The organism is Nocardia xishanensis NBRC 101358 (assembly GCF_001613365.1).
In the GTDB taxonomy this organism is placed as follows: domain Bacteria; phylum Actinomycetota; class Actinomycetes; order Mycobacteriales; family Mycobacteriaceae; genus Nocardia; species Nocardia xishanensis.
Genome location: NZ_BDCF01000034.1, coordinates 1 through 57266, shown reverse-complemented (window position 1 = coordinate 57266; position 57266 = coordinate 1). Strand labels below are relative to the sequence as shown.

At 69.6% G+C, this 57266-nt stretch carries 55 protein-coding genes (1 of these 55 running past the window's edge); 35 read left to right on the top strand and 20 right to left on the bottom strand.

Annotated features, from left to right (window positions below):
- From crtI to NX1_RS24010, 3 genes are all read left to right on the top strand, one after another.
- On the top strand, positions 1 to 1431 hold the 3' portion of the coding sequence (crtI, locus tag NX1_RS24020; RefSeq protein WP_068063582.1) for a phytoene desaturase family protein. Its footprint begins 135 nt before the window's first position; the window shows 1431 of its 1566 coding nt (coding positions 136–1566); its start codon lies off the left edge, out of view; the stop codon is at positions 1429 to 1431.
- A gap of 84 nt (positions 1432 to 1515) precedes the next feature.
- Positions 1516 to 3261 (top strand): alpha-(1->6)-mannopyranosyltransferase A, encoded by a 1746-nt coding sequence (locus NX1_RS24015; protein WP_068063581.1) that lies wholly within the window; start codon positions 1516 to 1518, stop codon positions 3259 to 3261.
- Between the two features lie 74 nt (positions 3262 to 3335).
- Positions 3336 to 4310: a phytoene/squalene synthase family protein gene (locus tag NX1_RS24010; RefSeq protein WP_068063580.1), complete on the top strand. Its 975-nt coding sequence runs from the start codon at positions 3336 to 3338 to the stop codon at positions 4308 to 4310.
- A 72-nt stretch (positions 4311 to 4382) separates the two neighbouring features.
- Here the strand turns inward: NX1_RS24010 and NX1_RS24005 are convergent, their stop codons facing one another.
- Positions 4383 to 4751 (bottom strand): Rv2175c family DNA-binding protein, encoded by a 369-nt coding sequence (locus tag NX1_RS24005; protein ID WP_068063623.1) that lies wholly within the window; start codon positions 4749 to 4751, stop codon positions 4383 to 4385.
- A gap of 167 nt (positions 4752 to 4918) precedes the next feature.
- Between NX1_RS24005 and pknB the strand changes: the two genes are divergently transcribed.
- Complete coding sequence (gene pknB, locus NX1_RS24000) at positions 4919 to 6913, top strand: Stk1 family PASTA domain-containing Ser/Thr kinase (RefSeq protein WP_218024175.1); 1995 nt, start codon at positions 4919 to 4921, stop codon at positions 6911 to 6913.
- Between the two features lie 21 nt (positions 6914 to 6934).
- Here the strand turns inward: pknB and NX1_RS23995 are convergent, their stop codons facing one another.
- The gene (locus NX1_RS23995) at positions 6935 to 7633 is read right to left on the bottom strand and encodes an enoyl-CoA hydratase/isomerase family protein (protein WP_068063577.1); all 699 of its coding nucleotides are present in this window, start codon (positions 7631 to 7633) and stop codon (positions 6935 to 6937) included.
- Between the two features lie 30 nt (positions 7634 to 7663).
- Complete coding sequence (locus tag NX1_RS23990) at positions 7664 to 8497, bottom strand: SDR family oxidoreductase (RefSeq protein ID WP_281217020.1); 834 nt, start codon at positions 8495 to 8497, stop codon at positions 7664 to 7666.
- Between the two features lie 159 nt (positions 8498 to 8656).
- On the opposite strand from NX1_RS23990, the gene NX1_RS23985 reads away from it, so the two are divergent.
- Positions 8657 to 9133, top strand: coding sequence for a MarR family winged helix-turn-helix transcriptional regulator (locus tag NX1_RS23985; RefSeq protein WP_068063573.1), 477 nt, complete (start codon positions 8657 to 8659; stop codon positions 9131 to 9133).
- Between the two features lie 132 nt (positions 9134 to 9265).
- Here NX1_RS23985 and NX1_RS23980 read toward each other — a convergent pair whose 3' ends face one another.
- Positions 9266 to 10654, bottom strand: a complete 1389-nt coding sequence (locus NX1_RS23980) for a class II 3-deoxy-7-phosphoheptulonate synthase (RefSeq protein WP_068063571.1) — start codon at positions 10652 to 10654, stop codon at positions 9266 to 9268.
- A gap of 183 nt (positions 10655 to 10837) precedes the next feature.
- On the opposite strand from NX1_RS23980, the gene NX1_RS23975 reads away from it, so the two are divergent.
- Positions 10838 to 11326, top strand: coding sequence for a polyadenylate-specific 3'-exoribonuclease AS (locus NX1_RS23975; protein WP_068063622.1), 489 nt, complete (start codon positions 10838 to 10840; stop codon positions 11324 to 11326).
- 163 nt (positions 11327 to 11489) lie between these two features.
- On the opposite strand, the gene qcrB is transcribed toward NX1_RS23975, so the two are convergent.
- From qcrB to ctaE, 4 genes are all read right to left on the bottom strand, one after another.
- Positions 11490 to 13109: a cytochrome bc1 complex cytochrome b subunit gene (gene qcrB / locus NX1_RS23970; RefSeq protein ID WP_068063570.1), complete on the bottom strand. Its 1620-nt coding sequence runs from the start codon at positions 13107 to 13109 to the stop codon at positions 11490 to 11492.
- Entirely contained in the window at positions 13106 to 14293 is a 1188-nt protein-coding gene (gene qcrA / locus NX1_RS23965; RefSeq protein WP_068063567.1) for a cytochrome bc1 complex Rieske iron-sulfur subunit, read from the bottom strand. The genes qcrB and qcrA overlap by 4 nt, the downstream gene beginning before the upstream one ends.
- A 72-nt stretch (positions 14294 to 14365) precedes the next feature.
- Entirely contained in the window at positions 14366 to 15229 is an 864-nt protein-coding gene (gene qcrC, locus NX1_RS23960) for a cytochrome bc1 complex diheme cytochrome c subunit (protein ID WP_084501705.1), read from the bottom strand.
- A 61-nt stretch (positions 15230 to 15290) separates the two neighbouring features.
- Complete coding sequence (gene ctaE / locus NX1_RS23955; RefSeq protein ID WP_084501704.1) at positions 15291 to 15902, bottom strand: aa3-type cytochrome oxidase subunit III; 612 nt, start codon at positions 15900 to 15902, stop codon at positions 15291 to 15293.
- A gap of 216 nt (positions 15903 to 16118) precedes the next feature.
- Between ctaE and NX1_RS23950 the strand changes: the two genes are divergently transcribed.
- From NX1_RS23950 to NX1_RS23940, 3 genes are all read left to right on the top strand, one after another.
- Positions 16119 to 16529 carry a hypothetical protein gene (locus NX1_RS23950; protein WP_068063561.1) on the top strand — a complete coding sequence of 137 codons (411 nt, stop codon included), beginning with the start codon at positions 16119 to 16121 and terminating at the stop codon, positions 16527 to 16529.
- Between the two features lie 182 nt (positions 16530 to 16711).
- The gene (gene trpD / locus NX1_RS23945; protein WP_068063559.1) at positions 16712 to 17773 is read left to right on the top strand and encodes an anthranilate phosphoribosyltransferase; all 1062 of its coding nucleotides are present in this window, start codon (positions 16712 to 16714) and stop codon (positions 17771 to 17773) included.
- 222 nt (positions 17774 to 17995) lie between these two features.
- Positions 17996 to 18277: a hypothetical protein gene (locus NX1_RS23940; RefSeq protein WP_068063557.1), complete on the top strand. Its 282-nt coding sequence runs from the start codon at positions 17996 to 17998 to the stop codon at positions 18275 to 18277.
- Between the two features lie 4 nt (positions 18278 to 18281).
- Here the strand turns inward: NX1_RS23940 and NX1_RS23935 are convergent, their stop codons facing one another.
- Together NX1_RS23935 and NX1_RS23930 are read right to left on the bottom strand one after the other, a co-directional pair.
- Positions 18282 to 18557, bottom strand: coding sequence for an Lrp/AsnC family transcriptional regulator (locus NX1_RS23935; RefSeq protein ID WP_067785820.1), 276 nt, complete (start codon positions 18555 to 18557; stop codon positions 18282 to 18284).
- A 4-nt stretch (positions 18558 to 18561) separates the two neighbouring features.
- On the bottom strand, positions 18562 to 20361 hold the full coding sequence (locus NX1_RS23930; RefSeq protein WP_068063618.1) for a DEDD exonuclease domain-containing protein: 1800 nt from the start codon (positions 20359 to 20361) through the stop codon (positions 18562 to 18564).
- Positions 20362 to 20955: 594 nt separating this feature from the next.
- Between NX1_RS23930 and NX1_RS23925 the strand changes: the two genes are divergently transcribed.
- From NX1_RS23925 to NX1_RS23850, 16 genes are all read left to right on the top strand, one after another.
- Positions 20956 to 21534: a C40 family peptidase gene (locus NX1_RS23925; protein ID WP_068063556.1), complete on the top strand. Its 579-nt coding sequence runs from the start codon at positions 20956 to 20958 to the stop codon at positions 21532 to 21534.
- A 261-nt stretch (positions 21535 to 21795) separates the two neighbouring features.
- Positions 21796 to 22821 carry an NlpC/P60 family protein gene (locus tag NX1_RS23920; protein WP_068063554.1) on the top strand — a complete coding sequence of 342 codons (1026 nt, stop codon included), beginning with the start codon at positions 21796 to 21798 and terminating at the stop codon, positions 22819 to 22821.
- Positions 22822 to 22899: 78 nt separating this feature from the next.
- The gene (locus tag NX1_RS36510) at positions 22900 to 23829 is read left to right on the top strand and encodes a hypothetical protein (protein WP_245668651.1); all 930 of its coding nucleotides are present in this window, start codon (positions 22900 to 22902) and stop codon (positions 23827 to 23829) included.
- A 63-nt stretch (positions 23830 to 23892) separates the two neighbouring features.
- Positions 23893 to 25020, top strand: coding sequence for a glycosyltransferase family 4 protein (locus NX1_RS23910; RefSeq protein ID WP_068063550.1), 1128 nt, complete (start codon positions 23893 to 23895; stop codon positions 25018 to 25020).
- 29 nt (positions 25021 to 25049) lie between these two features.
- Positions 25050 to 25445, top strand: coding sequence for a polyketide cyclase / dehydrase and lipid transport (locus tag NX1_RS23905; RefSeq protein WP_068063548.1), 396 nt, complete (start codon positions 25050 to 25052; stop codon positions 25443 to 25445).
- A gap of 63 nt (positions 25446 to 25508) precedes the next feature.
- Complete coding sequence (locus NX1_RS23900; RefSeq protein ID WP_068063546.1) at positions 25509 to 25946, top strand: SRPBCC family protein; 438 nt, start codon at positions 25509 to 25511, stop codon at positions 25944 to 25946.
- Positions 25943 to 27268, top strand: a complete 1326-nt coding sequence (locus NX1_RS23895) for an ArsA family ATPase (RefSeq protein ID WP_307651441.1) — start codon at positions 25943 to 25945, stop codon at positions 27266 to 27268. The genes NX1_RS23900 and NX1_RS23895 overlap by 4 nt, the downstream gene beginning before the upstream one ends.
- Positions 27269 to 27281: 13 nt before the next feature.
- Complete coding sequence (locus tag NX1_RS38105) at positions 27282 to 28226, top strand: hypothetical protein (protein WP_245668649.1); 945 nt, start codon at positions 27282 to 27284, stop codon at positions 28224 to 28226.
- Positions 28223 to 29236: an ROK family protein gene (locus NX1_RS23885; protein ID WP_068063543.1), complete on the top strand. Its 1014-nt coding sequence runs from the start codon at positions 28223 to 28225 to the stop codon at positions 29234 to 29236. Before NX1_RS38105 ends, NX1_RS23885 begins: the two co-directional genes overlap by 4 nt.
- Positions 29237 to 29416: 180 nt before the next feature.
- On the top strand, positions 29417 to 30139 hold the full coding sequence (locus NX1_RS23880) for a lysophospholipid acyltransferase family protein (RefSeq protein WP_068063542.1): 723 nt from the start codon (positions 29417 to 29419) through the stop codon (positions 30137 to 30139).
- 73 nt (positions 30140 to 30212) lie between these two features.
- Positions 30213 to 30872, top strand: a complete 660-nt coding sequence (locus NX1_RS23875; RefSeq protein WP_084501700.1) for a phosphoribosylanthranilate isomerase — start codon at positions 30213 to 30215, stop codon at positions 30870 to 30872.
- Between the two features lie 131 nt (positions 30873 to 31003).
- The gene (locus NX1_RS23870; RefSeq protein WP_068063537.1) at positions 31004 to 31768 is read left to right on the top strand and encodes a sporulation protein; all 765 of its coding nucleotides are present in this window, start codon (positions 31004 to 31006) and stop codon (positions 31766 to 31768) included.
- An 82-nt stretch (positions 31769 to 31850) separates the two neighbouring features.
- A complete protein-coding gene (locus tag NX1_RS23865; RefSeq protein ID WP_068063534.1) occupies positions 31851 to 33443 on the top strand; it encodes an ABC1 kinase family protein in 1593 nt (530 codons plus the stop codon).
- Between the two features lie 132 nt (positions 33444 to 33575).
- Complete coding sequence (locus NX1_RS23860) at positions 33576 to 35138, top strand: alkaline phosphatase D family protein (RefSeq protein WP_068063612.1); 1563 nt, start codon at positions 33576 to 33578, stop codon at positions 35136 to 35138.
- A 184-nt stretch (positions 35139 to 35322) separates the two neighbouring features.
- Positions 35323 to 36600 (top strand): FAD-binding oxidoreductase, encoded by a 1278-nt coding sequence (locus NX1_RS23855; protein WP_068063532.1) that lies wholly within the window; start codon positions 35323 to 35325, stop codon positions 36598 to 36600.
- Positions 36601 to 36721: 121 nt separating this feature from the next.
- Entirely contained in the window at positions 36722 to 37552 is an 831-nt protein-coding gene (locus NX1_RS23850; RefSeq protein ID WP_068063611.1) for an SDR family NAD(P)-dependent oxidoreductase, read from the top strand.
- Positions 37553 to 37612: 60 nt separating this feature from the next.
- Here the strand turns inward: NX1_RS23850 and NX1_RS23845 are convergent, their stop codons facing one another.
- Together NX1_RS23845 and ctaC are read right to left on the bottom strand one after the other, a co-directional pair.
- Complete coding sequence (locus tag NX1_RS23845) at positions 37613 to 38029, bottom strand: cytochrome c oxidase subunit 4 (protein ID WP_068063528.1); 417 nt, start codon at positions 38027 to 38029, stop codon at positions 37613 to 37615.
- 13 nt (positions 38030 to 38042) lie between these two features.
- Positions 38043 to 39173, bottom strand: coding sequence for an aa3-type cytochrome oxidase subunit II (gene ctaC / locus NX1_RS23840; protein WP_373864906.1), 1131 nt, complete (start codon positions 39171 to 39173; stop codon positions 38043 to 38045).
- A gap of 398 nt (positions 39174 to 39571) precedes the next feature.
- Between ctaC and asnB the strand changes: the two genes are divergently transcribed.
- A complete protein-coding gene (gene asnB / locus NX1_RS23835) occupies positions 39572 to 41548 on the top strand; it encodes an asparagine synthase (glutamine-hydrolyzing) (protein WP_068063526.1) in 1977 nt (658 codons plus the stop codon).
- 57 nt (positions 41549 to 41605) lie between these two features.
- Here asnB and NX1_RS23830 read toward each other — a convergent pair whose 3' ends face one another.
- Both NX1_RS23830 and NX1_RS23825 read right to left on the bottom strand, forming a co-directional pair.
- A complete protein-coding gene (locus NX1_RS23830; protein WP_068063609.1) occupies positions 41606 to 42574 on the bottom strand; it encodes a carbohydrate kinase family protein in 969 nt (322 codons plus the stop codon).
- Positions 42575 to 42893: 319 nt separating this feature from the next.
- Positions 42894 to 43244: a HesB/IscA family protein gene (locus NX1_RS23825; RefSeq protein ID WP_067785873.1), complete on the bottom strand. Its 351-nt coding sequence runs from the start codon at positions 43242 to 43244 to the stop codon at positions 42894 to 42896.
- Positions 43245 to 43434: 190 nt separating this feature from the next.
- On the opposite strand from NX1_RS23825, the gene NX1_RS23820 reads away from it, so the two are divergent.
- Positions 43435 to 44106: a DUF3043 domain-containing protein gene (locus NX1_RS23820; RefSeq protein ID WP_068063524.1), complete on the top strand. Its 672-nt coding sequence runs from the start codon at positions 43435 to 43437 to the stop codon at positions 44104 to 44106.
- Between the two features lie 77 nt (positions 44107 to 44183).
- On the opposite strand, the gene NX1_RS36505 is transcribed toward NX1_RS23820, so the two are convergent.
- Entirely contained in the window at positions 44184 to 44339 is a 156-nt protein-coding gene (locus NX1_RS36505; RefSeq protein ID WP_157120000.1) for a hypothetical protein, read from the bottom strand.
- A gap of 86 nt (positions 44340 to 44425) precedes the next feature.
- On the opposite strand from NX1_RS36505, the gene NX1_RS23815 reads away from it, so the two are divergent.
- The 5 genes from NX1_RS23815 (at position 44426) to NX1_RS23795 (ending at position 49142) form a co-directional block, all read left to right on the top strand.
- On the top strand, positions 44426 to 45400 hold the full coding sequence (locus tag NX1_RS23815; protein WP_068063522.1) for a helix-turn-helix domain-containing protein: 975 nt from the start codon (positions 44426 to 44428) through the stop codon (positions 45398 to 45400).
- Positions 45401 to 45424: 24 nt separating this feature from the next.
- Positions 45425 to 45976, top strand: a complete 552-nt coding sequence (cobU, locus tag NX1_RS23810) for a bifunctional adenosylcobinamide kinase/adenosylcobinamide-phosphate guanylyltransferase (protein ID WP_068063520.1) — start codon at positions 45425 to 45427, stop codon at positions 45974 to 45976.
- Between the two features lie 212 nt (positions 45977 to 46188).
- Positions 46189 to 47265, top strand: a complete 1077-nt coding sequence (gene cobT / locus NX1_RS23805; RefSeq protein ID WP_084501698.1) for a nicotinate-nucleotide--dimethylbenzimidazole phosphoribosyltransferase — start codon at positions 46189 to 46191, stop codon at positions 47263 to 47265.
- Positions 47262 to 48020 (top strand): adenosylcobinamide-GDP ribazoletransferase, encoded by a 759-nt coding sequence (locus NX1_RS23800; RefSeq protein ID WP_068063516.1) that lies wholly within the window; start codon positions 47262 to 47264, stop codon positions 48018 to 48020. The genes cobT and NX1_RS23800 overlap by 4 nt, the downstream gene beginning before the upstream one ends.
- 408 nt (positions 48021 to 48428) lie before the next feature.
- Complete coding sequence (locus tag NX1_RS23795) at positions 48429 to 49142, top strand: MBL fold metallo-hydrolase (RefSeq protein WP_068063514.1); 714 nt, start codon at positions 48429 to 48431, stop codon at positions 49140 to 49142.
- A 127-nt stretch (positions 49143 to 49269) separates the two neighbouring features.
- Here the strand turns inward: NX1_RS23795 and NX1_RS23790 are convergent, their stop codons facing one another.
- The 4 genes from NX1_RS23790 to NX1_RS23775 all read right to left on the bottom strand — a co-directional run bounded on the left by NX1_RS23790 (position 49270) and on the right by NX1_RS23775 (position 53803).
- Positions 49270 to 50568, bottom strand: a complete 1299-nt coding sequence (locus tag NX1_RS23790) for an outer membrane protein assembly factor BamB family protein (protein ID WP_157119998.1) — start codon at positions 50566 to 50568, stop codon at positions 49270 to 49272.
- A 137-nt stretch (positions 50569 to 50705) separates the two neighbouring features.
- Positions 50706 to 51806, bottom strand: a complete 1101-nt coding sequence (locus NX1_RS23785) for a branched-chain amino acid aminotransferase (RefSeq protein ID WP_068063509.1) — start codon at positions 51804 to 51806, stop codon at positions 50706 to 50708.
- A gap of 71 nt (positions 51807 to 51877) precedes the next feature.
- Positions 51878 to 52978: a glycine cleavage system aminomethyltransferase GcvT gene (gene gcvT, locus NX1_RS23780; RefSeq protein ID WP_068063507.1), complete on the bottom strand. Its 1101-nt coding sequence runs from the start codon at positions 52976 to 52978 to the stop codon at positions 51878 to 51880.
- 213 nt (positions 52979 to 53191) lie between these two features.
- Entirely contained in the window at positions 53192 to 53803 is a 612-nt protein-coding gene (locus tag NX1_RS23775; RefSeq protein WP_068063503.1) for a GNAT family N-acetyltransferase, read from the bottom strand.
- An 89-nt stretch (positions 53804 to 53892) separates the two neighbouring features.
- Between NX1_RS23775 and NX1_RS23770 the strand changes: the two genes are divergently transcribed.
- Both NX1_RS23770 and NX1_RS23765 read left to right on the top strand, forming a co-directional pair.
- A complete protein-coding gene (locus NX1_RS23770) occupies positions 53893 to 54702 on the top strand; it encodes a TetR/AcrR family transcriptional regulator (protein WP_068063501.1) in 810 nt (269 codons plus the stop codon).
- Between the two features lie 9 nt (positions 54703 to 54711).
- Positions 54712 to 56223 (top strand): leucyl aminopeptidase, encoded by a 1512-nt coding sequence (locus NX1_RS23765; RefSeq protein ID WP_068063500.1) that lies wholly within the window; start codon positions 54712 to 54714, stop codon positions 56221 to 56223.
- 91 nt (positions 56224 to 56314) lie between these two features.
- Here the strand turns inward: NX1_RS23765 and NX1_RS23760 are convergent, their stop codons facing one another.
- Positions 56315 to 56677: an oxidoreductase gene (locus NX1_RS23760; RefSeq protein ID WP_068063498.1), complete on the bottom strand. Its 363-nt coding sequence runs from the start codon at positions 56675 to 56677 to the stop codon at positions 56315 to 56317.
- Between the two features lie 259 nt (positions 56678 to 56936).
- On the opposite strand from NX1_RS23760, the gene NX1_RS23755 reads away from it, so the two are divergent.
- On the top strand, positions 56937 to 57266 hold a 330-nt coding region (locus NX1_RS23755), incomplete at its 3' end, for a biotin/lipoyl-containing protein (protein WP_305778612.1).

Below are 57266 nucleotides of genomic sequence, written 5' to 3'. Positions count from 1 at the left end.
CGGGTCGGCCGGTATCGCGGGCCTGACTACGAGATCGACAACGGCGCCACGGTGCTCACGCTGCCGGAACTGATCACCGACGCGCTGGCCGCCGTCGGCCGCACGCCCGAATCCGGCCCCGTGCCGCTGCGCATCCACCGGCTCGCGCCGAGTTACCACGCGCGCTTCGCCGACGACTCGACCATCCGGGTGTTCGCCGACCCGGACGCCATGGCCGACGAGGTCGCCCGCACCTGCGGCCCCGCCGAGGCGAACCGCTACCGAAGGCTCCGCGACTGGCTGGCGCGCGTCTACCGCGCCGAGTTCACCGAGTTCATGGACACCAACTTCGACTCGCCGCTGGACATGGTGCGCTACCCGCGCAAACGCGCCGCGCTGGTCGACCTGGTGCGCCTCGGCGGGTTCGGCAGGCTCGGACCGCGCGTCGGCCGGATATTGACCGACACGCGGCTGGCCAGGCTGTTCACCTTCCAAGCGCTCTACGCCGGCATGGCGCCCGCCGACGCGCTGGCCGTCTACGGCGCGATCCCGCACATGGACACCTCGCTCGGCGTCTATTTCCCGGAAGGCGGTATGCGCGCCATCGCCGCCACCATGGGCGAGGCGTTCACCGCCGCCGGCGGGGTGCTGCGACTGAACACCGAAGTCACCGGAATCGACTACGAGGGACGGCGGGCCCGCCGGGTGCGCACCGCCGACGGGCACGCGCTGGATTGCGACGCGGTGGTGCTCACCGCCGACATCGGCTCGGTCGAACGCTTCGGCGTCCGGCCGAGGCGCGGACTGCGGGCCGCGCCGTCGGCGGTGGTCGCGCACGGCACCATCCCGGCCGAGATCGCCGCGACCTGGCCGATCCAGGCGCACCACACCATCGACTTCGGCGCGGCATGGGACACCACCTTCGACGAGATCGCCGCGGCACCGCGTCGCGGCGGACAGCTGATGCGCGACCCCTCGCTGCTGCTGACCCGCCCCGCCCTGACCGATCCCGGCCTCTACATCGACCGGCCCGACGGACGACACGAGCCGTTCTCGCTTCTCGCGCCCTGCCCCAATCTGGAGAGCGCCCCGCTCGATTGGGACCGGCTGGCCCGGCCCTATCTGCGCGAGCTGCTCGAGGTCCTGGAGACGCGCGGCTACCGCGGGATCGCCGAGCACTTCACCGTCGACCACCTGGACACCCCGCGCACCTGGCGGGCACAGGGCATGATCGCGGGCACGCCGTTCTCCGTCGCGCACATTTTCCGGCAGACCGGGCCTTTCCGGCCGCGTAATTTCCCGAAGTTCAGCGACAACGTGGTTATCGCCGGTTGCGGCACCACCCCGGGCGTCGGCGTGCCTACGGCGCTGCTCTCGGGAAAACTGGCGGCAAACCGAATTACCGGTGCGACGGCCGTTACTCGGGATGAACCGCCCGCACCAGCGGGATAGTGTTCCGGGCGAACCATTAAACTGATCGCCGACCTATTCGCTCGCGGTTGCGACCGCCGACCTTGCCGGGGGGACCGACACCACATGCATCCCCCCGATACGAGCGCCGCAGCCGCACCGCCGACCGACACCGCGCCCCGCGGGTCGAGTCGTCCCGGCACCCAGGGGTCCGGCGCCCCGCGATCCGCCGACCGGCTCGGCCTTCTGGATCGGATGCAGACCTACGCCGATTTCGCGCGCAGCCCCGAGGGTCACGCCGCGCTGCTCGGCTTCTTCGGTGCGGTGATGATCACCTTCGGCGGGTTCGGCGCGGGCAGTGTGCGTCAGCGCGATCCGCTGCTCGAGGCGATGAACCTGTCGTGGCTGCGGTTCGGGCACGGCTACGCGCTGTCGACCATGCTGATCTGGATCGGCGTGCTGCTGATGATCACCGCGTGGGTTCGCCTGGGACGCACCACACTCGGGCTCGGCAACCGCGCGGGCGCCGGGGTGACGCTCAACGAATTGCGCGCCATCGTCGGAATATGGATCTTCCCTTTGCTCTTCGCGGTGCCGATGTTCAGCCGCGACGCCTACTCCTACCTGGCCCAGGGCGCGCTGCTGCGCGACGGCTTCGACCCCTACCAGGTCGGTCCCGTCGCGAATCCTGGTGTGCTGCTGGACAATGTGAGCCCGGTCTGGACCACCACCACCGCGCCGTACGGCCCGGTGTTCCTGCTGCTGGGCCGCGCCATCACCGCGATCACCGGTGACAACGTGGTCGCGGGCACGATCGCGCTGCGCCTCGTGATGCTGCCCGGCCTCGCGCTGATGATGTGGGCGGTGCCGTATCTGACCAAACACCTGGGCGGCAAGCCGACGGTCGCGCTGTGGCTCGCGGTGCTCAACCCGCTGGTGCTCATCCACCTCATCGGCGGCGTGCACAACGAGATGCTGATGGTCGGTCTGATGTGCGCGGGCATCGCCCTGGTGCTGGAGCGTCATCACGTGGCGGGCATCGTGGTCGTCGCCATCGGCGTGGCGATCAAGGCCACCGCGGGCATCGCGCTGCCGTTCCTGGTGTGGATCTGGATGTTGCACGAGCGGGAACGCCGCGCCGCCGAACGCGCGGCCGCGGACCCGAACGCGCCTGCGGATCCGAGTTCGACGCCCGAGAACGGCGCCCCGGACGCCGCGAAAGCCGGACCGGACATGCCGCACCCGGCCATGACCTTCGCCAAGATCGCCGGGCTCGGATTGAGCGTGTTCGCGGTGGTCTTCGTCGCGGCCTCGGCCATCGCGGGCGTCGGCATCGGCTGGCTGACCGCGCTGTCGGGCTCGAAGAAGATCATCAACTGGCTCTCGCTGCCGACCATCATGGCGCACGCCACCACCTGGATCACCCCGCTGCGCATGGAATCGGTGCTCACCGTCACCCGCGCGCTGTGCGCGCTCGCGCTCGTCGCGGTGCTCGTGTGGACCTGGTGGCGATTCCGGCACAGCGAGCGCGAGGCGGTGTTCGGCATCCTCATCGCGTTCGTCGGCATCGTGATCCTCTCCCCCGCCGCGCTGCCCTGGTATTACTCGTGGCCGCTGGCGCTGGCCGCCGCGTTCGCGCTGTCCACCACGACGCTCATGGTGCTGGTCGGCCTGTGCACCTGGCTGATGCTGGTGTTCCAGCCGGACGGCTCGATCGGCCTGTACAACTTCTGGCACGTGGCGGCGGCCACCTTCGCCGCGGTCGTCGCCGCGCTCTCGTTGCGCACCGTCGACCCGCTGCGCCTGCGTTCGACTCCCCCGCAGCAGGCCGCCCCGCGCGCCGTCGTCGCGGCCACCGCTGCACGTCCATGAGCGCCGCGAGATCCGACGACGACCCGGGCCTAGCGCAGGTACTCGGAACGGGCGCGGCCGGACGAAGTCCGGGAGTGAACGCGGAGGTGAGCCTGGAGTCCGCGTACCGCGCGTGCCGGGCGATCGCCGCGGAGCACGGGCGCACGTATTTCCTGGCGACCAGGCTGTTGTCGGCGGACCGAAGACCTGCGGTGCACGCGCTCTACGCGTTCGCGCGAATCGTGGACGACATCGTCGACCACGCGGACCAGAGCCTCGTGCGCGCCGCCGACTCGCCGGAGTCGCTGGACATCTTCGGGCAAGGCCCCGCCAACGAACTGGACCTGATCGAGAAACAGCTGCGGACGGCCCTCGAGCATGGCGCGTTCGCGGCGCAGGACACGGCGGTTCCGCTGCTCCGAACCCAGATACTGTCCGCGCTAGCGGATACCGTCGACCGCTTCGCGATCGATCCGGAGCACTTCTGGACCTTCCTGGACTCGATGCGCATGGACGTCCCCGGCGCCCATCATTTCCGCGATCGCTACGCCACGATGGCCGAGCTGCGCGAGTACATGCGCGGATCGGCCGCCGCCATCGGTCTGCAACTGCTTCCTGTGCTCGGCACCGTCGTGCCGACGGCCGAAGCCGAACCCGCGGCCGCCGCGCTCGGCGAGGCCTTCCAGCTCACCAACTTCCTGCGCGATGTCGCCGAGGATCTCGACCGCGGGCGCGTGTACCTGCCCGCCGACCACCTCGCGGCCTTCGGCGTCGACGCCGACCTGCTCGCGCACTGCCGCCGCACCGGCCACACCGATCCGCGAGTCCGTCGCGCTCTCGCTCACTTGATCGCGATCAACCGCGACATCTACCGAACCGCCGACCCCGGCATCGACCTGCTCAACCCCAAGGTCCGCCCTGCCATCCGCGCTGCCGCCGCCCTCTACGCCGAAATCCTCGACCGCATAGAGCGATCCGGCTATGCGATCTTCCGGACCCGGGCAATCGTCCCCCGTCGCCGACGCCTACTCGTCGCCACAACCCAACTGCTCGCCGCCGCCCTCCCCTGACGGGCTCGCACACGTGCCGCACGCCTCGCCCACGCAACAAGGGCTGCGAGGCGTGCGGACGGTCCGCGAGGTTCAGAAGGGGTCGGCGGCGGCGCGGCGGAGCACCTCGCGGGCGAGGGGGCCGTGCAGCGCGTCGATGGGTTTGCCGGGGAGGCTGGCGTCGTCGGTGAAGATCCACTCGAGGATCTCCTCGTCGGTGTACTTGGCGTCCTTCATGACGGTGATCAGCCCGGGCAGGTGCTTGGTCACCGCGCCGGTGTCGTCGAAGAAGACCTCGGGAACGCTCGCCACTCCATTGCGGCGCACGGCAAGGAGTTGGTGGTCGCGCAGCATCTGATGGACCCGCGTCACCACGATCCCGAGCCGGTCGGCGACCTCGGGCAGCGGCAGCATTGCCACGGACTCCGGAAGGACATCCTCGCTGCAGGGAAATGCACTCACCCGCACAACGGTAGACGGTGTGGCGCCGCGCGTCGTGTGACACCCGGGCGACAGACGGGTTCGGCCGCTCGGCACGGTTACCATCGTGGGGGCCGCACGGGGCGGTCTGTCGCAGTTCGCGTCACGAGCGCGGGGTGAGCAGTTTTGTGAAAGCCGGAGGACATCACTTGATCGGGCAGATGCTGGAGGGGCGCTACCGGATTGACGCGCCGATCGCTCGGGGCGGGATGTCGATGGTCTTCCGCGGCGAGGACACCCGCCTTGATCGCCCGGTCGCGATCAAGGTGATGGACCCGAAGTTCGCCGCCGATCCGCAGTTTCTCGCCCGGTTCGAGTTCGAGGCCCGCGCGGTCGCCAAGCTCAAGCATCCCGCGCTGGTCGCGGTGTACGACCAGGGCGTCGACGGCGACCATCCGTTCCTGATCATGGAACTGGTCGAGGGCGGCACGCTGCGCGAGTTGCTGCGCGAACGCGGGCCGATGCCGCCGCACGCCGTGCGGGCGGTGGCCGAACCGGTGCTGGCCGCTATCGGGGTGGCGCACTCCGCGGGCCTGGTGCACCGCGACGTCAAGCCGGAGAACGTGCTCATCTCCGATTCCGGCGAGGTGAAGATCGCCGACTTCGGCCTGGTGCGCGCGGTCGCGGCCGCGACGACCACCTCGGCGAGCGTCATCCTCGGCACGGCGGCCTACCTCTCCCCCGAGCAGGTGACCAGCGGCACCGCCGACTCCCGAAGCGACGTGTACGCGTTCGGCGTGCTGATCTTCGAAATGCTCACCGGCCGTGTCCCTTTCATCGGCGACACGTCACTGTCGGTGGCGTATCAGCGCATCGAGAACGACGTACCGAGCCCGAGCCAGTTCATCGCGGGCGTGCCGCCGGAGTTCGACGAGCTGGTCGCCCGCGCCACCAACAGGGAGCCCGCGCACCGTTTCGCTGACGCCAACGAGATGGCCGCTGAGCTGCGTTCGATCGCCGCCGGGCTGAGCCTGCCGCCCTACCGGGTGCCCGCGCCGCGGGAATCGGCCGAGCATCTGAGCGCCAGTTTCCGCGCCGACCCCGGCGGCAGGGCCGCGACACCGCGCCCCGGCCCCGCGCCGGACGCGCACACGCCGCAGCCGACCCAGCACACCAAGGTGGTCACCGCGCAGCGACCTCGGGTGCCCGACTACGGACCGTCCGGAGAGTACGACCCGCACGGGTCGTACGGACCGCCGACAGGCCACGATCCGCGCACGGCCGACCTGCGTCAGCCGCCGTACGACCCCTACGACGCCGACCGCCGCAAGTCGCGCAGGACGACCCTGTTGTGGGTCGCGATCGTCGCCGTCCTCACGCTGATCGTGGGTGTCGGCGGCTGGTGGCTCGGCGTCGGCCGCTACGAGGCGGTGCCGCCGATCGCCGGGCTGAGCAGCGAGCAGGCCACCGCGACGCTGCGCGAGGCAGGCTTCGAGACAGAGATCAGACAGAAGGCCTCGGACACCATCCCGGCCGGCGGCGTCGTCGGTAGCGACCCGTCCGCGGGCTCCAAGGTGACCAAGGGCACGACGGTGTCCGTACTGGTCTCCAGCGGCAAGCCCCGGGTGCCCGACATCAAGCCGGGCGACGACGTGCGCAAGGTGAATCAGCTCATCAAGGACGCCGGACTCCAGCCGGTCGACGCGGGCGAGGTGGGCAGCCAGGCGCCGAAGGGTTCGCTCGCGAAGGTCGAGCCGGCGCCGGGCACCGTGCTGCCGACGGGCGGACAGGTCAAGGTCTTCCGCAGCAACGGCGCGCAGCCGGTGAAGGTCCCCGATGTGCGCGGCAAGACGACCGAGGAGGCCATGCAGGCGCTCACCGCCGCGGGCATCAAGGTCCGCGAGACGCGCACCGAATACGACAAGGCCATCGAGGCCGACCAGGTGATCGGCACCGATCCGGCGGCGGGCAGCACGGTGAACTCCGGTGAGGGCGTCGCGCTGATCGTCTCCAACGCGGTCAAGCTGCCCTTCCTGGTCGGCCAGAGCGTCGGCGAGGCCAAGCAGAAGCTGGAGGGCCTCGGCCTGCGCGTCCAGGTCCAGCAGCTGACCCCGTCGGACGGCTCCGTGGTCATCGGCCAGAGCCCGGGCGCGGCGGCCAAGGTCCAGCCGGGGAGCACGGTCACCCTCACCGCACTGCCCTGATACTCCGCGCGGCCCCGACGATCAGAGCGTCAGCGTCACCTTGCCGAGCGCGGCGACGACATCGCGGTACATCCACCGCTTCATCGCCCCGAGCGCGGGACCCGCGGTGCCCGCCAGCGCACCCGCCCTGGCCAGCGCGACCGGCAGCACCCGCTCGTGCTCCTCGACCGCCTCGACGATGCCCGCGGCCAGCGCGACGGGCCCGCCGTAGCGGCGTCCGGTCAGCATCGCCTCGTGCGCCGCGGGTCCGGGCAGCCGGGTGGTCAGCAGGTCGGCGATGCCGCCGGGGATGACGAGACCGTCGTCGGACCGCGCCAGCAGCAGGGTGATCTCGGGCAGGCAGAAATAGCCGCGGTCGCCGCGCATGACCCGCCCGTCGTGGGCCATGGCGAGGATCGCTCCCGCGCCGAACGCGTGTCCCTGGATCGCCGCGACGGTCGGCGCTGGGAACGTCAGCACCCGCTCGAATACCCGCTGCCCGGCCATGAGGTAGTCGGCGACGTCCGGGCGCAGGAAACGCTCCGGCTCGAAGCCGTTGGAGAAGAATTTGCCGGAGCCGGTGGTGACCAGCGCCTTGGGCCCGTCGGCCGCCTGCACTTCGTCGAGGCAGCCGTGGACGGCGTCCATCCACTCGGGGGTGAAGCGGTTCTCGGTGTCGAACTGGTCCGGCTCGCCGAGATCGAGCACGAAGACTTCGCCTTCGCGGCGGAGGTGCGGCATGAATGCTCCCTGAGTGCGGTGTGTTTCGGATCAGGCGGGCGGGTCGACGAAGATGTCGTAGCTCAGCTCGCCCTCGGGACCGTAGCCGGACAGGTCGGTGATGCCGTGGGCGGCGAGGACTTCCACATCCAGGTAGGTGTTGCCGGTGGTGGTCGCGGCCGGGCTCTCCAGGATCAGCACGGCGGCGTCCGCGACGATCTCCGGGGTGCGGGCGGTCGCGGCGACCTCCTCGCCGCCGAGCAGGTTGCGCACCGCGGCGGTGGCGATGAGCGTCTCCGGCCACAGGCAGTTCGCGGCGATGCCCGACTCGCGGTGCTCGGCGGCCACGCCGAGGGTCAGCAGTGTCATGCCGTACTTGGCCAGCATGTACGGCGGGTGCGCCCCGAGCCACTTCGGATCCAGGTTCAGCGGCGGCGACAGCGACAGCACGTGCGGGTTCTCCGACTTGCGCAGGTGCGGCAGCGCGGCGCGGGTGAGCAGGAACGTGCCGCGCAGCTGGATCTGCTGCATCAGATCGAATTTCTTCGCGGGCAGCGTCTCGGTGCCCTGGAGATCGATGGCGCTGGCGTTGTTGACCACGATGTCGATGCCGCCGAAACGCTCGACGGCCCGGTCGATCGCGGCCTGCACCGACTCCTCGTCGCGAACGTCGCCGACGACCGCGAGCGCCGATCCGCCCGCCGCCTCGATCTCGGCGGCCGCCGTGTGCACGGTGCCCTCCAGCTTCGGGTGCGGAACATCGGTTTTGGCCAGCAGGACGACGTTGGCGCCGCGGCGGGCGGCGGCGAGGGCGATGGCCAGGCCGATGCCCCGGCTGCCGCCGGACATCAACAGGGTGCGGCCGGACAGTGTCTGTGTGGTCACGAGGGTGCCTTCCGGTTGCCGAAGCCGCGACATTCCCGGCCGAACCGGGAGCGCCACGTATAATTTGCTTCACAAATCGTTTGCACTACTACTGTTTTATAGACACAACGGTTTGTCAAGCGAGCAGACTGGTGGGCATGATGTGACGGGAGGTGAAGGATGTCCTACAACGCGCCGCTGGTTCCCGGGTCCATCGGCAACCACACCGTGTGCCTGATACAGAAGATGGGACAGGTCGCCTTCCGATTGGCCGAGGAACGCCTGCTCGGCATCGGCCTGCGGGTGCGGCACTACAGCGTGCTCCAAGCGCTCGCCGATCGCGGCGGCATGGCGCAGGCCGAACTGGGCGGCTACCTGCGCATCGACGCGGCGACCATGGTCTCCACGCTCGACGACCTGGAACGGCAGGGTTATGCCGAACGGCAACGCGATCCCGGCGACCGCAGGCGCTATCTGGTCATCCTGACCGACAAAGGTGGCGAGACGCTCGCCGATATCCAGACCATCCTGCGCGAAGTACACGACGAGATGTTCGCCGACCTGTCACCGGAACGACGCGACGTGCTCGCGGAGATTCTCGGCGAGCTCAACGACTCGGCGGGCTTGCGGGCGCGCTTCGACGCGACCCGAGGCTGAGACTTCCCGCTCGTCAGCGCGAACGGGCTCGGGCGACGAAACGTGCCGCCGGACAACAAGATCCGCACCGGCAGGATTCCGGTGCGGATCTCGGAGTTACGGGTTCGAAGGGCCGCGCGGCGACCTCCGGCCTCAGCGCAGCATTTCGGCGACCAGGAACGCCAGCTCCAGCGACTGCTGGGTGTTCAGGCGCGGGTCGCAGGCGGTCTCGTAGCGGCCGGACAGGTCCAGGTCGGAGATGTCCTGCGCGCCGCCGAGGCATTCGGTGACGTCCTCGCCGGTCAGCTCGATGTGCAGGCCGCCGGGGTGGGTGCCGAGCGCGCGGTGCACCTCGAAGAAGCCCTGCACCTCGTCGACGATGCGGTCGAAGTGGCGGGTCTTGAAACCGGTGGAGGCCTCGTGCGTGTTGCCGTGCATCGGGTCGCACTGCCAGATCACCTGGTGACCGGTCGCCTGCACCTTCTCGATGATGGGCGGCAGCACGTCGCGCACCTTGCCGTTGCCCATCCGGGAGACGATGGTGAGGCGACCGGGCTCGTTGTTGGGGTCGAGCCGCTCGACGTACTCCACGGCCTGGTCCGGAGTGGTGGTCGGGCCGATCTTGAGGCCGATCGGGTTGGCGAGCAGCTCGGCGAGCGCGATGTGCGCGCCGTCGAGCTGACGGGTGCGCTCACCGATCCACAGGAAGTGCGCCGACAGGTCGTAGAGCACCGGCTCGCCGGACACCGGGTGCTCGCTCAGGCGCAGCATGGCGCGCTCGTAGTCGAGGACGAGCGCCTCGTGGCTGGCGTAGATGCGGGCCGACTGCAGGCTGGGGTCGTTCACGCGGCAGGCGGTCATGAACGCGAGCCCGCGATCGATCTCCTCGGCCAGCGCCTCGTAGCGCGCGCCCGCCGGGGACTGCGCGACGAAATCACGGTTCCAGTCGTGCACCTTGTGCAGGTCGGCCATGCCCGCGCTGGTCAGCGCGCGGACCAGGTTCATCGCGGCGCTGGCGTTGGCGTAGGCGCGCACCAGCCGGGACGGGTCGTGCTCGCGCATCTTCTCGTCGGCGACCAGCGCGTTCACCATGTCGCCGCGGTAGGACTTCAGGCCGAGCGAGTCGGTGTCGGAGGAGCGCGGCTTCGCGTACTGGCCCGCGATGCGCGCGACCTTCACCACGGGAAGGCTCGCGCCGTAGGTCAGCACGACGGCCATCTGCAACAGCGTGCGGATGTTGCCGCGGATGTGCGGTTCGGTGTTGTCCGCGAAGGTCTCCGCGCAGTCACCGCCCTGCATCAAGAACGCCTCGCCGCGCGCCACCTCGGCGAGCTGTCCGCGCAGCTCCTCCACTTCGGCGGGCACGCAGATCGGCGGCACGCTCTCCAGCACGGTGCGCATCATCGCCGCCTGCCCGGGATCCCACGACGGCTGCTGCAACGCCGGGCGGGCCAGCGCTTCGTCCAGTCTGCGGCGCAGCTCGGCGGGCAACGGCGGCAGCTCCGGCAGGCGATCGATCGGTACGTCGACGGTCCAGTTCACGAGTTTCAGAATACGGACCCGGCAATCGTCCAGACAGCCCGAGGTGGGGTGGAATTCCTACCCCACAGGTGTTGGCGATCCCCTACCCGGAGTAACCCCTCGCGTCCGCCGCCCACATCGCCACATAGGGTGACATCGACCGGCACATGCCACTACCGCCCGACCGAGGAGAGGTCGATCTCGCTGAGATACTTCTACGATTGCGAGTTCATCGAGGACGGGGTCGTCATCGACCTCGTGTCCATCGGCGTCGTCTGTGAGGACGGCCGCGAATACTACGCGGTCTCCACCGAATTCGACCCCGAGCGAGCGGGGCCGTGGGTACGCAAGTACGTGCTGCCGCAGCTGCCTCCGCCCAGCTCCCCGCGGTGGCGCAGCCGCGAGCAGATCCGCGACGACCTCTACAAGTTCCTGATCCCGCGCCCCTCCGTGCAGCCCGAGCTGTGGGCGTGGGTCGGCGCGTACGACCACGTGGCGCTGTGCCAGCTGTGGGGCTCGATGGTCGATCTGCCCACCGCGCTGCCCCGCTACACCAACGAACTGCGCCAGCACTGGGAGGCGCACGGCCGCCCAGCCCTGCCGCCGGTGCCGCCGGACGCCCACGACGCGCTGGCCGACGCCCGCCACAACTACGCCAAGTTCGAGGCCATCGAGGCGGCGCGCAGGCGCTGAGCGGCGGAACGAACACGACGAAGGCCCCGAGTCCGGCAAACTCGGGGCCTTCGCTTTCGCGAGCTATGGGCTTCGCCTCATCGAACCGACGACATCGCGCCGCGGCGAGAAAGCCGAAGGCCCCGAGTCGTATTCGACTCGGGGCCTTCGCATCGACCGTGGGTCAGTGGCTCTTGCCGTTGCCGTTGGCCTCGTTCTGCGCCTTCTGCAGCACCGCGAGCTGCCGGTGCTCTTCGGCGTGCTCGAGCTCGAAGTGCTTCTCCGACTCCTCGCGGGGGTCGGGTCGCAGGAAGCTACCGGTGCCCGGCTTGCCCGCCGAGCCCAGCTTGTTCATCTTCTTCGGCACCGGGGCGCCCTGGTACTCGAGCGGGATCGGGTGACCGTGGTCGTCGACCGGGCCGAGCGGCTGGTGCACCTCGATGTACTCACCGTGCGGCAGCCGCTTGATCACACCGGTCTCGATGCCGTGCTCCAGCACCGCCCGGTCGCTGCGCTGCAGGCCGATGCAGAACCGGTAGGCGACGAAGTAGGCCACCGGCGGGGCGACGAGCAGACCGATACGACCGATCCAGGTGGTGGCGTTCAGCGAGATGTCGAACTTCAGCGCGATGATGTCGTTGACGCAGGACAGCGTCAGCACCACATAGAAGGCGATCGCCATGGCGCCGATCGCGGTACGCACCGGCACGTCGCGCGGACGCTGCAACAGGTTGTGGGGCGCATCGTCGCCGGTGAGGCGCTTCTCGATCCACGGGTAGGCGATCAACAGCGTGAACACCAGACCCATGATCAGCGCCACCCAGAACACGGCCGGAACCGTGTAGCGACCCAGGTACAGCTCCCACGGCGGCATCAGACGCGCCATGCCGTCGGTCCACATCATGTAGAAGTCAGGCTGCGAACCCGCCGAGACCTGGGACGGGTTGTACGGGCCCAGATTCCAGATCGGGTTGATCTGCAGCACGCCGCCCATGATGCCGACGATACCCAGGGTGAAGGCGAAGAACGCGCCCTGATCCGCGGCGAACACCGGCACGATGCGCGCGCCGACCACGTTGTTCTCGGTGCGGCCAGGACCGGGGAACTGAGTGTGCTTCTGGTACCAGACCAGCGCGACGTGCGCGGCGATCAGCGCCAGGATGATGCCCGGGAAGAGCAGCACGTGCGCGATGTACAGACGCGGGATGATGATGTCGCCCGGGAAGTCGCCGCCGAACATCAACCAGTGCATCCAGGTACCGATCACCGGGATCGAGATGGTGATGCCGGAGAACGCGGCCCGCAGACCGGTGCCGGAGAGCAGGTCGTCGGGCAGCGAGTACCCGAAGAAGCCCTCGAACATCGCCAGGATCAGCAGCAGCGAACCGATCACCCAGTTCGCCTCACGCGGCTTACGGAACGCGCCGGTGAAGAAGATACGGAACAGGTGCACGATGATCGACGCCGCGAACAGCAGCGCCGCCCAGTGATGGATCTGCCGCACGAACAGGCCGCCGCGCACCTCGAAGGAGATGTTCAGCGCGGTCTCGTACGCCCGCGACATCGTGACGCCACGCAGCGGCTGGTATGCGCCGTCGTAGACCACGTGCGACATCGACGGATCGAAGTACAACGTCAGGTACACACCCGACAGCAACAGGATGATGAAGCTGTAGAGGGCGATCTCACCGAGCAGGAACGACCAGTGGGTCGGGAAGACCTTGTTGATCGACCGCTTCATGAACGCAGCGGCGCGATACCGCTCGTCCATTTCGTTGGCTTGGGCTGCCACGGACGGACTCATGAACGACGCTCCCAGTAGGCCGGTCCGAGCGGCTCGATGAAGTCGCCGTTGGCGACGAGGAAGCCTTCGGAGTTGACGGTGATCGGCAGCTGCGGCAGTGCGCGAGCGGCGGGACCGAAGATCGGCTTACCCCATTCGACCGCCGAGAACTGCGACTGGTGGCAGGGGCACAGGATCCGGTTGGTCTGCTGCTCGAACAGCGAGGTCGGGCAGCCGAGGTGGGTGCAGATCTTCGAGTAGGCGAAGTAGTCGCCGAAGTTGAAGCTCTCCTGGCCCTTGCGCTTGATGGCCTTCTCGGCGTCCTCGGTGCGCAGGCGGATCAGCATGACCGCGTTGCGGATGCCACGCAGCGACTGCAGCATCTCGTGCTCGTCACCGCGCCACTTCTCCTTCCACGGGAACACCGTCTCCATGGCGCCCGCGTCCAGGTCCTCCGGACGCACCAGCACGACGTCGTCCGGGCGGCCGGTGTCGCGGCGCAGGTAGATGGTCTCGCCCTCGAAGTCGGGCGTCCAGCCCGAGACCCACAGCGGCGACTTGTCGCCCTTGGCCCACGGGTTCTTGATCATGCCGCCGACGAAGAGGAACAGCGAGCCGAGGCCGAGAACGCCGACGCCGGCGCCCGCGGTGCGGGTGATCATCTTGCGACGACCGAGGGTGGAGGTGTCGAGCGCGTCCGACAGTTCGGCCACCAGGGTGCGCCGCTCCACCTCGGGCGAGGGACCGTCGTGGCGGTCCTGGATGGAGATCTCCGCCGGGATGAACTTCTTGCGGATCAGCACCACGGCGATGCCGATGACCAGCACCGAGATGCCGAAGGTCAGGCCGATCAGCGGCGTGAACAGCGAGTAGGCGTCGTGGCCTTCCTCGTTCGTGCCCTTGAACTCCCAAGGCCAGAACAGGAAGACACCGATCAGCGCGGCCGCGGCGAGACCGGAGATGGCGAACCAGAAGGTGACCTCGCGCTCGGCGCGCTTCTCGGCCCTCGTCCCCGGAATCGGGAAGCGCTCGCGCCGGTAGGCGACGTCGACGCCGTCGCGCTCGGTGCCGAGCTTGACCAGCTCGTCGCGCGACATCGCGTCCAGTTCATCTTCGGTCGGCTCGGCCGGAGGGTTCACCGAACCCTTCGACAGCTCGGGCCCATCGTCCGGGCGACTCACGTCGTCTCGCTCCTGTTCACTCATGACTGTGTCCTTTCGGCCATGTCCGGACGCCCTCCGTGGCCACGCAGGCTACCGCCTCCGGGCGCTGACCGGTCATGACCGGGATCCGATCCACATAGCCGCACCCACCGTCAGCACGATGCCGACCACCCAGATCGCCAGACCTTCGGTCGCGGGGCCGAAGCCGCCGAGGCCGTAGCCACCCGGGGTCTTCTCTTCGGCGGCGTTCTTGATGTAGGCGATGATGTCGCGCTTCTCTTCCGGCGTGAGCTGGCGGTCGGAGAACTTGGGCATGTTCTCCGGGCCGGTCAGCATGGCCGTGTAGATCTGCTGCTCGCTGGCGGGCTCCAGCGGCGGCGCGTACTTGCCGGAGGACAGCGCGCCGCCCTTGCCGGTGAAGTTGTGGCAGGACGCGCAGTTCATGCGGAACAGCTCGGAACCGCGGGCGATGTCGCCGCCGCGCAGCGACTCCTGGGCGACCTCGCCGTTGGCGTCGCGCACCACGGTCGGGCCACCGCCGTTGGCGGCGACGTAGGCGCCGAGCGCGTCGATCTGCTGGGCGTCGAACTTCGGGGGCTTACGGGTGGCCTGCGCCTGGTTGGCGGCCAGCGGCATGCGCCCGGAGGACACCTGGAAGTAGACGGCGGCCTCGCCGACGCCGATCAGGCTCGGGCCGCGGTCCTGCACGCCTTGCAGGTTCGCGCCGTGGCAGGTGATGCAGGACGTTTCGTAGAGCTGCTTGCCCTCACGGAGCAGTGCGGACTGATCCTGGTGGGCGGTCGCCACCTGGGGCTCCGGCGTGAGAGCCGTCGCGAGGAAGCCGGCTCCGACCAGACCCACCAGGAGCGCGAGACCGCCCGCGATGCGCCTGCGAAGGCGACGCTGCTTGCGGGTCTTGCTGGCCTCGCCGTTCCCGGGGCTGGCGGGCTCTGGCGCTGACGGGGGAGATGAACTCATCTGTGTCCCTTTGGAGTAGACGGAACCGACTTGTGCAAAAGGTTCGGGGCTGACCCGCTGGCTATCGGACGAAGTAGATCGTGGCGAAGAGCCCGATCCACACGATGTCGACGAAGTGCCAGTAGTACGAGACGACGATCGCAGCGGTGGCCTGCGCCGGGGTGAACTTGCTCACCTTGGTCCGGATCAGCAGGAAGATGAAGGCGATCAGACCACCGATGACGTGCAGACCGTGGAAACCGGTGGTGATGTAGAACACCGAACCGTAGGCGCTGCTCGAGATCGAGGTGCCCTCGTGGACCAGGTGGTAGTACTCGTAGCCCTGGCCGCCGACGAAGAACGCGCCCATCAGGAAGGTGAGGACGTACCAGCGGCGCAGGCCGAACACGTCGCCCTTCTCCGCGGCGAATACACCCATCTGGCAGGTGAACGACGACGCGACCAGCACGGCCGTGACCGGCACGGCGAGCTTGAGGTTCAGCTCGGTCGGTTCCGGCGGCCAGTTGCCGTGGGCCTGGGCTCGCGCGACGAAGTACATGGCGAAGAGGCCGGCGAAGAACATCAGCTCGCTCGACAGCCAGATGATGGTACCGACGCTGACCATGTTGGGCCGGTTCAGCGAGTGCACACGCTGGGTAATGGCCGATCCTGGGGTCCCTACTGCGGTCGTCACGGGGCTAAGTATGACTCGTCGTAGTACGACAGCAGTAGCCGGGTACGAAACTTGGCCGTCCGTGTCGGAAAACGCACGGACGGACCGGGTCCCGACGGCATCGGAGTCGCCCGTCCGCACCTCGGCGAGACACCGCCGAACCGGACGCGCCGACCTGCGCGGACGCGGCCATGATGGCAGGCGAGAGTAAGTAGAAGCTGAGACGAGGAGGCGGATGTGGCACCGCGAATCTGGCGGCGGCTGTTCGGGCGCACCGCACCGGCGCGGCTCGACGTGGACCGTGCGGATCTGGTGGTGGTCGCGGCGGGTTTCGAGGACGCCGAGTCGTGCTCGGCCGTGCTGGACAGGGCCGAGGGGCTGATCGAGGACGCGCCCGCGGTGCTGCGCCATCACCTGCGGATTCCGGCGGCGCAGGTCGAGCGGGTGTGCGAGATCGCGGCGCAGGACGGGTACGCGCCTGCGCCGCCCACCGCCGCGTCATCGGACGAGTTGCGGGCGCTGATCCTCCAGCGCGTGCAAATCGTCGACGCGTTGCACTGCGCGCCGGAGAAATCGCGGATGGCCGGGCTGGCTCAGCGCCACGACGGATTCGCCGACGGCTGGGACGTCCTGCAACCGGGCCATTAGGCGTCCTCCGGCTACGTTTCGGCCGTGCGAGGAACGACGGACTTCGCCCTGCCGCGCCGATCAGGCGTACCTCCGCCCCGCGCTCCGGACATGCGCGGGACTATCGACGGGCTTCGCCCGACCGCGCCAACTAGGCTGCTCACACAGAACTGGTGGAGGACCGGTGTGACGGGAGAAATGGAATGAGCGTGCGCAGCTGGCCCCAGGTGCTCGGAACCCTCGCCGACGGTGGCGACCTGGCCGCGGACGACACGGCGTGGGTCATCGACGAGATCTTCACCGACAACGCGACGCAGGCGCAGATCGCGGCCTTCGGCGTCGCGATGAAGATCAAGGGGCCGACGCCCGCCGAGCTCTCCGGCATGGCGTCCGGCATGCTCTCGCACGCCCGCCTCGTGCACATCGACGGCGACGCGGTCGACATCGTCGGCACCGGCGGCGACCGGTCCGGTTCGGTGAACATCTCCACCATGTCCTCGGTCGTGGTGGCCGCGGCGGGCGTTCCCGTGGTCAAGCACGGCAATCGGGCGGCCTCGTCCAAGAGCGGCGGCGCCGACGTGCTCGAGGCGCTCGGCGTGCGGCTCACCCTCGGTCCCGAGTCGGTCGCGCAGTGCGTCCGCGAGGTCGGGATCGGATTCTGCTTCGCGCCGCTGTTCCACCCCGCCCTGCGCTTCGCGGGCCCGGCGCGCAAGGAAATCGGCATTCCGACCGTCTTCAACGTGCTCGGCCCGCTGACCAACCCAGCGCAGCCGCGGGCCGGACTCGTGGGTTGCGCCTTCCCCGAACTTCTTCCGGTGATCGCGGGCGTGTTCGCCGAGCGCGGGGCGAGCGCCCTCGTGGTGCGCGGCAACGACGGCCTCGACGAGATCACCACCTCCGATACCACCGACGTCTGGGTGGTATCGGGCGGCCGTCAACGCCGAGCCACCATCGACCCGACCCGCCTCGGCATCCCGCGCGTCGAGCTGGACGCGCTGCGCGGCGGTGACGCGGAGGTCAACGCCGGTGTCGCGCGGTCGGTGTTCGCCGGCGCGCCGGGCCCCGTGCGCGACGCGGTGCTGGTGAACTCGGCCGCCGCGATCGTCGCCTACGACCTGTCGCGCGGAATCGGCGATCCCGAGGCCGACGTGCACGACGCGCTGGCGGCCGCGATCGAGCGCGCGGCGGCCACGATCGACGGTGGTCACGCGGCGGCGCTGCTGGACAGCTGGGCCAAGCTCTCGCACACGCTCGGCGATCGGTGAACATTTGGCAAACGCTCGATCCGAGCGTCGCCGAACCCCTTCCTCGCAGGTAACACCCGATTAGACTGGCCCGGCGCGGGACGGATCGGCCGCAGCGATTCCCCGTGGCTACGAGTCCGCATATCACGATCCCGGCGGTCACCGGACCGCCGTGCACTCATCCGGCACGGCGTCCCGACGTGCGTCGGCACGCCGTCCGGTCCGACACGTGAGGAGCTGACTATGAAGCGCGCACTACTCGGAATCACCGGTGCGGCCATGCTGTTCGCCGCGCCGCTCGCCAACGCGGCCCAGCAGAACGACCTGGTCGTGAACGGAAAGGTGATCCAGGACCTGGTGGGCTGTGTTCAGGTCGCCGACAATCCCGATGAGCTTTCCGTGGAGAACAACACCGACCGCGTCGTCAACGTGTACCTCGACGCCCAATGCCAGGGCGACGCGGTAGCCGTGCTGCAGCCGGGTGAATCCCGCTCGATCACCGGTTCGGCCGTCACGGCGGTCTGACCGGCTACTCCCCCAGCGAGAAACCTGCCTCCACGTCGGCGCGCGAGTAGGACTTGAACGCGATGTGGGTGGTGGTGCGCAGCACGCCGGGCGTCTTGTCGATCCGGTGCGTCACCACCTCGGCGACCTGCTCGTGATCGCGCACCCGCACGATCGCGATCAGGTCGACATCGCCCGCGCACGAGTACACCTCCGTAACGCCTTCGGTGTCGGCGACCGCCTGCGCGGTCTCCGGGATACGGCCGTTGTCGGCGTGGATCAGCACGATCGCGTTAATCATGCCGTCAGCCTAGGCGGTCGGCGTAGTCCGCCTCGGCGGATCGGGTCCGCGCCGCGGCGTCGGCCGCCTCGGCCCAGCCGAGCCACCGGCCCGCGCCGCGGCGCGGCTCGCGATATCCCTCGGTGCCGCGCACGATCCGCACGCCGGGTCGCTCCAGCCAGCGAGCGATCAGCCCCGCCTCTTCCGGCGAAGCGCCACGCAGCGGCGGCGCGTCGACGAGATCGGGGCAGCCGCCCTCGGCGGACGGTGCGTCGGCGACCCCGTCCGGGACGACCGTCTCCGCCGCCGCGACGATCTGTTCCACGATCGCCATCGGCGGCGTGCCGCGGCGCGCCACACCGGATCCCGCGAGGCGGCCGTACCGGATGACGGCGAACTCCCACCCGCCCGCGCCGTCCGGATGCGCGGCGACCAGTTCGGCGATGCGGGCGACGGCCGCCAGCCGCTGGGTGCGCCGCACCGCCCTGATCACCGTGACGGTGCGGTCGCGCAACCGCGCGGCGGCCTCGAAATGCTCGGCGCGGGAGTGGCTTTCGATGCGGTCGAGCATGGCGCTCAAGATGGCGTCGGAATCGCCGCGGAACAGCGCGCGGACCGCGTCCGGAGCCGAAGCGTATTCCTTTGTATTCATGGGGATTCCGGAAGGGGTGGCCGCGGGGCAGCCGCCGACCACCGCGGGCGGGCAGTCGTGGCGGGCCTCGCGCGGCAACCGCGCCGTGCAGGTGCGCAGTCCGGCGTGCTCGGCGACGGTGGCCGCGACGTCGCTGGCGTCGAGGCGCGAGGTGAAGGGCCCCAACGCATCCCGAGTCGGTGTGCGGACGATGGCGAAGCGCGGGAACGGCTCGTCGGTCAAGGTGAGCCACCATCCGCGCTTGGGGAATTTCGAACGCCGGTTGTAGGGCGGTGCGTGCGCGACGAGCAGCCGCAGTTCGCGCACGCCCGCCTCCAGCGCGTGCGCGCACACCACGTGGTCGACGCGGGTGGCAAGCGCGACCATCTCTTTCATCCGGCCCCTGGTCTCCGAGCCGGTGAAGTAATTGCGCACGCGGCGGCGCAGATTCACCGCGGTGCCTATATAGAGGACTTCGTCGCCAGGGCCGCGGAAGAGGTAGACGCCGGGTGCGGCGGGCAGGTCGGTGGCCAGTACTCGCTTGGCGCGCTGCCCGGAACTCACGTCGGGCAGGTAATCCATCAGCTCGGTGAGACTGTGCACGCCCTGGTTCCCCACCCGGGCGATGAGCGCGTGCAGCACGTCGACGGTGGCGCGCGCGTCATCGAGAGCGCGGTGGGTCGGCTGGGTGCTCGCGCCGAGCAGCCGGGCCAGCGACGCGAGCCGCACCGAGGGCGCCTCGTCCCGGCCGAGCACCCGCCGCGCCAGTTTCACCGTGCACAGCACGGGCGCCTTTGGCCACTCGGTCTCGCTGCGCGCCGCGGCGGCCCGCAGGAAGGCCATGTCGAACCGGGCGTTGTGGGCGACGAGCACCGCCCCCGCGGCGAACTCCAGGAACCCGGGCAGCACCGACTCGATGCGCGGGGCCGCGTAGACCATGGCGGTGGTGATGCCCGTGACGTGCACGACCGCGGGCGGTATCGCCCTGCCCGGGTTCACCAGCGTCGCGAACTCGCCGAGCACCTCGCCGCCGCGCACCTTGACCGCGCCGATCTCGGTGATGGCGTCGCCGTCCGCGCTGGTGCCGGTGGTCTCCAGGTCGACGACCACGAAGGTGGTGTCGTAGAGCGGCGTATCGAGTTCGTCGAAGGCCAGCTGCTTGGCGGCGGCCTGGCGCGGCACGGGGTCGGGCACGGCGAGCAGCGTAGGGGCCGGGTCCGACAAACTTCGGGCACGCGGAACCGTGCGCCATTCGTCCGATTTGTCGCGCGAGGTTTTCGTTGTGATACCCCCGAAATGATCTAGAACTCACAAAAGAGACCCAGATCACATTTCTGTCACGAATGAATAAGAGCCCGGGCGTGTCCGGTACAGCCGGTCGGCCGTGCCGAGCATGCTGTCGCGCTGCCGGACGCACCCGAGCGAGCGTCCGGTTTCAGGACGTGTCAAGCACCGATTTGCGCGCCTCCACCTGCGCAAATACCGGTCATGCAAACCTCGCATGAAGCACATCGCCACCTGGGACAGTTGGGGGTAACGAGGCGGACGCCGCCGGGTAACCGGCCGCCGTTATCGTTTCGTGATTGCTGTGAGATACCTCGCAGATATGCATGGCGGAAATTGTTGAGCATCGCCATTTCGGATCCCCAGGGCTTTACAAAACACCGTGATGGGTTCGTAACCTTTTCGAGACCTCACGGAGTCCGCCGCCCCCGAACGGAGCGGCAGCACGCAGTCCGCTGCACCACCGGGTGTGGCGTCGTGGGGCAGATTGGAAGTAACCGCATCATGGCGACCAACACCGTCAAGCGACAGGCGCAGCGTGCCGTTGCCGCCGGAGCCGTCGGCGCTGCCACCATCGGCGCCTTCCTCCTTCCCGCCGCTCCCGCGTCGGCCCAGCCGGTGACCATCCCCGGCGTCGGAACGTTCGACGTTCCGAACGAGATCCCGATCCCGGCCGAGATCCCCGGCGTGCAGCTCGGCACGGTGCCCGGCGCTCCGCTGCCGTTCGTCGCGCCCCAGAAGACGCTCGGCGAGGTCGCCCTCGACGCCGCCATGAGCAAGCTCGGCGCACCGTACGTCTACGGCGCCGCGGGCCCGAACTCCTTCGACTGCTCCGGCCTGGTGCAGTGGTCGTACGGCCAGGCGGGCATGGAGCTGCCGCGCACCAGCGGCGCCCAGCTCGCCGCGGGCTCCCCGGTCTCGCTCGACGACCTGCAGCTCGGCGACCTGGTGTCGTTCTACGGCGGCGGCCACTCGGGCCTGTACGCGGGCGACGGCAACGTCATCCACGCCTCCACCTCCGGCACCCCGGTCAAGATCGCCCCGATCTCGTCGATGCCGGTCGCGGGCGCGCGCCGCTTCTGATCTGCCGAATCGAGCCGGGCCACCGCGCGGGGCCTGGCTCGATTCTTCCCGTCGGCCGTGATCGGTTCGTTCTCCACTGGACACCGGGCGCCGCCGTTTCGTAACCTAAATGAGACCTACCCGCGGGTTGCAGAGTCGCCGAACCCGTCTCCGTGAGCCGCGTGGGCGACTGCGTCGCGTTCGATTTCACGAGTCGGCATTACGAGAGAACGGGGCACGCCAGTGACAGCTGGTCACCGAAGACTTCGCGCGAATCGTCTGATGAGCGGGGTGCTGGCGGCCGGAGTGCTGGCGACGGCTCTGTACGGGGGCGGTCCCGCGGGCGCCGACCCCGTCGCGTTGCCGACGACCGCGACCGAAGCGGTGCAGCGAATGGTCGATCTCTCCCGGCAAACCGAGCAGCTGAATCAGCAGGCGCTGGCCGTCCAGACCGATCTCGACGCCAAACTCGTCGTGCAGCAGGAGGCCGACGCCAAGCTGGCCGCGGCCACCGAGGTCGCCGACGCCGCGCGCGCCGAGGTGCGCAAATTCCAGCCGGTCATCGACCGCACCGCGATCGCCGCCTACCAGGGCGCGCGCACCAACCGGATGTACGCCGTGCTGGTCAGCGATTCCCCGCAGAAGCTGCTCGATCAGATGTCGACGCTGGATGTGCTCAGCGCGCAGACCACCGATCAGCTGCGCCAGTTCAAGAAGGCCACCGACGCGGCCGAATCCGCCGAGTCCGCCGCCCGCGCCGCTGCGGACGCGGCCCGCGGCGCCGCCCAGAAGGCCGACCAGACGCGCGCCGATCTGGAACGCAAGCGCAGCGAGCTGGGCGGCGCGGTCGCTCAGGTGGTCGAGGCGTGGGGCGCGTTGTCCAGCAAGGACAAGTCAGCGCTGGCCGGGTCGCCGTTCCCGCCCGGCTTCGATCGCGACACGCTGCTGCAGGGCCTCGTCCCCGGCAGCGGGACCAGCGCGCTGGCAGCCGGGCTCACCCGCGTCGGCGACCCGTACGTGTGGGGCGCGACCGGACCGAACCAGTTCGACTGCTCGGGCCTGGTGCAGTGGGCGTTCAAACAGGTCGGCAAGAACGTGCCGCGCACCAGTTCGGCGCAGGCGTCCTACGGCACTCCCGTGGCCAAGGGCGATCTGCAGCCCGGTGACGTGGTGTTCTTCTATTCCGACATCTCGCATGTCGGCATCTACGCGGGCAACGGACTCATGTTGCACGCCTCCACTTTCGGCGTGCCGGTGGCGGTTGCGCCCATGGGGTCGACGCCGTATCACTCCGCTAGGCGATACTGATCCGCTATGGAGGGTTGGCGACGGGCACGCGGCTGGTGCATGGCCAAAGGGCGGTGTCAGTTCGTACTCACCGTCGGAATGGTCACCCTGTTGACGGGCCTGTGCTGCGCATTGGCCATGGCGCCCAAGTTGGCACTGCCGAAAATCCGCGCCGCCCAAGACGCCTCGACCGAGAGCCTGGGCCAAGCGCCCGCCGACGACCCTCGACTGGCCGCCGTGCGCCGCACCATGGAGCCGTTCGGCCCGATCGAGTCGATCCGCGTCCCCGGCGGTGACGCAACGGAATCGCTGGTGGTCGGCCATCCCGGCCATCGCGCCGAGCTCGAGGTGCTCGCCCGCGAACTGCCCGGCGCCACCGCCGCGATCACCGAGCTGTGGGGCCCGGAGTGGGCGCAGTCGGCGCTCGTCGTGGTCGCCGCGACGCCGTCGGAGTTCGCCGCCCTGGTGCGGGCGGGCGCCGAGATGCCCACCGAGGTCGCCGCGGCCTCGGTGGCCGATCCGTTCGTGCGGGGCAGCGAGCCGACCGGTCAACGGGTGGTCTTCAGCCCCGACGCGGGGCATCGCCTCTCGGCCGACGGATTGGGCACGCTTCTTCGCCATGAGCTGACCCATATCGCGGCGCGTGCCGAGACCGCCGACGGCGCCCCGCAGTGGATGCTGGAGGGCTTCGCCGAGTACGCCGCCCACCGCGGTCGAGGTCATCGGTTCGCCGAGATCGCGCCGACGGTCAACGCGGCGCTGCGCACCGGAACGCTCCCCGACGACCTCCCCCCGGACACGGCGTTCACGGGCGGCAGCGCCGTCGCGTCTTACGAGCAGGCATGGTCGGCCAGCGCGTTCGTCGCCGAGAAGTACGACGAACGCCGTCTCGTCGAGCTCTACCGGCGCCTCGCGGCGCAGCGACAGGACGCCGCGAGCGAGGATCGCGTCCTACGCGAAGTGCTCGGTATCGGCCGCGCCGACTTCGTCGCGGACTGGCGCGGCTGGCTCTCGGCCCAGGCCGTGTGATCCGTCCCCGCGCAGCCCGACCGGAGCGGCGGCGCGCCGATCCCACCAAGTAGGTTGTCCCCCATGGCCCGAACTCTGCTGGTTACCAATGATTTCCCGCCACGGCCGGGCGGTATCCAGTCGTATCTGCAGGCGCTCGCCGGACAGCTACCGCCCGACGATCTGGTGGTGTACGCGCCGCGCTGGCGCGGCGACTCGCACCTGAAGTTCGATGCCAAGCAGAAGTTCCAGGTGGTGCGTCATCCCACCACCCTGATGTTGCCGACGCCGCTGGTGCTGCGCCGGGCCGCGCGGCTGCTGCGCGACGAGAAGTGCGACACCGTCTGGTTCGGCGCGGCGGCGCCGCTGGCGCTGCTCTCACCGCGGCTGCGCAGGGCCGGGGCCGAGCGCATTCTGGCCAGCACGCACGGGCACGAGGTGGGCTGGTCGATGCTGCCTGGCGCGCGACAGGCGCTCGGCGCGATCGGCAGGCACACCGACGTCGTCACCTATGTCAGCAAGTACACCCGTGGCCGGTTCGCCTCGGCCTTCGGCGCGGACGCGGCGCTGGAATACCTGCCGCCCGGCGTCGATACCGACGTGTTCCGTCCCGACCCGGAGGCACGAGCCGAGCTACGCGCGCGCTACGGGCTCGGCGACCGCCCGACCATCCTGTGCCTGTCCCGGCTGGTCCCGCGCAAAGGCCAGGACGCGCTGATCGCGGCGATGCGCGAGATCCGCGACCGCGTCGACGGCGCGGTGCTGGTGATCGCGGGCGGCGGGCCCTACGAGGACAAACTGCGCGGTCTCGCCGTCGCGCTCGGCGTCACCGACAGCGTGATCTTCACCGGCCGGGCGCCATCGGCCGAACTCGCCGCGCACCACACCATCGCCGACGTCTTCGCCATGCCGTGCCGTACTCGCGGCGCCGGTCTCGATGTCGAAGGCCTCGGCATCGTGTATCTGGAAGCCTCGGCCAGCGGCGTCCCCGTGGTCGCCGGCCGTTCCGGCGGCGCGCCGGAAACCGTGCTGGAGGGCAAGACCGGCCGGGTGGTCGACGGACGCAAGGTCACCGAGATCGCCGACGCGCTGGTGGACATCCTCGCCGACCGTGACGCCGCCGCGGCCATGGGCGCCGCGGGTCGCGCCTGGGTGGAGGAGAACTGGCGCTGGGACACCCTCGGCGCGCGCCTGCGCCACCTCCTCCGCTGAGTGAACCCCGATCAACTACGCTCAGCGGTGTGAGCAGTATTCAGGTCGCGGACCAGACGTTCGTCGCCGCCTCGGGCGCGGCGGTCGCGCAGGTGCTCGATGGCCCGGGCAAATGGCGCCAGTGGTGGCCCGATCTCACGCTCGACGTCCGAGAGGACCGCGGCGACAAGGGAATTCGCTGGTCGGTTTCCGGAGCGCTGACGGGCACCATGGAGGTGTGGCTCGAGCCCGCGCTGGACGGGGTCATCCTGCATTACTTCCTGCACTGCGAACCGCGGGGCGTGGAAGGGATGTCGCCGCGCGAGTTGTCGGCCGCCAACCGGGCACGCCGGGTCGCGGGCAAGAACATGTCGTTCGATATCAAGGCGCGGCTCGAGGCTGGTCGTCCGGCCGGGGTGACGCCCGCCGTGCCGCAGGCAGGCTGAGCACCGCGGCGGCGCCGCCGCACCGGCGCGGCCACTCGACACCGAAAGGAACCGTTGACCACCATGGCCGACCGGACCCAGAGGTCGATCCTCATCGAGGCCCCCTCGCAGCGAGTGATGTCCGTCATCGCCGATCTGGAGTCCTACCCGGAGTGGGTCTCGGCTGCGAAGTCCGTCGAAGTGCTGGAGGAGGGTCCCGACGGCCGGGCTCGCACCGCACGCTTCGTGCTCGACGCGGGCGTCGTCAAGGACACCTACGTGCTGACCTACACCTGGCGCGCCGACGACAAGGCGGTCAGCTGGAAGCTGATCAGCGGTGATCTGCAGAAGGCCCAGGACGGCACCTACGAGCTCATCGATCAGCCCGACGGCAACACGCTGGTGGTCTACGAACTCACCGTGGATCTCAACATCCCGATGATCGGCATGTTCAAGCGCAAGGCCGAGAAGGTCATCACCGACACCGCGCTGAAGGAACTGAAGAAGCGGGTCGAAGGCTGACCGGGCAGCAGAAGCGCGGCCGACGCGAGCCGACCAGGCTCGAGCTGTACGTCGGCAAGGGCGGCGTCGGCAAGACCACGCTGGCCTGCGCGACCGCCATGTCCTATGCCCGCGCCGGGCAGACCGTCCTGCTGGCCTCCCTCGACCAAGCGCACTCGCTCGGCGACGCGCTCGGTTTCCGTTTCCCGCACGACCCAGGCACCGTGACCGGAATCGCCAGGGTGCTGCCGGGACTCGACGTCATCGAGGTGGATTCGCTGGCGCTGCTGGAGGATCGGTTCCGCGAGGTGACGCGGATGCTGTCCGCGGGCGGCGCGCACACCCACGATCACGGCATCGATCTGGCCGCTCTGGATCCCGCCGAACTGACCGGCCTGCCCGGCGTGCAGGAACTGCTGATGCTGGTGGAGATCGCGCAGTTCGCCGACGAGAACGACTGGGACGTCATCGTCGTGGACTGTCCGCCCTCCGCGGACATGCTGCGCATCGTCACCGCGCCCGACGCCCTGCTCGGCTATATGGAACGGATATGGCCCCCGCACGCGCGGGCGATGAGCACCATCGGCACCGACCTGCGGCGGGCGGTGCTCGCGGCAACGGTGGATCGGATCGTCGCCGCCGTGGGCGAGGTGCGCGACCTGCTCGCCGATCACGACCGCACCGGAGCTCGGCTGGTCACCGTCGCCGAACGAGTCGCGCTCGCCGAGTCCGAGCGGGTGCGCTCGGCCGCGGCGCTGCTCGGTCTGCGGCTGGACGCGGTGATCGTCAACAAGGTGCTGCCGCCGATGCCCGAACCGTCCGGTCCGGCCGACGCCGTCCATCCCGCCGTGCACTGGTACCACAACCGGCGCGCCGAGCAGCACGACGTCATCGAAGGGCTGAGCAAGGCCATGCGCGGCACCCCGGTGCTGATCGCTCAGCACACCGGCGCGGAGCCGGTGGGTCTCGGTTCGCTGCAAGCGCTTTCCTACGCCGTCGGTTCCGGCGCGTCAGACGCCGGAACGGCATTTATGCTGGGCGACAATCCAGCGGAGGTTCACGCACGTTCCGGTGAACCGGTGGTTCGATTGGAATCGGGCACGGGTCTGCATTCGGTGTACGCGATGCGGATGCACCTGCCCGTCGTCGATCCGGCGACGCTGCGACTGGGACGAGTGGAGGACGATTTGATCGTGGGAGCGGACGGGGTGCGACGCCGGGTGCGCTTGGCTCCGGTGTTGCGGCGGTGCATGGTCGACGACGCCGAACTCGAGAGCGGCTACCTGGTCGTGCGCTTCCGCCCCGACCCCGACGTGTGGCCGCTGACGCAAGAGGCGCGCTGAGATGGAGAACGGGATGTCGGCCCCGCACGGCGACGGGTTCAGCGAATTCGCCGAGGAACTGAAGCTGCTGGCGGAGGCGGTGCTCGAACGCGTCGAGCCGGTGCTGCGGCGCAGCGCGGCGCAGGGTCAGCCGGACTGGTCGGCGTGCAGCTGGTGCCCGGTGTGCGCGGCCGCCGCACTGGTGCGCGGCGAGCACCACGACGTGGTCGCCGCGATCGCCGATCACGGCACCGCGATCGTCACGGTGTTGCGCGAGGCGCTGGCCGGGGTGCCGGTCGATCCGCTGCTGCCCACCGACGATCCGGAAACCGATGTGCGGCAAGGGCATCCGGGATCCGGCGACGCGCCGCACGGGACCGCCGGTGCGGCAAGGCCGGGTGAGGGAGACGGCGGCTCGCGCACGGGCGTCCGGCAAGATGCCGGGGCTCGGCCGGGTGGCCGCGACGCGTCCCGTCCCGGTGACCGGCACGGCGATCCGGCGCGTTCCACCGATCGACAGGCCGCCGCTCGCAGAGGGGCCAGGAGCCAGGACGAGGCCCACGGCGGTCATCAGCGCCGAGACGGGTCACGCTCCGATCACAGGTCCCGGCGTTCCGGCTCCACACGTCCGGTCGATCAGAGCACCGATGCCGCGCGACCGGCTGATCAGCGCACAGATGCCGCCCGCTCGGACGGCCAGCACACCGCTGCCGCACACGCAACCGACCAACGCACCAACGCCGCACGCTCGGGCGGCCAGCGCAGCAACGCCGCATCCTCGGCCGACCAGCACACCAGCCCCACACGCTCGGACGACCAGCGCTCCGGCGCCGCACGCGCAGCCGACCAGCGCACCTACTCGGCGCGCTCGGACGACCAGCGCACCGCGGCGTCCGACGCGCCGGAGCAGACCACGCGTTCCCGCTCCGGGGGCAAGCGGTCCGGATACGTCGGCATCCCCGTGACGATCAAGGCATGACGCACCCGGTGGCAGACGCGCTCCCGCTGACCGTCGGAATCGACGTCGGCGGCACCAACATTCGCGCCTCGGTGGTGGACGGCGACGGCGAGGTGCTCGACACCGTGCAGTCGCCGACACCGCACAGCGAGCGCGCCCTGGAAGACGCCCTCGATCGCGCCGTGCGCGAACTGCGCCGTCGCCACCGGATCGGCGCCGTCGGTCTCGCCGTCGCTGGCTTCATCAGCGGCGACCGTTCCGCCGTTCGATTCGCACCGCACCTGCCGTGGAAGGACGCGCCCGTCGCGGCGCGGCTCACCGCGCGTCTCGAGCTGCCGGTGATCCTCGAGCACGACGCCAACGCCGCCGTGTGGGCGGAGTACCGGTTCGGCGCGGCGGCGGGCGGGCACAACGTGGTGCTCATCGCGATCGGCACCGGCGTCGGCGCCGCGCTGCTCATCGAGGGCACGCTCTACCGCGGAACGCACGGCGTCGCACCGGAACTCGGCCATCTGCAAGTGGTCCCGCACGGCAGGGCCTGCCCGTGCGGCAAGCACGGTTGCTGGGAAAGATATTGCAGCGGAACCGCCCTCGCCGAAACAGCCATCGAATTGCTGGCCACCGACCCGGGCCGCTCGACGGTATTGGCCAGAGAGGCGTCCCGCGATCCCGGCTCGCTCACCGGCAGGCGGGTGGCGGGCGCGGCCCAGGACGGCGACCCCGTCGCGCTCGCCGCGATGGCCGATTTCGCGCACTGGCTCGGGCTCGGGCTGGCCTTCGTCAGCGACATCTTCGATCCCGACCTGATCGTCATCGCGGGCGGCGTGAGCAGTTCGGCCCCGCTGTTCCTCGACGACGCGCGCGAGGAATACGCCCGCGCCGTCACCGGCGCGGGACACCGGCCGCTTGCCCGCATCCGCACCACCCAGCTCGGGGAGGCGGCGGGCATGATCGGCGCGGCCGAACTGGCGCGCGCCGTGCTCGGCGAGCCGGGGCGGCGCTCGTCGCGGGTCGCCCGCAGCGGACGCTGACCGCCGCGCGCACGGGCACATCCGTTCGAATCAGCCCGCCGCGGAGGGTCCTTCGATGCCCGCGCCGACCCGATTGTGGTGAGATCCATCGCTGAGATTGGATGTGATGTGGGACCAGCGGTAAAGTCGGCAACTGACGCAGGTTGCCCGCTACTATCCCGGTCCCGGGGGAAGGACGTCATGTTCTACTGGCTGCTGAAGTTCGTGCTGCTGGGACCGTTCATTCATCTCTACAATCGGCCCACCGTCGAAGGCGTGGAGAACATCCCGGCGGACGGGCCGGCCATCATGGCGGGTAACCATCTATCCTTCGCCGACTGGTTGTTCGCTCCGCTGACCAGTCCGCGGCGCATCAACTACCTGGCCAAGGCCGAATACTTCAACACCCCCGGTCTCAAGGGGCGCCTGCAGAAGTTCTTCTTCAGCGCCACCGGTCAGTACCCGATCGACCGCAGCGGCGCGGACGCCGCCGAGGACGCGCTGAACGCCGCCCGCAAGCTGCTCGACGAGGGCCGCCTGGTCGGCCTCTACCCGGAGGGCACCCGCTCCCCCGACGGTCGTCTCTACAAGGGCAAGACCGGCCTGGCCCGCCTGGCGCTCGAGACCGGCGTGCCCGTCATCCCGGTCGCGGTCATCGGCACCAACGAGGTCTCCCCGCCCGGCCCCTTCAAGTGGCGCCGCCGCAAGGTCACCATCAAGTTCGGCGCCCCGATCGACTTCTCCCGCTACGAGGGCATGGGCGGCAACCGCTTCGTCGAACGCGCCGTCACCGACGAGGTCATGTACGAGCTCATGCGCCTGAGCGGCCAGGAGTACGTCGACGTCTACGCCCACAGCCTCAAGGGCGTCCCCTCCGGCTCGAAGCCGGAAGCGGCCCGCATCCCCGACACCGCCGCCAGCTGACCTTCCCAGGACGGCCCCGGAGACCCAAAGGTCCCGGGGCCGTTCTCGTTTCCGCGACGGTATCGTTGCCCCGGTGCCGGTGCGTGCGAAGCTGTGCGGAATCAGGTCGGAGAGCGATCTGCGGATCGCGATCGCGGCCGGCGCCGACGCGGTCGGATTCATCGCGGGCGTCACCCACGTCAGCGAGGACGCGCTCGACGCCGACCGGGCCGCTCGGCTCGCCGGGCAGACGCCGCCCTTCGTCACCAGGGTTCTGGTCACCCATCTGGAGAGCGCCGGGGCGATCCTCGACCTCGCCGAACGCGTCGGCGTGGACGCCATCCAGATCCACGGTCTGGTGACCGACGAGACCGTTCGGCAGGTCCGCGCGGCCTCGGTGCACCGGATCATCCGTGCGGTGCACGTCACCGGCTCCGAGGCCATGGACGCCGCCCGCTCGGCCGCGGCGGATTGCGATGCGGTTCTGCTGGATTCGCGCACGACCGACCGCCTCGGCGGCACCGGCCGCACCCACGACTGGTCCGTGAGCGCCGCGATCGTCGACGAGCTGCGCGGGCTCGGCCGTCCCGTCATCCTGGCGGGCGGTCTGAACGCGGCCAATGTCGCCGACGCCATCCGCACGGTCCGCCCATTCGCCGTCGACGTCAACAGCGGAGTCGAACACCCCTCCGGCGACAAATCCCCCGACGCCTGCGCCGACTTCGTCAACACCGCGCACAGCGCCTCCTCCTGACGCGCACAGACCTCCCATACGCCTCGCACAGGCCGCAGCTGACGGAGACTCTGTGAGGCTGCCGATGACGTTGGTCACACGGTAAGTGAACGACAAGGTGTCGGTAAGGCGGGGCGGGGAGACTGCGGGGCATGTTCAAGAAGTTGTTGGCGGCGGCGGGGGTCGGCGGGGCCGAGGTCGAGACCGAGTTGTTCACTCCCGGCGTGCAGCCCGGCGGGACGGTCGAGGGCTTGGTACGGCTGCGCGGCGGGAACGTCGGGCAGGACATCGCGCACATCGCGGTGGAATTCGTGACCAGGGCCGAGCAGGAGTACGAGGACCACGAAGCCGTGCGCGACATCGCGTTCGGGCGCACCGGGGTGCACGGTCCGCTGCACCTGCCGCCCGGCGCGGTGCTGGATTTCCGTTTCGCGGCCCGCGCCCCGATGGAAACGCCGATCACCTTCTACAACGGCAGGCACCTGCCGGGCACGGTGGTCTCGCTGCGCACGATCGTGGAGATCCACGGCGCCGTCGACGCCGCCGACACCGACCCGATCGGCGTCGGCGCGCTGCCCGCCCAGCACGTGCTGCTGGAGGCCGTGGAGCGCTTGGGTTTTCACCTGCGCAGCGCCGACGTGGAGGCGGGACGGGTGCACAACACGCCGCAGACGTTGCCGTTCTATCAGGAGATCGAGTTCGCGGGCTCGCCGCACTACCCGCGACTGAACCAGCTCGAGGTCACCTTCGTCGCGACCGAGACCGGCATGAGCGTGGTACTGGAGGCCGACAAGCGCGGCGGCTGGATCTCCGAGGGACGCGACGTGTTCGACGCGCTGTGGGTCGACTACCAGCACCTCGGCGGCGTCGACTGGGCGGGCGAACTGCATCATCGCCTGGCGCGGCTCGCGCACTGAGCCCGCGTTGGTAGCCTTGTCCACAATGTCGACGCGGGACCACGGGTAGGGGTGGTCTGCTCGGCGTGCGAGTGAGGTGAGCATGGTCCGCCGCGACCCCGGTGGTCGAATTCTGAAGCTGCCCAGGCGTATCGACGCCGAGCCCGCCGGTGATCCGCCGACGGGCAGGCTCGCCCGCACCACGAAGCTGGCCGGACTGCCGGTGGCGTTCGCGGGCAGGCGGGTCGCGGGCGCGGGCAAACGCATGCTCGGCCGTTCCGCGGACGAGGTGAACCGCGAGATCCAGGCCAGGACCGCCCAGCACCTGTTCGACGTGCTCGGCGAGCTCAAGGGCTGCGTGGCCAAGCTCGGGCAGCTGATGTCGCTGTACGAGCTCGCACTGCCCGCGGATTTCGCCGCGCCCTACCGCGACGCGCTCAACCAGCTACAGGATTCGGCGCCGGCGATGCTGCCGCCGATGGTGCATACGGCGCTTGCCGCCCAGCTCGGCCCGAACTGGCGGGCGTTGTTCCTGGAATTCGAGGACCGGCCCGCGGCGGCCGCCTCCGTCGGCCAGGTGCACCGCGCGGTGTGGCGCGACGGCCGCCGGGTGGCCGTGAAGGTGATGTACCCCGGCGCGCGCGAGGCCGTGCTCAGCGATTTGCAGGCGCTGCGCCAGATCGCTCCCCTGTTCACCGCGCTGCTGCCCGGCGCGGATTCGCGCGCGGTGATCGAGGCGCTGTGCGCCTACATCGGCGAGGAACTCGACTACGAGATCGAGGCCGCGCATCAGCGCAGCTTCGCCGCGGCCTACGCGAACGACCCCGATTTCGTGGTGCCCGGCGTGGTGGCGCAGCAGGGCGACGTGCTGATCTCCGAATGGCTGGACGGCGTCTCGCTGTCGCGGATGCTCACCCACCGCGCGCCGTTCGATCGCGACCGGATCGGGTTGCTCGTGCTGCGCTTCCTGCTGTCCGGTCCGACGAAAGCCGGTTTGCTGTACGGCGATCCGCACCCTGGCAATTTCCGCATCATGCCCGACGGTCGGCTCGGGATCGTCGATTTCGGCGCGTGCGCGTCGTTCCCGCCCGGCTACCTCGACGCGCTGACCGATATCGCCCAGGCGATCCTGTCCGGCGACCCGGCCGATCTGGAGGCGGCGATCCGCCGCCGCGGTTACGTCGAACCGGACCGCGCGCTGGACAGTCACACCGTGGTCGAGCAACTGGCGCCGATGCGCGACGCCATGCTCGACCCCACCTTCCGCCTCACCAGCGAGTGGTTGCGCAAACGCGTCTCGGCCACAGTGGATCTGAGCCTGTCCAACGTGATCCGGCAGCTGACCATGCCCGCCGAGCACACCCCGATGCTGCGGACGTTCCTTGCGGGCGTGAGCGTGATGTCGCAACTCCAGCCCGAACTACCGCTGCGCACCGAATGCACCCGCTGGTTCCCCGACGTGATCGCCGCGCTCGGCCTCGACGACGCGAGTTCGCCATGGCCGCCGGACAATCCCACCGAACCGCTGCGCCGCATGAACTCCGACCGACCGAGCGCCCGGCTCACACTCGCGCCGAAGGCCGCCGACGCCCCGGCGCTCGCACCCGGACACGAGCACCCAACCGAACCCGGCGCACAACGGGCCATCACCAGCGACGCCCCGACGACGAACCGACCGGCCGAACCCGGCGACTGAACGCCACCTCCCGGTGAGCGCGGCTCGCCGCGAGGACCGTTTCACCGGGATGCCACGTGCGGCCCGGTCAATTGGCCGGACCGACAGCGGCCGTTCACGCGGCGTTGAGATGACTGCGTGAGGGTGACGACCATGGCACACGGCGGTCCGGCACTCGGCATCTCCCGGCGCACCCTGCTGCGCACGTCCGCGCTCGGTCTGGTCGCCGGGCCCGCGCTTGCCGCCTGCGGCGCCGACGACGGACCCGTCCTGGTTCGGCAGCGGCCGAACCTGACGCACGGCGTCGCGGTCGGCGACCCGCGCTCCGACGGCGCGCTGATCTGGGCTCGCTCGGACCGGCCCGCGACGCTGATCGTGGAGACCGCCGCCACCGAATCCTTCACCGACGCGCGCCGTTTCACCGGTCCGCTGCTCACGCCCGACGCGGACGGCACGGGACGGGTCCGCGTCGCCGGACTGCCCTCAGGCTCGCTGGTGCACTATCGCGTCACCCTCGAAGCCGAGGACGGCGCCACCTCCGAACCGCTGACCGGCGTGTTCCGCACCGCACCGACCGGCCCGGCCGACATCAAGCTCCAGTGGTCGGGTGACGTCGCGGGCCAGGGTTACGGAATCAATCCCGATCTGGGCGGGATGCGGATCTTCTCGACCATGGCCGCCCGCGACCCGCACCTGTTCCTGCACTCCGGCGACGTCGTCTACTCCGACGTTCCGCTCCAGGAGTCGGTCACCCTCCCCGACGGCCGGATCTGGCGCAACACCGTCACAGAGGCCAAGAGCGCGGTCGCCCAGACGCTCGACCAGTTCCGCGGTCAGTACGCTTACAACCTGTCCGACCGGAACTATCGCGGGTTCAATACCGCGGTGGCGCAATTGGTTCAGTGGGACGACCACGAGACGGTCAACAACTGGTACCCCGGAGGCACCGTCGCCGCGGACAAGGGCTACACCGAGCGCAGCATGGACACCCTCGCCACTCGCGCGTGGCAGGCGTTCCACGAGTGGATGCCCGTGGACCCGAAGGAGGCCGTCGACGGAAGGCTGTACCGCAAGGTCTCTTACGGCCCGCTACTGGACGTGTTCGTCCTCGACATGCGCACCTACAAGGACGTCAACGGCGCCAACACCGCGCCCGAGGGCAGGATCTTCGGTGCGGCGCAGACGAAATGGCTGATCGAGGGCCTGCGCGAGTCGCGGGCCACCTGGAAGATCGTCGCCAACGACCTGCCGCTCGGCGTGGTGGTGCCAGACGGCAAGACCGCCTTCGAGGGCCCGGCCAACGGAGCCCCGGGTGCGCCGTCGGGTCGCGAATCCGAGATCGCGCAGGTGCTTTCGGCGATCAAAGCGAACCGGGTCACCGGCGTGGTGTGGCTGACCGCCGACGTGCACTACACCGCGGCGCACCGCTACTCCCCCGAGCGCGCGGCGTTCACCGATTTCGACGAGTTCTGGGAGTTCGTCTCCGGGCCGCTCAACGCGGGCGCCTTCGGCCCGAATCAACTCGACCCCACGTTCGGTCCCGAGGCCGTCTTCGTGCACGCGCCGCCCGCGCCGAACACCTCGCCGCTGGACGGCGCCTATCAGCATTTCGGCGAGGTCCGCATCGATGGCCGTTCCGCCGAACTCACGGTGGATCTGTGCGACGCGACGGGCACGGTGTTGTTCAGTCGGCGCCTGCCCGCGCCGGGCCGTTGAGCCGGAACCCGGGGCCGGTGCGCGGCATGCCCGCGGGGGTGTCCGGCCGGGCGTCCAGAGCCCTGCTCACGGAGGCGGACGACATCGGCATCGTCGCAGGTCGAAAGGGGTTGTCCTGGTGCGGAGAAAGAGCCTCCGACTTCGGGTGCGCACCGAGCGCCAGACTGTGGTTAGCTGTCGTGCCATGAGCACGCCGCAGACTGTCTCCGCCGAAGAATATCTACCCCGTGACACCGCGGATGTCGTTCGCACCGTGCGGAATTCACGCGGCCGCGCGGAGCGCCTCGCGGTCCGCGGCGGCGAGCAGGTCGAAGACACCCTGACACTGCCCGATCAGCGCACCGTGGTCTCGCTGCGCCGGATGAACTCGGTGCTCGACATCAACCTCGGTCGTCGCACCGTCCGCGTGCAGGCGGGCGCCAAGCTCTCCGATATAGACCGCCGCCTCGGCGCGCACGGACTCGGTCTGCCAATCGTCGGCGACCACCGCGACATCACCGCGGGCGGCTTCGCCTCGGTCGGCGGCGTGAGCAGCGCCTCGCACCGGTACGGCCTGTTCATCGACCAGATCGTGGATCTGGAATACGTCGACCCGGACGGGCGCATCGGCACCTGCGGGCGCCACCACCACACGGAGCGGTTCCACCGCATCCTCGGCGCGGGCGGGCGGGCCGGCATCATCACCGCGCTCACCCTGGACGCCGTCGACATCGACAAGGACCACACCTGGCTCACCACCGACGCCGACCGGTTCCTCGATTTCGACTCCTTCGTCGAGCACGCGCACACGGAGATCGCGAACCCCGGCAACGCGGCGTTGCAGGTCGGCCGCTGGGTCGACACCGCGCCGCTGAAGGTGGCGCGACCGGTCGGCACCGGCCACGTGCAGCTCGGCACCGTGCGGTTCGGTCAGTGGTCCAGCCTCTACCCCACCACGCCGACCCGTTCGCTGCGGGCCCGCCGCGAGGTCGGCACTCGCACTCGGAAGTCGTTGGGCGCCATCGCATCGCACGCGGGCGGCAAGGCGGGCATGCCGGTCCGCAACGCCGCGGCGGGCGCGCTGATGTTCGCCCCGAAGGTGCTCACCCTGCGCGACGCGGAATACCTCGCCGACACGGTGATCAGCTCCTCGGAGCGCGGACCCGCCTACCGCGTCGGCATTTTCGCGCCGCTGTCCACCTACGCCTCGGTGTTCTACCGGCTGCACGACCTGTTCTCCGGACACCGGGAGCGCACCGGCTGCTTCACCGTCATCTCCGCGATGACCTACGGCGTGCGCTCCAGCTACCTGCGGGACGAGGCCGCCGCGCGCAACCTGCCCGCCGAGGACCACGGCCTGATCACCTTCACCTGCCGGTTGCGTCCGTCCGCGCTGCCCTCGGAGCTGCTGCGCGACATCGTCGCCGGAATCGATGAGATCTGCGCGTCCGAACACGCCATGCGGTACGAGTCGGCCGATTAAACTGTGTCGCGCCACGGTCACTGGGAAGTAGCTATCATCCGGCGGCCGTGGCCGACTCGGCACTGTCGGCTGGGTGTCGATGGGTCAGTTCAGCATGTCATCCGATGCGAAGGCTGTCTCGATGCTCGAATTTCGCCCTGCCCCGGCCCGTTTCGTCGAACGCAAGCGCCGCGCGTCGCGCCCCGACTTGCCCGACGCCCAATCCTTGGCCGATCAACGGATTCTCGTTACCGACGCCTGTTCCGAGGTCGGCCGCGCCATCGCCGCGCTGCTCGCGGAGCACGGCGCCGAATTGCTGCTGGTCGCCCGGCGCGGTGATCAGCTCATCACGGCCTGCGAGGAGATCGTGGCCGCGGGCGGCAGGGCGCACTGGTTCCGCTGCGATCTCTCGGCGCTCGGCGACGTCGATCAACTCGTCGAGTGGGTGCTCGCGGAATTCGGCGCGGTCGACATCCTGATCAACAACGCGGGCCGCCCGGTGCACCGGCCCGTCGCGCACTCGCTGGACCGTTTCCGCGATTACCAGCGCATGATGGCCGTCAACTACTTCGGGCCGCTGCGGCTGACCCTCGGACTGCTCCCCGCGATGCTCAGCTCCGGCTCGGGTCGTGTCGTCAATGTCGGCCCCGCGCACCACAACACCGCCACGGCGGCCCGTTTCGCCTCCTACGCGAGCTCTCAGGCGGCGTGGACCACCTTCGCCGAGTGCGCCGAGGCCGAGCTGGGGCCGAGCGGCGTCCACGTCACCGCGATCGACTATCCGGCGCTGCACGGCGACGACCCGGATTTCGCCGACGAGTACGAGCGCGATCCGGCGGAGGTGGCCCGCGCCGTCGAGGCCGCCGTCACCGACCGCGGCGGCGCTCACCCGCGGTTCGCCCGCAGGCTGCGCGACCTGGCCGGCGCCGCACCGCGCTCGACCACCCGCCTGCGCCAAGCGTTCGGCTTCTGACGGACCCCGGAAACGGCGAAGCGCCCCACCGGTTTTCCAGCGGGGCGCTTCGTGTTCGTCTCAGTGCTTCTCGGGGCCGAGGTGGTACTCGAACACCAGGCCCGCCGCGGCGGCGAGCACGCACAGCACGCCGACACCGATCAGCCACAGCTCGAAGAAGGCCAGGCCGAGCGCGGTGACCGAACCGGCGGCCGCGAGGGTGATGGGCCAGAAGCTGCCCGGCGAGAAGAAGCCGAGGTCACCGGTGCCGTCCACGATCTCGGCGTCCTCGAAGTCCTCCGGGCGCAGGTCGAGACGACGGGCGACGAACCGGAAGTAGGTGCCGATGATCAGCGACAGGCCCGCGGTCAGCACGATCGCGGTGGTGCCCGCCCACTCGACGCCGGTGCGCGACTGGGCGGTGAAGAAGCCGTACACGATGCCGACGATGACGAAGAACACCGTCAGCAGTTCGAAAATGCGCGCTTCGATCTTCATGTCAGATCAGTCCTCACTTGGTCTCGGGCGCGGCCGCGCTCTTGACCGAGCGGTCGGTGTTGAACGGCCGGGTGGAGGTGGCGACGGGGGACTCACCGATCGCCTCGAGCGCCTCGGCATTGGTCTTGCCCGCCCGACGCGCGTCGAGGTACTTGGTGAACTTCTCCGGCGACACGGCACGGACCTCGAAGTTCATCATCGAGTGGAAGGTACCGCACATCTCGGCGCAGCGGCCGACGAACGCGCCTTCCTTCTCGATCTTGGTGATCTGGAAGACGTTGTCCGAGTGGTTTTCCTTCGGGTTCGGCATCACGTCGCGCTTGAACAGGAACTCAGGCACCCAGAAGGAGTGGATCACGTCGGCGGCGGCGAGCTGGAACTCGACGACCTTGCCGGTCGGCAGCACCAGGACCGGGATCTCGTTGCTGGAGCCGACGGTCTCGACGGTGTCGTAGTGCAGGTAAGAGAGGATGTCGTTCTCCGGCTTGCCGTGCACCGGGCCCGGCTGCGGGTGACCGTCCTTGGTCCGCTCCGCGTACTCCTCCAGCTGCGCCTGGGCGGCTTCCTCGCGGGGGGAGTCGATGCCGTTGAACTGGTAGCCGTCCTTGAAGTCGACCTCGCGGTAGCCGAACTTCCAGTTCCACTGGAAGGCGGTCACGTCGACCGTCACGTCCGGGTTGTCCACCTTCTCGTGGACGTAGTTCTGCACCACCACGGTGAAGTAGAACAGCACCGCGATGATGACGAACGGGATCGCCGTGTAGGTCAGCTCCAGCGGCACGTTGTAACCGGTCTGCCGCGGGAACTCCGGGGAGTCCTTCTTCTTGCGGTGGAACGCGACGGTCCAGAAGGTCAGACCCCAGACCAGCACACCCATCGCCAGCGCGGCGACGACCGACCAGGTCCACAGCTCCCGCATCCGGGTGGCCTGCGGCGTGATACCCGAGGGCCAGCCGAACCGCAGCCAAACATTGTCGATCGAGCAGCCCGAGACGAGCATCGCGGTGATCCCCAAGGACACCGCCAGCCCGGCCCGCCGAAGGACGCGGCCTCGGGGATGGTTGGTCGGCGAAGCCGACGGGGCGGGTGAATACTGCCCCTTCACGGGTCGTGCCCCGATCTCTTCGCTCGCCTTGTGCGCCACGCTCACGCCTTCCTGGTCGCCACACTTCCGACAGTGCGCCGCCGGGGCCGCGATCCGCCCTGACGACACTTTTCAAGCTCATGTCAGGCCGTCCCGGCGGGCATCCGACTCCGCGCACGCGTCGCCTGAGAATGGCCTGAGTACTACGCAGCGTAGACCAAACCGGCGTCCTCATTGACGTCGGGTCGCGTTCGACACCCCACCGGCGCGGGAGCGGGGGCGGCGACCAGCGCATCCGCGCAGGACAGGACGTGCGCGGCGCGCGAATTCGCCGCGTGCGGCATACTCGGACACAACATTTCGGCCCGCGGTGTGCGTGGCGCGCGCCGCAGCACCCCAAGCCATCCGGACGTCCGTCACGCGGCGTCCCTCACCGGAGAAACGAGGTTGCCGACACCGTGTGCGGACTGCTCGGATTCCTGACATCTGACGCGGCGACATCCGACGTGGTCGACCAGGTCTACAACGCGCTGCACTGCATGCGCCACCGCGGCCCCGACGAGCGCGGCACCTGGCACGACGGAACCGATGGTCGCTCCGCAGGCTCCGCTCCTGTCCACCTAGTCCTGGGCTTCAACCGACTGTCGATCATCGATATCGAGCACTCGCACCAGCCGCTGCGCTGGGGTCCCGCCGACAACCCCGAGCGCTACGCGCTCACCTTCAATGGCGAGATCTACAACTACATCGAGCTGCGCGAGGAGCTGGCGGCGGCGCACAGCGCCGAGTTCCCGGACGGGAAGATGTTCGCCACCGAGGGCGACAGCGAGGCCATCGTGGCGGCCTTCCACTACTGGGGCGCCGAGGCGGTGCGGCGGCTGCGCGGCATGTTCGCCTTCGCGATCTGGGACACCGAGACCAGCGAGCTGTTCCTGGCCCGCGATCCGTTCGGCATCAAGCCGCTGTTCCTGGCCACCGGCCCCGGCGGCACCGCCTTCGGCAGCGAGAAGAAGAGCCTGCTCGACCTGCTGCCCGCGCTGCGGTCCTCCGACGAGCTCGACCCGCGCGCGCTGGAGCACTACACGGTATTGCAGTACGTGCCGGAGCCCGAGACGCTGCACAAGGGCATCAGGCGGCTCGAGTCGGGCACCTACGCGACGGTCCGCCCCGGCGAAGAGCCGAAGCTCACCCGCTACTTCCGGCCGGGCTTCACGGTGCGCCCCTTCACGCCGGGTTCGGAATCCGCCCGCTACCGCGAGATCGCGGCGGCGCTGGAGGACTCGGTCGCCAAGCACATGCGCGCCGACGTGACCGTCGGGTCGTTCCTCTCGGGCGGCATCGACTCCACCGCGGTGGCGGCGCTCGCCATGCGGCACAACCCGAACCTGATCACCTTCACCACCGGCTTCGAGCGCGAGGGCTACTCCGAGGTGGACGTGGCCGCCGAGAGCGCCGAGGCGATCGGCGCCCGCCACATCGTCAAGGTGGTCTCGCCCGCCGAGTTCGCCGCCGCCATCCCGGAGATCGTCTGGTACCTGGACGACCCGGTGGCCGACCCGGCGCTCGTTCCGCTGTACTTCGTGGCCAAAGAGGCACGTAAGCACGTCAAGGTCGTGCTATCCGGCGAGGGTGCCGACGAGCTGTTCGGCGGCTACACCATCTATCGGGAACCGTTGTCGCTCAAGCCTTTCGAATACCTGCCGAAGGGGCTGCGCAGGCTGGCGGGCAAGCTCTCCGACCGCATTCCGGATGGCACCCGCGGCAAGAGCCTGCTGCACCGCGGCTCGCTCACGCTGGAGGAGCGCTACTACGGCAACGCCCGCAGCTTCAACGACGCCCAGCTGCGCGCCGTGCTGCGCGAGTTCCGCCCGGAGTGGACCCATCAGGACGTCACCGCGTCGATCTACGCCCAGTCCCGGGGCTGGGACCCGGTGGCGCGCATGCAGCACCTCGACCTGTTCACCTGGCTGCGCGGCGACATCCTGGTCAAGGCCGACAAGATGACCATGGCCAACTCGCTCGAGCTGCGGGTGCCGTTCCTGGACGCCGAGGTGCTGAAGGTCGCCGAGCGGCTGCCCTTCGAGCAGAAGATCACCAAGGAGACCACCAAGTACGCGTTGCGCCAGGCGTTGGAGGGCATCGTGCCCCCGCACGTGCTGCACCGCGCCAAGCTCGGCTTCCCGGTCCCGCTGCGGCACTGGCTGCGCGGCACCGAGCTCTTCGACTGGGCGCAGGCTCAGATCGCCGACTCGCAGACCGACCATCTGCTGGACAAGGCCGCCATCAAGACCATGCTCGACGACCACCGCGCCGGTCGGTCCGACCACAGCAGGCGGCTGTGGACGCTGCTGGTCTTCATGGTGTGGCACGGCATCTTCGTCGAGGACCGGATCAAGCCGGAGATCCAGGAGCCGGTCTACCCGGTCTCGTTGTAAAGGCCCGTGAACACGACAGCGCCCCTCGGTCGGTGACCGAGGGGCGCTGTGCTGCGCTCAGAGCAGCGGCTTGATGTCGTTCGCGGCCTCCGCGCCGTAGGCGTCGGTGAGACGCTCGAGCGCTTCGTCCTTGTTGAGTGTCCACTCCTGGGTCCCCATGGTCTCCAGCACCAGCACCGCGACCAGCGATCCGAGCTGGGCGGAGCGCTCCAGGCTCAGTCCTGCGGTGTGGCCGGTGAGGAAGCCGGCGCGGAACGCGTCGCCGACGCCGGTCGGCTCGACCTTGGTGCGCTCGGGGACCACGCCGACGTGGACCTCGGTGCCGTCCTTGTCGACGATCTGCACGCCGTCGGCGCTCAGGGTGGTGACCCGGATGCCGACCCGCTTGGCGATCTCGTCTTCGCTCAGGCCGGTCTTCTGCAGCAGCAGCGCCCACTCGTACTTGTTGGTGAAAAGGTATGCGGCGCCGTCGATCAGGCGCACCGCCTGGTCGCCGTCCAGGCGCGCGAGCTGCTGCGAGGGGTCGGCCGCGAACGGGATGCCGAGCTCGCGGCATTCCTCGGTGTGGCGCAGCATCGCCTCGGGGTCGTTGGCGCCGACGAGCACCAGATCCAGCTGCCTGGTCTCGGCCAGCTCGGCGACGGAGATGTCGCGCGCCTCGCTCATCGCGCCGGGGTAGAAGGACGCGATCTGGGCCATGTCGTCGTCGGTCGTGCAGACGAAGCGTGCGGTGTGCGCGCGATCGGAGACGTGGACCGTCGAGCAGTCAACGCCGTGCCGCTCCAGCCAGGCGCGGTACTCGGCGAAATCGGCGCCGACCGCGCCGACCAGCAGCGGCGTGCGATTCAGCACGCCCATGGCGTAGGCGATATTGCCTGCCACACCGCCGCGGCGGATCTGGAGATCGTCGACGAGGAAGCTCAGCGAAACATGATCGAGTTGATCGGCCAGGAGCACATCGGCGAACCGTCCGGGGAAACGCATGAGGTGGTCGGTCGCAATGGACGCGGACACGGCGATAGACACGAGGCTGGGGCCCTTCAACGGTAGGCGGCAGGCGGTGCGGGGAGATCGAAATCCCCGCTCCCACCGTAGCCGATCCCCGGTGCGCTCCAGAGGCATCGACGCAATCGGCGCGGTCCGCCGAGAGTCCGCGCACGGCCGGAGCGGCGGCACGGGTACGGCCGATCAGCAGCTGAGCCAGTTCCTTCTGACAGCTGCGACGGCAGAGGTACGCCGAGCTGCGCAGCGGATCCGGCGTGCGGGTACGAGTCGGCGCGGCCGGACGCGGTGCGTCAACAGCCGCGCGCGGCCTCGGCGGAGGCGCGGGTACGCCTCTTGCGGATCAGTTGAAGGAGTCGCCGCAGGCGCAGGAGCCGGTGGCGTTCGGGTTGTCGATGGTGAAACCCTGCTTCTCGATGGTGTCGACGAAGTCGATCGAGGCGCCCTGGACGTAGGGAGCGCTCATCCGGTCGACGGCCAGGGTGACGCCGCCGAAGTCGACGGTCAGGTCGCCGTCGAGCGAGCGGTCGTCGAAGAAGAGCTGGTAGCGCAGGCCCGCACAACCACCGGGCTGCACCGCGATGCGCAGCGCCAGGTCGTCGCGGCCCTCCTGATCCAGCAGCGCCTTGGCCTTCGAGGCGGCGGCATCGGTCAGAGTCACACCGTGGGTGGTCGTCTCGTTCGGCACAGTCATGAACTCTCCTAAGGACAGCTGTGGGTCAACCCGTGAACAGCGCACGGCTCGTGGAGTCAACACCACTCAGCGGGCTGCTATTCCCCATCTTGCCACTCGACCCCTCGCGGGTTGACACAACCTCGATGTTGCGCGGCCATCCCCACGACCGCATTTCCGGCTGGCTGGCGCATCGAATAGCCTGGTTGCTGTGAAATTGTTCCGTCGCGGCGAGTCCAGCACCACCGACGCGACCGCCGACACCACGGCGGACGCGAACGGCGGCTCGACCGCCATCACCACCAAGACCACCCCCACGGTCACACCCGGCAAGGGCCGTCCCACACCGAAACGTCGTGAGGCGCAAGGCAAGCGGCGCGGACCGGTCGCGCCCGCGCCGCTGACCGCCAAGGAGGCGCGGGCGCGCCGCAAGGCCACCCGCGGCACCAAGGAGGAGCGCAAGGCCGCCAGCGCCGAGCGCAAGCTCGCCGCCCAGGACCGCAGGGCCCGGATGCTCGCGGGTGAGGACAAGTACCTGCTGCCGCGCGATCAGGGCCCGGTCCGCGCCTATGTGCGCGATCTCGTCGACGCCAGGCGCAACCTGGTCGGCCTGTTCATGCCGATGGCGCTGGTGCTGATCATGTCCATGTTCGCCGCGCCCGGTCTGCAGACGATCGTGACGTTGGCCATGCTCGTGATGATGCTGTTCATGATCATCGAGGGCGTCATCCTCGGCCGGATCGTGAACAACCGGGTCCGCGAGCGGTTCCCCGAGACCACCGACACCGGCTACCGGCTGGGCTGGTACGCCTTCGTCCGCGCCTCGCAGATCCGCAAGATGCGGGCGCCGAAGCCGCGGGTCGGCCCCGGCGAGGCGGTGTAGGAGTTCGAGCGGCGATCGCCCCGAAGCTTGGAGTTCGGCCGTTCGTGGCATGTGCCACGGACGGCCGTTTTCGTATTTCAGCGGTGGTGCGAGAAGCGCATGGCGTTGAGCTCGGCGCGCAGTCGCTGGGCGTCCCGGTCGGTCACGTGAGTGGATCCGGCGAGTCCGCGACCGCGAGCGAGGAAGAGTGGGACGGCCACGATGACTGTCGCGAGGAGAAAGAAAGTCAGCATGGCAGAAATTTTGCGCTGATTGATTTTCCGCCGAAAGTGGCAGTGATGCCATTGTTCGCAAAAATCCGGCCAGGTACCCTCGGGGCATGCTGTCGAAGGTCGCGGTCGTGCTGTTCGAAAAGCTCGCCATGTTCGAGTTCGGCGTGGTCTGCGAGGTCTTCGGTCTCGACCGCACCGCCGACGGACTGCCCGGCTTCGACTTCAAGGTCTGCGGGTCGGAACCCGGCAAGCCGCTGCGCTCCACGACGCCCGGGGTGACGATCACGCCCGAGTTCGGACTGGAGGAACTCCTCGAGGCCGACCTCGTCGCGGTCCCCGCCGCCCCGGCCACCGCGCTGTTGGAAGGGCTCGACCCGCGGATCGTCGACGCCGTTCGCGGCGCCTCGGACGCCGGTGCGATCGTGCTGACCGTCTGCTCCGGCGCGTTCGTAGCGGGCGCGGCGGGCCTGCTCGACGGACGCAAATGCACCACGCACTGGCGCTACGTCGATCAGCTCGCCGAGCGCTATCCGTCCGCCACCGTCGATCCCGATGTCCTCTTCGTCGACGAGGGCAACCTCATCACCAGCGCGGGCACCGCCGCCGGCATCGACGCCTGTCTGCACTTGGTGCGCAGGGAGATCGGCAGCGCCGCCGCCAACGGCATCGCCCGCCGCATGGTCGTGCCGCCGCAGCGCGACGGCGGGCAGCGCCAGTTCATCGAACGCCCGGTCCCCGCCTGCACCTCCGACAGCCTCACGACGACCCTCCAGTGGATGAGCGAGAACCTCGACCTGGCGCACACCGTCGACGACCTGGCCGCGCGCTCGATGATGTCCACACGCACCTTCGCCCGCCGCTTCGCCGCCGAGACCGGGACCACCCCGGTGAAATGGCTCACCAACCAGCGCGTCCTCTACGCCAAGCACCTGCTGGAAGAGACCGAACAGGGCCTCGAACAGATCGCCGCGCGCGCGGGCTTCGGCTCCGGCGCCTTGCTGCGCCACCACTTCCAACGACTGGTCGGCATCTCCCCGACCGAATACCGCCGACGCTTCGGCGCCACGTCGCCGACGGGCTGAGAATCCGGTTGGTAGCGTGCTGGCGTGTCGCAGGATTCCGGAACCGCGCGTCCGTCGCGGACGCTTGTGCTCGGCGGGGCTCGCTCGGGAAAGTCGGCGTTCGCGGAGAACCTCGCCGCGGCGACGGGAGCGGTCAGGTACGTCGCGACGTCGGTCCCCGATCCGGATGACCACGACTTCGCCGAACGCATCGCCCGTCATCGGGAGCGCCGCCCCGCCGACTGGACGGTGGTCGAAAGCGCCGATGCCGCAGCGGTTCTCGCCGATCCAGCACCCGACGCCGCGACGCTGGTCGACGACATCGGCACCTGGCTGACCGCGCGCATCGACGCGCTCGACGCCTGGGATTCCCCGCGCGGCACCGTCGCCCCCGACACCGAAGCCCTCGTCTCGGCCGTCGCCGCCTACCGGCACCGGCTGATCGTCGTCAGCCCGGAGGTCGGCATGGGCGTCATCCCCGCGACCCGCTCCGGCCGCCTGTTCCGCGACGAGATCGGCGCCCTCAACCAGCGCCTCGCGCAGGCCTGCGACGAAGCGTTCCTCGTCGTCGCCGGTCTGCCCGTTCGCTTGAAGTAAGACCGCTCGGGAGAGCGCGGTGGCGGCAAGTCCGTGTCGAACCGCCCTGTCACTCCGTCGAATCCAATCGGCTCCGCTCGATAGGGAACGGCGGTCACGACGGAGACAGGCGTCGAGGATACGGGTAGGTGCGGTACGGGCGACGCGTTCCGGGCAAGATTGGGCGTCGGAAGCACGTGCGGCGGACGCCGCCCGACCGGAGAGGCTCGACAGTGACACACGGATTCGGACCGGTTGCGCCCCCCGACGCGCGGATTCGCGCGGCCGCCGAACAGCGGCAGACGCAGCTGACCAAACCCGCTGGGGCGCTGGGCCGCCTGGAGACGCTGGGCAACTGGGTCGCCGCCTGCCAGGGCGTGTGCCCGCCGAAGCAGTTCGAACGTGCCAGGGTCGTCGTCTTCGCCGGTGATCACGGCGTCGCGCGGCACGGTGTGTCGGCGTACCCGAGCGAGGTGACCGCGCAGATGGTCGCGAACTTCCTCGGCTGCGGCGCGGCGGTGAACGCGCTGGCCGCGGTCGCGGGGGCGAGCGTGCGCGTCGCCGACATCTCGGTCGACGCCGAGACCGATTCCGTGGTGAGCAAGCACAAGGTGCGCAGGTCGAGCGGTTCCATCGACCGCGAGGACGCGCTGAGCGAAGAGGAAGTGCAGGCCGCCATCGCCGCGGGCCGCGCCATCGCCGACGAGGAGATCGACGGCGGCGCCGACCTGCTCGTCGCGGGCGACATGGGCATCGGCAACACCACGCCCGCCACCGTGCTCATCGCCACGCTCACCGACACCGAGCCGGTCGTCGCGGTCGGGCGCGGCACCGGCGTGGACGACGCGGGCTGGTCACGAAAGGTCGCGGCCATTCGCGACGCCATGCGCCGCGCGCGGCCGGTCGCCAAGGATCCGGTGGATCTGCTGCGGGTCGCCGCGGGCGCCGACTTCGCCGCCATGGCGGGCTTTCTCGCGCAGGCCGCGACCCGTCGCACGCCGGTGATCTTGGACGGCGTCGTGGTCACCGCGGCCGCGCTGGTCGCCGAGGATCTGGCTGCCGGCGCGAGCGCCTGGTGGCTGGCCGGACATCGTTCCACCGAACCCGCGCACGATCTGGCGCTGAAGCAGCTGCGCCTGGAACCGCTGGTCGACATGAGCATGCGGCTCGGCGAAGGCTCCGGCGCGCTCACCGCGCTGCCCATTCTGCGCGCCGCCGTGGCCGCGCTGGCCGAGATGGCCACCTTCGGCGAGGCGGGCGTCAGCACCGCCGACGACGCGGCCCCGGCCGCCCCGAACCTGACCAAATGACGCCGGGCGCCGGAATCCGGCTGGCCGTCTCCTGGCTGACCGTGCTTCCGGTGCGCGGCCCGGACAAGGTGGATCGAGCCGCGGCGCGCCGTGCGATCGCACTGGCGCCCGTCGTCGGTTCCCTGCTCGGCGCGATGGCGGCCGCGTTGCTGTGGGCGCTGACCGGCGCGGGTGCGAGCGCACCGCTGGCCGGACTGGTGACCGTGGCTGCGCTGGCGCTGCTCACCCGCGGCATGCACTTGGACGGCTTGTCCGACTCGATGGACGGACTGGGCAGCTACGGCCCGCCAGAGCGCGCGCGGCAGATCATGAAGAGCGGCGGGGTCGGACCGTTCGGCGTGGCCGCGCTGGTCTTCGCCATCGGCGCGCAGTCGTTCGCCTTCGCGGCGCTGGCCGATGCCGGGCGGTGGTTCGCGGTGGCGCTGGCCGTCGCGACCGGGCGGGCCGTCGTCGTCCTCGCCTGCCGCCGCGGGGTGCCCGCCGCGCCGGGAGCCATGTTCGGCGCGCTCGTGTCCGGCACTCAGTCTCCGCTGACCGGCGCGGCGTGGGTGGTTGTCGCACTGTCCTGCGGCGTCCTGGCGGTGCCGGATCGCACGTGGCTCGGGCCGATCGCGATCGCGGTGTCCGTGGCCGTCGCGACGTTTGCGGTCCGGCACATGGTGCGCAGGTTCGGGGGTTCGTCGGGCGACGTGCTCGGCGCGGGCATAGAGATTTCGGTCACTGTTGCCGCGGCCGGACTCTCGCTTACCGGATAAATCAGAAAATTGACGTAACCCCCGGTATCACTTGGTGATATATATCGCGTTTGACGGTGTATGAACTTCGTCTCCCCACTGTGCGCCGAGAATGGGCGCACCCGGTTGCGGTGCGGTTCGCCCAGCACCGATTTCACGTGACCAGTCTCGGGCCACTGGCACGCCGCGATGTCCGGTTACGTTCGCGCACTACCCACTCGAGCCGGGAAAGTCGTTGGCGGACAATCGAAATCGACGAACCGACGAACTCGCCCCGCGCGAATCGCGACGAAAGCAACACTCGGCGCACCGCCGAAGACGGCGACGCTACCCACTCGCCACCGGTTTGCGCACACTCCGATCCGACCCAACGGAATCTTTTCCGCACTGGCCCACCAACCGTCTGGGTCAGGATCTAATGTGGGCGGTATGTCTTCCGAGCGCCTCTATTTTCGACAACTGCTGTCCGGGCGGGACTACGCCGTCGGTGATCCGATCGCGACGCAGATGCGGAATTTCGCCTACTTGATCGGTGATCGGGAGACGGGCGAGTGCGTTGTGGTCGATCCGGCCTACGCCGCGGGCGATCTGGTGTCGGTCGCCGAGGCCGACGGACTGCGCGTCACCGGAGTCCTCGCCACCCACCACCACCCCGACCACGTCGGCGGCACCATGCTCGGCTTCACCCTGCGCGGCGTGCGCGAACTGCTGGAGAAGACCAGTGTGCCCGTGCACGTGAACGACAAGGAACTGTCCTGGGTCGCCAACGTCACCGGCATCGCGCCCAGCGAACTCACCGGTCACGAGCACGGCGACAAAGTCGAAGTCGGAGCCTTCGAGATCGAGCTATTACACACCCCGGGGCACACCCCGGGCAGCCAGTGCTTCCTGTTCGACAATCGACTCATCGCGGGCGACACCCTGTTCGTCGACGGCTGCGGCCGCACCGACTTCCCCGGCGGCGACTCCGACGAAATGTTCCGCAGCCTGCGCTATCTCGCCGGACTCCAGGGCGACCCGGTCGTCTACCCGGGCCACTGGTACTCGCACGAACCGAGCGCGGCGCTGTCGTCCATCCGCGACAACAACTACGTCATGCGACCGCAGACGCTCGAGCAGTGGCAGATGCTGATGCCGGGCTGACCAGCCCGCGCTGCGATCCATCTGCCGTCCACCAAGGCCCGCGCTGCACCCGCGACCAGCGATCGCCCCTTCGTAAGCAACCACGACCGAGGTCGATCGGGCGGTAGCAGCGTGGCGCGTTCTCGTCTCAACGATGGAACTCCAGCGCATGCTGTCCGTCGCGGTGGGCGTCGACGGCAACCCAGTCCGTCCCCGCGCCGCACAGGTAGCCCCGGTATCGCTGGAGCTCTCGGCCGGAGTCGCGGTCGAAGACGATCGTGACGTACCCACCCGCCGACTCGAGGAAACCGCCGACCACCACCCGGTCACCCGCGACGATCGTGGGCCGCTGCCTCGTCGCCGTTGGACCGAAACCCGGATCGGGCACCGTCCACTTCGTCGAGCCGGTCGCGATGTCGAACAACGACAGCGCGCCCTGATCGGCGAACTCACTGAACAGCAGTGATCGTTCGTCGCCATCCAGCGGGCTGCCGGTGCCCGAGCCGGTCCACACCGTCGTTCCGGTCGCGAGGTCGAACAATTGCGGCGCACCGGAATCGGTGACCGCCGCGATGCGAGTGCCCGCACCGATGAACTGGTCATCGAAGGCCGGGGCGAGCGTGTTCTGGCACTCGCCGTTCTTACGGCGGCCACTGTAGACCGCGCCGCGGTAGCGTTCGGCGTCACTGCGCGCGTCGGTCGCGGTGATCGAGACGAGGCAGATGCCGCTGCCGGACGACGCGTGATGATCGGTCGCCACCAGCAGATCGCCCGCGGCGAGGTTGTACCAGGCGTGGTGCTCGGCGCGGCCAGGGAGGACGGTCCCCGTCGACGTCTCGACGAGTGCCCACGGGCGCTTCGCGGTCGACGCCGGGTCTTCCACCGCGATGGCCACCAGTGCCGGTTCTGCCGCAGCGCGTCGATGCCGGACACCGACGGTGTCTTCGTCGACCGCTCCGCCCGCCGGGGTGGCCCACGTCGGCGTGCCGGATCGGATGTCGTGTCGCATGGAGGAGCAGTCGTCACGCCCGCGCGCGCACTCGACCGTGTAGATCGCTTTGTCGAAGACCACCACGTCATCCGCGCTCGCCTGCCACAGCGTCCTGCCATCGGCGGGCTCGATGACCTCCACCAGCTCCGGGCCTCCGGGTACGCCATTGCCCTCCAGGAAAACGACGGCGTCGCCGCTCACCGCGTAAGAGTAATCCTTCTCTTCCCGCCTCGGCTCCCTGCGCCACAACTCACGGCCGGTTGCACGGTCGACCGAGACGAGCGCTCCTTCGCTCGGAATCAGGACCGCGTTGCCCACCACCGACATCCACGAATCCGGCGAATTATCGAAGTCCATACCGGCTTTCGACCACACCGGCTCGGGATTGGCGGGATGCCCGGTAGTGGTCGGCGCCGCGACTACTGACGTAGTAGTGAGAACTACCTTGTCCGGCACCGAAGTCCCACCGCCACAGGCCGAAACGCTCAGTGCTGCCAACAAGATTGCAGCCACGATCGATCGACGCACTACGTCCCTCCCCACTCCCCGGCAATCGAGGTCACAACCCGCCCACTCCCCGGGGCGAGCCTTGCTCACATACCGCGCATCCAGCCGTGCTTGTCTTCGAAGGTGCCGCGCTGGATACCGGTCAGCGTGTCACGCAGCGCCATGGTGACCGCGCCGGGTTCGCCTCCGCCGATGGTGAATTCGCCTTCCGCGGAGCGCACCCAGCCGACGGGGGTGATGACGGCGGCGGTGCCGCAGGCGAAAACCTCGCTGATCTCACCGCTTTCGGCGCCCTTGCGCCACTCCTCCACCGAAACCTTGCGCTCCTCGACGAGGTAACCCGAGTCGGCGGCGAGGGTGAGCAGCGAATCGCGGGTGATGCCGGGCAGCAGCGAGCCCGACAGTTCGGGGGTCACCAGCCGCGCCTCGGAACCGGAGCCGAAGACGAAGAACAGGTTGTTGGTGCCCATCTCCTCGACGTAGCGACGCTCGCAGGCATCCAGCCACACCACCTGGTCGCAGCCCTTTTCGGAGGCCTGCGCCTGAGCGAGCAACGAGGCGGCGTAGTTACCGGCGACCTTGGCCTCGCCGGTGCCGCCGGGGGCGGCGCGCACGTACTCGGTGGACAACCACACCCGCACCGGCTTCACGCCGCGCGGGAAGTACGCGCCCGCTGGCGAACCCAGCAGCAGGTACTTGTAGGAGGCGGCGGGCTTCACGCCCAGGCCCGCCTCAGTGGCGAACATGAAGGGCCGCAGGTAGAGCGAGTCCTCGCCGCCCGCGGCGGGCACCCAGCGCTCGTCCACTTCGAGCAGCTGGCGCACCGACTCGACGAACAGCTCCTCCGGCAGCTCGGCCATCGCCATGCGGCGCGCCGACTTACGGAAGCGGGTCGCGTTCGCGTCGATACGGAAACAGGAGACGCTGCCGTCGCTCTGCCGGTACGCCTTGAGGCCCTCGAAGATGGCCTGGCCGTAGTGGAAGACCATGGTGGCCGGATCCAGCGGCAGCGGGCCGTACGGCTCGACTCGCGCGTTGCTCCAGCCCTCGCCCGCGGTGTAGTCGATCGACACCATGTGATCGGTGAAGAACCGGCCGAACCCCGGCGCCGCCAGAATCTCCTGTACCCGCTGCGCCGGAGCGGGCGCAGGATGCGGAACATGGGCGAACTGTGCGGCAACGGTCATGCAGGTGATCCTATCGGTGCCGGATTTCCTACCGTCCACCTGTCGGGAAACGACTCGGCTATCGCCTCGGCTCAGGCGGTGCGCGCCTGCACGAACGGCGGCTTGACGACCTCGCAGCGCAAACGGCGGCCGCGCACGTCCACCTCGACCTCGGTGCCCGGCTCGAGCTCGGCGTCCGTGTCGAGCAGTGCGAGCGCGATGCCGACCTTGAGCGTCGGCGAGAAGGTGCCCGAGGTGGTCTCGCCGACGGGTTCGCCGCCGCGCAGCACGGACTGGCCCTGACGCAGCACGCCACGATCGAGCGCCTTGAGCCCCAGCAGGGTTCGCCGCGGTCCGTCCGACTTCTCCTTCTCCAGTGCGGCTTTGCCCCAGAACTCCGGCTTCTTCCAACCGACCGCCCAACCGGCCCGCGCCTGCACCGGTGAAATCCCCAGCGACAGTTCGTGTCCGTGCAGCGGGTAGCCCATCTCGGTGCGGAGGGTGTCGCGCGCGCCGAGACCGGCGGGCTGACCGCCCGCGGCCTCGACCTGCTCGGCGAGCGCGCGGAACACCGCCGCGGCGTCGTCCCAGCGCGGCAGCAGCTCGTAGCCGTGCTCACCGGTGTAGCCGGTGCGGCAGACCCGGACCGGACGCCCGTCCCATTCGGCGTCGGCGTAGGCCATGTACTCCATGTCGGTGGGCAGGCCGAGCGCGGTGAGCACCTCGGTCGAGCGCGGGCCCTGCACCGCGAACACCGCGTACTCCCGGTGCTCGTCGGTGACCGTGATGCCCGCGGGGGCCGCGGCGCGCAGAGCCTCGACCACCGCCGCGGTGTTCGCCGCGTTCGGCACGAGGAAGATCTCGTCGTCACTGACGTAATAGGCGATCAGGTCATCGATCACGCCGCCCTCGGGCGTGCAGCACAGCGTGTACTGCGCCTTGCCCGGACGGATCCGGCCGAGATCGTTGGTGAGCGCGGAATTCACGAACGCCGCAGCACCGGGCCCGGCGACCGTCGCTTTGCCGAGATGACTCACGTCGAACAGACCGACGGCGGTGCGCACCGCCTGGTGCTCCCCGACCGTGCCCGCGTACGAGACCGGCATCTCCCACCCGCCGAACGGCGCGAACGTCGCACCCAGCTCGACGTGGACATCGTGGATCGGGCCTTGCAGCAGGTTCGTCTCGGTCACCCGGCGAGCTTAACCGCTGTGCGGGGCGGTCGGGCCGCGGTCCGGGCGCTCGCGCGACGACGTCGTCGCGCGGTGTCCCGCCGCACCGCCGCTAGTCCGGATCGATTCCTTCCATGGCGTCAGCGGCAGAACCGCACCCGAATGAGGGTGGGCCCGTCCTCGCGCACCAGCGCCGCCCGCCCGCCGCTCGATCGGACCGGTCCATCCGTCGCGTCAGCCACGGAACCACATCGGGATAAGGGTTGGCCCCGCATCGGGCAACGTGTGCGTGACGCCGGTGCGAACGAACCCATTGCGGGCGTAGAGCCGGGAGGAGCGTTCGGTGCTCGCCTCCAGGAACGCGGTCTCGGACGCGTCGGAGAACGCCTTCAACCGGTCGGCGAGGATGGCGCCCCCCGCGCCCTTGCCGCGGTGTTCCGGCACGGTGACGATCGCCTGTAAGTAGCGGTGCGGAAACTCGCGCGGATGATGTTCGGCGAGCAGCGCGGTGACGGCGACCATCCTGGTCAGCGGACGCAGGCCCGGCGCGGCCTCGGCCATGGCGCGCGCCTCTGCCGCCTCGGCGAGGACCCGATCCGCCGAGGTCACCGTCTGCCAGAGCGAGACCGCCCAGATCTCGTCGCCCACGCCCGCGAGCCACACCTCGTCGTCGCGGATGGCGCGTTCCATCAGGCGCGGCGCGTGTTCGGCACGAAAGGCCTCCGCGATCTCCGGATGATCGGCGACCACCCAGGTCGATACCGCCTCGTCGACCGACCCGCGCGCGAACGCGGCGGCGACGGCGTCGATCTCATCGATAACGGCCCGCCGGACGGTTGTCTGCATGGTGAACCTCCTGGGAGTGGACGAGGTCAACAGCCGCCAATTTATGGAGCACAGCGCCGCGCGACCAGCATTTCGTCACACTTGTTGGTGTGTCGAAATCCCCGCCGTGCGCCACCTGCGGACGCGCGCTGATCCAGCCGAGCCGCGGTCGCCGCCGCCGCTACTGCTCCCGCTCGTGCCAGGCCCGCGCGTACCGGGCCCGCCGCGACCGGCGCCTCCCCAACACCCGTCCACGACCGGCCCGGCTGACCGCGGTCGGAATCGCCCGCACCGCTGTCGAGTTGACCGACCGCGAGGGCATCGACGGGCTCACCATGCGCCGCCTGGCCAGCGAACTCGGCGTCGCGACCGCGGCACTCTATCGGCACTTTCCGGATCGGACGGCGCTGCTCACCGCCATGACCGAACTCGTACTCGCCGAGAGCCCGCCGCCCGCGGAGCCGCTCGACTGGCGCGCCGCCCTTGCCCACGAGGCCGAACAGGAATGGCGGCTCTACCAGCGCCATCCTTGGCTGCTGCCGGTGCTGGCGCGCTCCAGGCCGCCGGTCGGGCCCGCCCTGTTCGACATCCTGGAGCGTTCGTTCACCGCGTTGGACGAACTCGGTCTGTCCCGCGACGACGCGCTCGCCGCCTACCTCGCCTGCTCCGGTCTCGTGCAAGGCCTGGCGCTGCTGTGGAGCGCCGACCGCGGCGGACGTTCGGCGGGCACAGAACCGCAGGCGGATTTGGAGATGACACGCGCCGAAATGGTCGATCTGATCGTCGCAAGGCCGGTCCTTCGGAAACTCTTCGCTTCGGGGCCGCCGGGCCCGGAACTGGACTTCGACCAGCTGGTGCGGCGAGGCGTCGGCCTGCTGCTGGACGGCGTCGCCATGCGCCGCCCGAAGAAGACCGAATAACCTGTGCCAATGACCGCTGTTGCAGATCGCTCACTCGGACCGGAATTGGCGCGCACCGAAACCATCGGGCCGGACACCGACGTGCTGGTGATCGGATTGACGTCTTCGGAGAACGGTCCGTCGATCGCGCCCGACGACCTGTTCGGCGACGTGCTCACCGCCGAGGTCCGCGCGGAGCTGCTCGACCAGCTGGGCGCGGTCGGCGCCAAGGGCAAGGCCGAGGAACTGACCCGGGTGCCCGCGCCCGCCGGACTGGACAACGTCTCCAGCGTGCTCGCCGTCGGGCTCGGCGCCGCCGACAAGGTGGACGCGGAGCAGATCCGCCGCTCCGCCGGTGTCGCGGGCCGCGCGCTCAACGGCACGGAGCTGGTGGCGACCACACTGTCCGGCCTCGATCTCGGCGCGGCGGCCGAAGGCTTCTACCTCGGCGCCTACTCGTTCACCCCGTTCCGGTCGGAGAAGTCCGCGCCCAAGCCGGACGAGCAGCCGGTCGCCCGGATCGAGTTCCTGGTCCCCGAGGCTGATTTCGGCGAAGAGGCGCTGTTCCGCGCGCAGCTGGTGGCCGAGGCCGTCGCCACCGCACGCGATTTCGTCAACACCCCGCCCAGCCACCTGTTCCCCGCCGAATTCGCCTCGCGCGCCCAGGTATTGGCCGAGGCCGCTGGCCTCGAGGTCGAGGTGCTCGACGAAAAGGCTTTGGAGGCGGGCGGTTACGGCGGCGTGCTCGGCGTCGGCAAGGGCTCCTCGCGCCCGCCGCGGCTGGTGCGGCTCACCTACTCCGGCGGCCCCAAGAAGATCGCGCTGGTCGGTAAGGGCATCACCTTCGACACCGGCGGCATCTCCATCAAGCCCGCGCAGAACATGGAGAACATGACCTCGGACATGGCCGGCGCCGCCGCGGTCATCGCCACCACCCTGCTCGCGGCCCGGCTGAGCCTGCCCGTCACGGTGAGCGCCACCGTACCGATGGCCGAGAACATGCCTTCGGCCACCGCGCAGCGCCCCGGCGACGTGCTCACCCAGTACGGCGGCACCACCGTCGAGGTGCTCAACACCGACGCCGAAGGTCGCCTGATCCTCGCCGACGCCATCGTCCGCGCGAGCGAGGACTCCCCCGACTACCTGATCGACGTCGCCACCCTCACCGGCGCCCAGATGGTCGCCCTCGGCACCCGCACCCCGGGTGTGATGGGCACCGACGAATTCCGCGACCGCGTCGCCCGCCTCTCCCGCGAAGTCGGCGAAAACGGCTGGGCCATGCCCCTTCCCGCAGAACTCCGCGCCGACCTCAACTCCAAGATCGCCGACCTCGCCAACGTCGCCCAGCACCGCTGGGGCGGAATGCTCTCGGCCGCACTGTTCCTGAAGGAATTCGTGCCGGAGGGCGTGCAGTGGGCCCACCTCGACGTCGCCGGCCCGGCATACAACACGGGTGGACCGTTCGGCTACATCGGCAAGGGCGGGACCGGCGTTCCGGTTCGCACGTTGATCGCGGTGATCGAGGACATCGCCGGAGAGTGAGTCACGGAGTGCGCCGTCCTGTCTGGGGCGGCGCACTCTCATCGAAGTACAAAGACACCCAACGGGTCAGCCGCTCGAACGGAACTCGCCGCTACAAATCCCGCAACTCCTCCTCGAACGCCCGCTGACGCTCGATCCTCTTCCTGGCGTCGTAATCCCGCATCCGCTGCGGATATCCCGTCTTGCGCACCTCGTACACCGGAATGCTCAGATCGTCGGCCAGACGGCGAGCCCCGCGCTCCCCGACGATCCGCCGCGTCCACTCACCGTCGGCGGCGACCAACACAACGGTGACATCCGTCATAGTGGTCTTCGGCTCCAGGTACCCCTCGACGCCGATGTGGCCGCGCACCCAGTCGGCGAGATAGCGGGCGTCCTCGCTGCGCGAGGTCGACGCACGTGCGGCAGGTCCTCCCCGGTTCGGCGCGCCACGGAAACGATCGAGCAAACCCATTGACGCGGACCTCCTTCGTACACCGGATAAAAGCTCACACCCGGTCCTCCCATACTGCCAGCTTCCCGGTAGAGACCTGCCCTGTGCTACGCGCCACGCGGACGAGTGCAAGGATGGACCGCGGTACAAGAACCACACAGATCTCCGGTGCCACTCAGAATGATGGTGGCTTCCGGGTTTTCACCGCGACCAGCGGCGAGCGACCCGCCAGAGATCAACTGTTGTAGAACCCGTCGAGCAGTCAGAGGAGTCAACGGACATGGCCTTCTCCGTCCAGATGCCGGCTCTTGGTGAGAGCGTCACCGAGGGAACGGTGACCAGGTGGCTGAAGCAGGAAGGAGACACGGTCGAGGTCGACGAGCCGCTGCTCGAGGTCTCCACCGACAAGGTCGACACCGAGATCCCGTCCCCGGCGGCGGGTGTGCTGTCGAAGATCGTCGCCCAGGAAGACGATGTGGTCGAGGTCGGCGGCGAGCTCGGCGTGATCAGCGATGCCGGTGAGGCGCCCGCCGCCGCACCCGCGCCCGCCCCCGAAGCCGCCGCACCGGCCGCCGCCGAGGAATCCGTCGCCGCGGAGCCGGAACCCGAG

What these genes read in the sequence shown, in the direction of transcription:
- NX1_RS24015 (WP_068063581.1), top strand. Translation starts at nt 1,516, where the DNA reads ATGCATCCCCCCGATACGAGCGCCGCAGCCGCACCGCCGACCGACACC.
- NX1_RS23995 (WP_068063577.1), bottom strand. Translation starts at nt 7,633, where the DNA reads ATGCCGCACCTCCGCCGCGAAGGCGAAGTCTTCGTGCTCGATCTCGGC.
- NX1_RS23985 (WP_068063573.1), top strand. Translation starts at nt 8,657, where the DNA reads ATGTCCTACAACGCGCCGCTGGTTCCCGGGTCCATCGGCAACCACACC.
- qcrB (WP_068063570.1), bottom strand. Translation starts at nt 13,109, where the DNA reads ATGAGTCCGTCCGTGGCAGCCCAAGCCAACGAAATGGACGAGCGGTAT.
- qcrA (WP_068063567.1), bottom strand. Translation starts at nt 14,293, where the DNA reads ATGAGTGAACAGGAGCGAGACGACGTGAGTCGCCCGGACGATGGGCCC.
- qcrC (WP_084501705.1), bottom strand. Translation starts at nt 15,229, where the DNA reads ATGAGTTCATCTCCCCCGTCAGCGCCAGAGCCCGCCAGCCCCGGGAAC.
- trpD (WP_068063559.1), top strand. Translation starts at nt 16,712, where the DNA reads ATGAGCGTGCGCAGCTGGCCCCAGGTGCTCGGAACCCTCGCCGACGGT.
- NX1_RS23940 (WP_068063557.1), top strand. Translation starts at nt 17,996, where the DNA reads ATGAAGCGCGCACTACTCGGAATCACCGGTGCGGCCATGCTGTTCGCC.
- NX1_RS23935 (WP_067785820.1), bottom strand. Translation starts at nt 18,557, where the DNA reads ATGATTAACGCGATCGTGCTGATCCACGCCGACAACGGCCGTATCCCG.
- NX1_RS23925 (WP_068063556.1), top strand. Translation starts at nt 20,956, where the DNA reads ATGGCGACCAACACCGTCAAGCGACAGGCGCAGCGTGCCGTTGCCGCC.
- NX1_RS23920 (WP_068063554.1), top strand. Translation starts at nt 21,796, where the DNA reads ATGAGCGGGGTGCTGGCGGCCGGAGTGCTGGCGACGGCTCTGTACGGG.
- NX1_RS36510 (WP_245668651.1), top strand. Translation starts at nt 22,900, where the DNA reads ATGGTCACCCTGTTGACGGGCCTGTGCTGCGCATTGGCCATGGCGCCC.
- NX1_RS23910 (WP_068063550.1), top strand. Translation starts at nt 23,893, where the DNA reads ATGGCCCGAACTCTGCTGGTTACCAATGATTTCCCGCCACGGCCGGGC.
- NX1_RS23900 (WP_068063546.1), top strand. Translation starts at nt 25,509, where the DNA reads ATGGCCGACCGGACCCAGAGGTCGATCCTCATCGAGGCCCCCTCGCAG.
- NX1_RS38105 (WP_245668649.1), top strand. Translation starts at nt 27,282, where the DNA reads ATGTCGGCCCCGCACGGCGACGGGTTCAGCGAATTCGCCGAGGAACTG.
- NX1_RS23885 (WP_068063543.1), top strand. Translation starts at nt 28,223, where the DNA reads ATGACGCACCCGGTGGCAGACGCGCTCCCGCTGACCGTCGGAATCGAC.
- NX1_RS23880 (WP_068063542.1), top strand. Translation starts at nt 29,417, where the DNA reads ATGTTCTACTGGCTGCTGAAGTTCGTGCTGCTGGGACCGTTCATTCAT.
- NX1_RS23870 (WP_068063537.1), top strand. Translation starts at nt 31,004, where the DNA reads ATGTTCAAGAAGTTGTTGGCGGCGGCGGGGGTCGGCGGGGCCGAGGTC.
- NX1_RS23865 (WP_068063534.1), top strand. Translation starts at nt 31,851, where the DNA reads ATGGTCCGCCGCGACCCCGGTGGTCGAATTCTGAAGCTGCCCAGGCGT.
- NX1_RS23860 (WP_068063612.1), top strand. Translation starts at nt 33,576, where the DNA reads ATGGCACACGGCGGTCCGGCACTCGGCATCTCCCGGCGCACCCTGCTG.
- NX1_RS23855 (WP_068063532.1), top strand. Translation starts at nt 35,323, where the DNA reads ATGAGCACGCCGCAGACTGTCTCCGCCGAAGAATATCTACCCCGTGAC.
- NX1_RS23850 (WP_068063611.1), top strand. Translation starts at nt 36,722, where the DNA reads ATGCTCGAATTTCGCCCTGCCCCGGCCCGTTTCGTCGAACGCAAGCGC.
- NX1_RS23845 (WP_068063528.1), bottom strand. Translation starts at nt 38,029, where the DNA reads ATGAAGATCGAAGCGCGCATTTTCGAACTGCTGACGGTGTTCTTCGTC.
- NX1_RS23825 (WP_067785873.1), bottom strand. Translation starts at nt 43,244, where the DNA reads ATGACTGTGCCGAACGAGACGACCACCCACGGTGTGACTCTGACCGAT.
- NX1_RS36505 (WP_157120000.1), bottom strand. Translation starts at nt 44,339, where the DNA reads ATGCTGACTTTCTTTCTCCTCGCGACAGTCATCGTGGCCGTCCCACTC.
- NX1_RS23815 (WP_068063522.1), top strand. Translation starts at nt 44,426, where the DNA reads ATGCTGTCGAAGGTCGCGGTCGTGCTGTTCGAAAAGCTCGCCATGTTC.
- NX1_RS23800 (WP_068063516.1), top strand. Translation starts at nt 47,262, where the DNA reads ATGACGCCGGGCGCCGGAATCCGGCTGGCCGTCTCCTGGCTGACCGTG.
- NX1_RS23795 (WP_068063514.1), top strand. Translation starts at nt 48,429, where the DNA reads ATGTCTTCCGAGCGCCTCTATTTTCGACAACTGCTGTCCGGGCGGGAC.
- NX1_RS23785 (WP_068063509.1), bottom strand. Translation starts at nt 51,806, where the DNA reads ATGACCGTTGCCGCACAGTTCGCCCATGTTCCGCATCCTGCGCCCGCT.
- NX1_RS23775 (WP_068063503.1), bottom strand. Translation starts at nt 53,803, where the DNA reads ATGCAGACAACCGTCCGGCGGGCCGTTATCGATGAGATCGACGCCGTC.
- NX1_RS23765 (WP_068063500.1), top strand. Translation starts at nt 54,712, where the DNA reads ATGACCGCTGTTGCAGATCGCTCACTCGGACCGGAATTGGCGCGCACC.
- NX1_RS23760 (WP_068063498.1), bottom strand. Translation starts at nt 56,677, where the DNA reads ATGGGTTTGCTCGATCGTTTCCGTGGCGCGCCGAACCGGGGAGGACCT.